This window comes from Jatrophihabitans sp. YIM 134969, assembly GCF_054456675.1.
In genome coordinates, this window is record NZ_JBTJEQ010000008.1 from 1 (window position 1) to 57,671 (window position 57,671).

The 57,671-nt window shown below is 71.3% G+C and carries 56 protein-coding genes and 1 tRNA gene; 36 read left to right on the forward strand and 21 right to left on the reverse strand.

Annotated elements, in window-relative coordinates; genetic code table 11:
• The 10 genes from ACXR2U_RS06135 to ACXR2U_RS06180 form a co-directional block, all read left to right on the forward strand.
• Positions 1-394: hypothetical protein (locus ACXR2U_RS06135; RefSeq protein WP_458824063.1), on the forward strand; the 394-nt coding region annotated here is incomplete at its 5' end.
• 3 nt (positions 395-397) lie between these two features.
• Positions 398-910, forward strand: a complete 513-nt coding sequence (locus ACXR2U_RS06140; protein WP_458824064.1) for a hypothetical protein — start codon at positions 398-400, stop codon at positions 908-910.
• Between the two features lie 35 nt (positions 911-945).
• Positions 946-1,995 (forward strand): 5'-3' exonuclease, encoded by a 1,050-nt coding sequence (locus ACXR2U_RS06145; RefSeq protein ID WP_458824065.1) that lies wholly within the window; start codon positions 946-948, stop codon positions 1,993-1,995.
• Between the two features lie 301 nt (positions 1,996-2,296).
• Positions 2,297-4,558, forward strand: a complete 2,262-nt coding sequence (locus tag ACXR2U_RS06150; protein ID WP_458824190.1) for a (Fe-S)-binding protein — start codon at positions 2,297-2,299, stop codon at positions 4,556-4,558.
• 9 nt (positions 4,559-4,567) lie between these two features.
• Positions 4,568-5,032, forward strand: coding sequence for a GNAT family N-acetyltransferase (locus tag ACXR2U_RS06155; RefSeq protein ID WP_458824066.1), 465 nt, complete (start codon positions 4,568-4,570; stop codon positions 5,030-5,032).
• Positions 5,033-5,045: 13 nt separating this feature from the next.
• A complete protein-coding gene (gene glsA / locus ACXR2U_RS06160) occupies positions 5,046-6,821 on the forward strand; it encodes a glutaminase A (protein WP_458824067.1) in 1,776 nt (591 codons plus the stop codon).
• A 39-nt stretch (positions 6,822-6,860) separates the two neighbouring features.
• Entirely contained in the window at positions 6,861-7,184 is a 324-nt protein-coding gene (locus ACXR2U_RS06165) for a TraR/DksA family transcriptional regulator (protein WP_458824068.1), read from the forward strand.
• A gap of 17 nt (positions 7,185-7,201) precedes the next feature.
• Positions 7,202-7,723, forward strand: coding sequence for a GNAT family N-acetyltransferase (locus ACXR2U_RS06170; RefSeq protein ID WP_458824069.1), 522 nt, complete (start codon positions 7,202-7,204; stop codon positions 7,721-7,723).
• A complete protein-coding gene (locus ACXR2U_RS06175) occupies positions 7,723-8,109 on the forward strand; it encodes a VOC family protein (RefSeq protein ID WP_458824071.1) in 387 nt (128 codons plus the stop codon). The genes ACXR2U_RS06170 and ACXR2U_RS06175 overlap by 1 nt, the downstream gene beginning before the upstream one ends.
• An 83-nt stretch (positions 8,110-8,192) precedes the next feature.
• Complete coding sequence (locus ACXR2U_RS06180; protein WP_458824072.1) at positions 8,193-9,233, forward strand: NAD(P)-dependent alcohol dehydrogenase; 1,041 nt, start codon at positions 8,193-8,195, stop codon at positions 9,231-9,233.
• Positions 9,234-9,323: 90 nt separating this feature from the next.
• On the opposite strand, the gene ypfJ is transcribed toward ACXR2U_RS06180, so the two are convergent.
• Positions 9,324-10,238, reverse strand: coding sequence for a KPN_02809 family neutral zinc metallopeptidase (gene ypfJ / locus ACXR2U_RS06185; protein ID WP_458824073.1), 915 nt, complete (start codon positions 10,236-10,238; stop codon positions 9,324-9,326).
• Positions 10,239-10,338: 100 nt separating this feature from the next.
• Here ypfJ and ACXR2U_RS06190 point away from each other — a divergent pair, with 100 nt between their 5' ends.
• Positions 10,339-11,994 (forward strand): catalase, encoded by a 1,656-nt coding sequence (locus tag ACXR2U_RS06190; RefSeq protein ID WP_458824074.1) that lies wholly within the window; start codon positions 10,339-10,341, stop codon positions 11,992-11,994.
• An 88-nt stretch (positions 11,995-12,082) separates the two neighbouring features.
• Here the strand turns inward: ACXR2U_RS06190 and ACXR2U_RS06195 are convergent, their stop codons facing one another.
• Both ACXR2U_RS06195 and ACXR2U_RS06200 read right to left on the reverse strand, forming a co-directional pair.
• A complete protein-coding gene (locus ACXR2U_RS06195; RefSeq protein ID WP_458824075.1) occupies positions 12,083-12,481 on the reverse strand; it encodes an ankyrin repeat domain-containing protein in 399 nt (132 codons plus the stop codon).
• The gene (locus ACXR2U_RS06200; RefSeq protein WP_458824076.1) at positions 12,478-13,272 is read right to left on the reverse strand and encodes a phosphatase PAP2 family protein; all 795 of its coding nucleotides are present in this window, start codon (positions 13,270-13,272) and stop codon (positions 12,478-12,480) included. Before ACXR2U_RS06200 ends, ACXR2U_RS06195 begins: the two co-directional genes overlap by 4 nt.
• A gap of 133 nt (positions 13,273-13,405) precedes the next feature.
• On the opposite strand from ACXR2U_RS06200, the gene ACXR2U_RS06205 reads away from it, so the two are divergent.
• Positions 13,406-14,281 (forward strand): oxidoreductase, encoded by an 876-nt coding sequence (locus ACXR2U_RS06205; protein WP_458824077.1) that lies wholly within the window; start codon positions 13,406-13,408, stop codon positions 14,279-14,281.
• A 9-nt stretch (positions 14,282-14,290) separates the two neighbouring features.
• Here ACXR2U_RS06205 and ACXR2U_RS06210 read toward each other — a convergent pair whose 3' ends face one another.
• The 4 genes from ACXR2U_RS06210 to ACXR2U_RS06225 all read right to left on the reverse strand — a co-directional run bounded on the left by ACXR2U_RS06210 (position 14,291) and on the right by ACXR2U_RS06225 (position 18,554).
• Entirely contained in the window at positions 14,291-14,986 is a 696-nt protein-coding gene (locus ACXR2U_RS06210) for a VOC family protein (RefSeq protein WP_458824078.1), read from the reverse strand.
• 29 nt (positions 14,987-15,015) lie between these two features.
• Entirely contained in the window at positions 15,016-15,675 is a 660-nt protein-coding gene (locus ACXR2U_RS06215) for a DUF2470 domain-containing protein (RefSeq protein ID WP_458824079.1), read from the reverse strand.
• An 84-nt stretch (positions 15,676-15,759) separates the two neighbouring features.
• On the reverse strand, positions 15,760-17,772 hold the full coding sequence (locus ACXR2U_RS06220; RefSeq protein ID WP_458824080.1) for an acyl-CoA dehydrogenase family protein: 2,013 nt from the start codon (positions 17,770-17,772) through the stop codon (positions 15,760-15,762).
• Complete coding sequence (locus tag ACXR2U_RS06225) at positions 17,769-18,554, reverse strand: TetR family transcriptional regulator (RefSeq protein ID WP_458824081.1); 786 nt, start codon at positions 18,552-18,554, stop codon at positions 17,769-17,771. The genes ACXR2U_RS06220 and ACXR2U_RS06225 overlap by 4 nt, the downstream gene beginning before the upstream one ends.
• 163 nt (positions 18,555-18,717) lie before the next feature.
• Between ACXR2U_RS06225 and ACXR2U_RS06230 the strand changes: the two genes are divergently transcribed.
• Genes ACXR2U_RS06230 through ACXR2U_RS06240 form a run of 3 tightly spaced genes read left to right on the forward strand, consistent with a single transcriptional unit; the run spans position 18,718 to position 22,231 of the window.
• Positions 18,718-20,028, forward strand: a complete 1,311-nt coding sequence (locus ACXR2U_RS06230) for an acetyl-CoA C-acetyltransferase (RefSeq protein ID WP_458824082.1) — start codon at positions 18,718-18,720, stop codon at positions 20,026-20,028.
• 5 nt (positions 20,029-20,033) lie between these two features.
• Complete coding sequence (locus ACXR2U_RS06235) at positions 20,034-21,374, forward strand: 3-oxoacyl-ACP reductase (protein WP_458824083.1); 1,341 nt, start codon at positions 20,034-20,036, stop codon at positions 21,372-21,374.
• On the forward strand, positions 21,371-22,231 hold the full coding sequence (locus ACXR2U_RS06240; protein WP_458824084.1) for a MaoC/PaaZ C-terminal domain-containing protein: 861 nt from the start codon (positions 21,371-21,373) through the stop codon (positions 22,229-22,231). Before ACXR2U_RS06235 ends, ACXR2U_RS06240 begins: the two co-directional genes overlap by 4 nt.
• Here ACXR2U_RS06240 and ACXR2U_RS06245 read toward each other — a convergent pair.
• Genes ACXR2U_RS06245 through ACXR2U_RS06265 form a run of 5 tightly spaced genes read right to left on the reverse strand, consistent with a single transcriptional unit; the run spans position 22,206 to position 27,845 of the window.
• On the reverse strand, positions 22,206-22,544 hold the full coding sequence (locus tag ACXR2U_RS06245) for a hypothetical protein (RefSeq protein ID WP_458824085.1): 339 nt from the start codon (positions 22,542-22,544) through the stop codon (positions 22,206-22,208). The two genes, ACXR2U_RS06240 and ACXR2U_RS06245, sit on opposite strands and share 26 nt — an antisense overlap.
• Before the next feature lie 11 nt (positions 22,545-22,555).
• Positions 22,556-24,478, reverse strand: a complete 1,923-nt coding sequence (locus ACXR2U_RS06250) for a M3 family metallopeptidase (protein ID WP_458824086.1) — start codon at positions 24,476-24,478, stop codon at positions 22,556-22,558.
• Positions 24,479-24,519: 41 nt separating this feature from the next.
• Positions 24,520-25,536 (reverse strand): hemolysin family protein, encoded by a 1,017-nt coding sequence (locus ACXR2U_RS06255; protein WP_458824087.1) that lies wholly within the window; start codon positions 25,534-25,536, stop codon positions 24,520-24,522.
• On the reverse strand, positions 25,529-26,881 hold the full coding sequence (locus tag ACXR2U_RS06260) for a hemolysin family protein (RefSeq protein WP_458824088.1): 1,353 nt from the start codon (positions 26,879-26,881) through the stop codon (positions 25,529-25,531). Before ACXR2U_RS06260 ends, ACXR2U_RS06255 begins: the two co-directional genes overlap by 8 nt.
• Before the next feature lie 46 nt (positions 26,882-26,927).
• The gene (locus ACXR2U_RS06265) at positions 26,928-27,845 is read right to left on the reverse strand and encodes a cation diffusion facilitator family transporter (protein WP_458824089.1); all 918 of its coding nucleotides are present in this window, start codon (positions 27,843-27,845) and stop codon (positions 26,928-26,930) included.
• Positions 27,846-28,005: 160 nt separating this feature from the next.
• On the opposite strand from ACXR2U_RS06265, the gene ACXR2U_RS06270 reads away from it, so the two are divergent.
• Positions 28,006-30,171 (forward strand): MMPL family transporter, encoded by a 2,166-nt coding sequence (locus tag ACXR2U_RS06270; RefSeq protein WP_458824090.1) that lies wholly within the window; start codon positions 28,006-28,008, stop codon positions 30,169-30,171.
• A 1-nt stretch (position 30,172) separates the two neighbouring features.
• Here ACXR2U_RS06270 and ACXR2U_RS06275 read toward each other — a convergent pair whose 3' ends face one another.
• The 3 genes from ACXR2U_RS06275 to ACXR2U_RS06285 are packed head-to-tail and all read right to left on the reverse strand — an operon-like array spanning position 30,173 to position 33,564.
• Positions 30,173-31,120: an alpha/beta hydrolase fold domain-containing protein gene (locus tag ACXR2U_RS06275; RefSeq protein ID WP_458824091.1), complete on the reverse strand. Its 948-nt coding sequence runs from the start codon at positions 31,118-31,120 to the stop codon at positions 30,173-30,175.
• 9 nt (positions 31,121-31,129) lie between these two features.
• A complete protein-coding gene (locus ACXR2U_RS06280; protein WP_458824092.1) occupies positions 31,130-31,978 on the reverse strand; it encodes an SDR family NAD(P)-dependent oxidoreductase in 849 nt (282 codons plus the stop codon).
• A complete protein-coding gene (locus tag ACXR2U_RS06285) occupies positions 31,975-33,564 on the reverse strand; it encodes a flavin-containing monooxygenase (protein WP_458824093.1) in 1,590 nt (529 codons plus the stop codon). Before ACXR2U_RS06285 ends, ACXR2U_RS06280 begins: the two co-directional genes overlap by 4 nt.
• 71 nt (positions 33,565-33,635) lie before the next feature.
• On the opposite strand from ACXR2U_RS06285, the gene ACXR2U_RS06290 reads away from it, so the two are divergent.
• Genes ACXR2U_RS06290 through ACXR2U_RS06300 form a run of 3 tightly spaced genes read left to right on the forward strand, consistent with a single transcriptional unit; the run spans position 33,636 to position 36,032 of the window.
• Positions 33,636-34,280: a TetR/AcrR family transcriptional regulator gene (locus ACXR2U_RS06290; protein WP_458824094.1), complete on the forward strand. Its 645-nt coding sequence runs from the start codon at positions 33,636-33,638 to the stop codon at positions 34,278-34,280.
• Positions 34,281-34,289: 9 nt separating this feature from the next.
• The gene (locus ACXR2U_RS06295; RefSeq protein WP_458824095.1) at positions 34,290-34,865 is read left to right on the forward strand and encodes a hypothetical protein; all 576 of its coding nucleotides are present in this window, start codon (positions 34,290-34,292) and stop codon (positions 34,863-34,865) included.
• 57 nt (positions 34,866-34,922) lie between these two features.
• Positions 34,923-36,032: a branched-chain amino acid aminotransferase gene (locus ACXR2U_RS06300; RefSeq protein ID WP_458824191.1), complete on the forward strand. Its 1,110-nt coding sequence runs from the start codon at positions 34,923-34,925 to the stop codon at positions 36,030-36,032.
• Between the two features lie 91 nt (positions 36,033-36,123).
• Here ACXR2U_RS06300 and ACXR2U_RS06305 read toward each other — a convergent pair whose 3' ends face one another.
• Positions 36,124-37,347, reverse strand: a complete 1,224-nt coding sequence (locus tag ACXR2U_RS06305; protein ID WP_458824096.1) for an MFS transporter — start codon at positions 37,345-37,347, stop codon at positions 36,124-36,126.
• Positions 37,348-37,486: 139 nt separating this feature from the next.
• On the opposite strand from ACXR2U_RS06305, the gene ACXR2U_RS06310 reads away from it, so the two are divergent.
• On the forward strand, positions 37,487-37,990 hold the full coding sequence (locus ACXR2U_RS06310) for a MarR family winged helix-turn-helix transcriptional regulator (protein WP_458824097.1): 504 nt from the start codon (positions 37,487-37,489) through the stop codon (positions 37,988-37,990).
• 10 nt (positions 37,991-38,000) lie between these two features.
• Here ACXR2U_RS06310 and dcd read toward each other — a convergent pair whose 3' ends face one another.
• Positions 38,001-38,588 (reverse strand): dCTP deaminase, encoded by a 588-nt coding sequence (dcd, locus tag ACXR2U_RS06315; RefSeq protein ID WP_458824098.1) that lies wholly within the window; start codon positions 38,586-38,588, stop codon positions 38,001-38,003.
• 54 nt (positions 38,589-38,642) lie between these two features.
• Here dcd and ACXR2U_RS06320 point away from each other — a divergent pair, with 54 nt between their 5' ends.
• Positions 38,643-39,062 carry an NUDIX domain-containing protein gene (locus ACXR2U_RS06320; protein WP_458824100.1) on the forward strand — a complete coding sequence of 140 codons (420 nt, stop codon included), beginning with the start codon at positions 38,643-38,645 and terminating at the stop codon, positions 39,060-39,062.
• 16 nt (positions 39,063-39,078) lie between these two features.
• A tRNA-Gly gene (locus ACXR2U_RS06325) sits at positions 39,079-39,152 on the forward strand.
• Positions 39,153-39,511: 359 nt separating this feature from the next.
• On the opposite strand, the gene ACXR2U_RS06330 is transcribed toward ACXR2U_RS06325, so the two are convergent.
• The 3 genes from ACXR2U_RS06330 to ACXR2U_RS06340 all read right to left on the reverse strand — a co-directional run bounded on the left by ACXR2U_RS06330 (position 39,512) and on the right by ACXR2U_RS06340 (position 42,154).
• Positions 39,512-39,790 carry a hypothetical protein gene (locus ACXR2U_RS06330; RefSeq protein WP_458824101.1) on the reverse strand — a complete coding sequence of 93 codons (279 nt, stop codon included), beginning with the start codon at positions 39,788-39,790 and terminating at the stop codon, positions 39,512-39,514.
• Between the two features lie 379 nt (positions 39,791-40,169).
• Positions 40,170-41,312: a glutathione-independent formaldehyde dehydrogenase gene (locus tag ACXR2U_RS06335; protein ID WP_458824102.1), complete on the reverse strand. Its 1,143-nt coding sequence runs from the start codon at positions 41,310-41,312 to the stop codon at positions 40,170-40,172.
• 119 nt (positions 41,313-41,431) lie between these two features.
• Complete coding sequence (locus ACXR2U_RS06340) at positions 41,432-42,154, reverse strand: Crp/Fnr family transcriptional regulator (protein ID WP_458824103.1); 723 nt, start codon at positions 42,152-42,154, stop codon at positions 41,432-41,434.
• 320 nt (positions 42,155-42,474) lie between these two features.
• On the opposite strand from ACXR2U_RS06340, the gene ACXR2U_RS06345 reads away from it, so the two are divergent.
• The 10 genes from ACXR2U_RS06345 to ACXR2U_RS06390 all read left to right on the forward strand — a co-directional run bounded on the left by ACXR2U_RS06345 (position 42,475) and on the right by ACXR2U_RS06390 (position 52,291).
• Positions 42,475-43,449 carry a bacteriorhodopsin gene (locus tag ACXR2U_RS06345; protein ID WP_458824104.1) on the forward strand — a complete coding sequence of 325 codons (975 nt, stop codon included), beginning with the start codon at positions 42,475-42,477 and terminating at the stop codon, positions 43,447-43,449.
• Positions 43,446-44,492, forward strand: a complete 1,047-nt coding sequence (locus ACXR2U_RS06350; RefSeq protein ID WP_458824105.1) for a Brp/Blh family beta-carotene 15,15'-dioxygenase — start codon at positions 43,446-43,448, stop codon at positions 44,490-44,492. Before ACXR2U_RS06345 ends, ACXR2U_RS06350 begins: the two co-directional genes overlap by 4 nt.
• Positions 44,493-44,721: 229 nt before the next feature.
• Positions 44,722-46,521, forward strand: coding sequence for a glycoside hydrolase family 15 protein (locus ACXR2U_RS06355; protein ID WP_458824106.1), 1,800 nt, complete (start codon positions 44,722-44,724; stop codon positions 46,519-46,521).
• A complete protein-coding gene (locus ACXR2U_RS06360) occupies positions 46,518-47,519 on the forward strand; it encodes an SDR family oxidoreductase (protein WP_458824107.1) in 1,002 nt (333 codons plus the stop codon). The genes ACXR2U_RS06355 and ACXR2U_RS06360 overlap by 4 nt, the downstream gene beginning before the upstream one ends.
• Positions 47,516-48,001, forward strand: a complete 486-nt coding sequence (locus tag ACXR2U_RS06365; protein ID WP_458824108.1) for a hypothetical protein — start codon at positions 47,516-47,518, stop codon at positions 47,999-48,001. Before ACXR2U_RS06360 ends, ACXR2U_RS06365 begins: the two co-directional genes overlap by 4 nt.
• Positions 47,998-48,477 (forward strand): hypothetical protein, encoded by a 480-nt coding sequence (locus ACXR2U_RS06370; protein WP_458824109.1) that lies wholly within the window; start codon positions 47,998-48,000, stop codon positions 48,475-48,477. Before ACXR2U_RS06365 ends, ACXR2U_RS06370 begins: the two co-directional genes overlap by 4 nt.
• Positions 48,477-49,235, forward strand: coding sequence for a gluconate 2-dehydrogenase subunit 3 family protein (locus tag ACXR2U_RS06375; RefSeq protein WP_458824111.1), 759 nt, complete (start codon positions 48,477-48,479; stop codon positions 49,233-49,235). Before ACXR2U_RS06370 ends, ACXR2U_RS06375 begins: the two co-directional genes overlap by 1 nt.
• Before the next feature lie 101 nt (positions 49,236-49,336).
• Positions 49,337-50,884, forward strand: coding sequence for a GMC family oxidoreductase (locus ACXR2U_RS06380; RefSeq protein WP_458824192.1), 1,548 nt, complete (start codon positions 49,337-49,339; stop codon positions 50,882-50,884).
• Positions 50,885-50,910: 26 nt separating this feature from the next.
• Entirely contained in the window at positions 50,911-51,066 is a 156-nt protein-coding gene (locus tag ACXR2U_RS06385) for a hypothetical protein (RefSeq protein WP_458824112.1), read from the forward strand.
• 583 nt (positions 51,067-51,649) lie between these two features.
• Positions 51,650-52,291 carry a hypothetical protein gene (locus ACXR2U_RS06390; protein ID WP_458824193.1) on the forward strand — a complete coding sequence of 214 codons (642 nt, stop codon included), beginning with the start codon at positions 51,650-51,652 and terminating at the stop codon, positions 52,289-52,291.
• A gap of 54 nt (positions 52,292-52,345) precedes the next feature.
• Here the strand turns inward: ACXR2U_RS06390 and ACXR2U_RS06395 are convergent, their stop codons facing one another.
• Positions 52,346-52,861: a PAS domain-containing protein gene (locus ACXR2U_RS06395; protein ID WP_458824113.1), complete on the reverse strand. Its 516-nt coding sequence runs from the start codon at positions 52,859-52,861 to the stop codon at positions 52,346-52,348.
• Positions 52,862-53,190: 329 nt separating this feature from the next.
• Between ACXR2U_RS06395 and ACXR2U_RS06400 the strand changes: the two genes are divergently transcribed.
• The 4 genes from ACXR2U_RS06400 (at position 53,191) to ACXR2U_RS06415 (ending at position 57,057) form a co-directional block, all read left to right on the forward strand.
• Complete coding sequence (locus ACXR2U_RS06400) at positions 53,191-53,601, forward strand: ester cyclase (protein ID WP_458824114.1); 411 nt, start codon at positions 53,191-53,193, stop codon at positions 53,599-53,601.
• A 365-nt stretch (positions 53,602-53,966) separates the two neighbouring features.
• Positions 53,967-54,221, forward strand: coding sequence for a hypothetical protein (locus tag ACXR2U_RS06405; RefSeq protein ID WP_458824115.1), 255 nt, complete (start codon positions 53,967-53,969; stop codon positions 54,219-54,221).
• A 616-nt stretch (positions 54,222-54,837) separates the two neighbouring features.
• Positions 54,838-55,902: a sodium:calcium antiporter gene (locus ACXR2U_RS06410; RefSeq protein ID WP_458824116.1), complete on the forward strand. Its 1,065-nt coding sequence runs from the start codon at positions 54,838-54,840 to the stop codon at positions 55,900-55,902.
• 417 nt (positions 55,903-56,319) lie between these two features.
• A complete protein-coding gene (locus ACXR2U_RS06415) occupies positions 56,320-57,057 on the forward strand; it encodes a GAF and ANTAR domain-containing protein (RefSeq protein ID WP_458824118.1) in 738 nt (245 codons plus the stop codon).
• Positions 57,058-57,671 lie beyond the last annotated feature (614 nt).

The following is a 57,671-nucleotide window of genomic DNA, read 5'->3' on the forward strand; positions in this document are numbered from 1 at the left end:
CGCGACCCCTGCCCTGCCGCGAGCGTTGACGACCGCGACCTCGGCGGCCACCGGCACCGCGCGGGGGCGCCGCACCGTCGGCGCGACGGTCGCGCACGTCGTCGCCATGTCCACGCCCGGCAGGGAGTCCCGGCCCGGCGGGGACGTCGTCGGCGAACTGGTCGTCTCCGGCACCGTGCTCGCCGCCCGCGGTCCCGGCGCCACCACCGCGGCCGTCCACCACCACCTGCTCCGACTGCCCGGCGGCACGCTCGCGGGCCACGGCACCGTGGACCTCGCCGGCCGGGGTGACTTCGTGGTCGTCGGCGGCACCGGCCGCTACCTCGGCGCGTCCGGCGCCTACCGACTCGCGCCAGCCCCCGGCGGCGGTTCGATCCTGACCTGGGAGGCCTGACCGATGTCCCTGAGCCTGTACCTCGACGTCCTCGACAGCGCGGGCACGCCCGTGCCCGGGTCCGCGACGGTCGACCGGCTGAGCAACCCCCTGCGCGGGAACCGGGCGGTCGCGAAGCCGTTCGACGTCCTCACCTACAGCTTCGGCGCCGACGCCCCCATGTCCGACGCCGGCGGCGGTGTGGGCAAGGTGGACGTCGGTGAACTGGTGGTCGACATGACCGACGACGCCGCGGCCGCGGTGCTGTTCAAGTACATCGCCCTGGGCAAGCGGTTCCGCTCGATCGACGTCCTCGCCCGGGTCAACGGCGAGCGACCGGCCGTGGTCGCCGCCGCGGGCGTGTCCTCGGCGCAGCTGTCCGGCCTGTCGTGGAGCGTCAGCGGCGACGGCAGCGTGCGCCGGCTGCGGGTCGACGGCGTGGTGTTCTCGGTGGGCTCGACGACCCAGCGGCCCGACGGCACCTACAACCCCTTCACGTTCACCTCCTACGACGTCTCGAGGGGCGTCCTCACCTGACCCGTCCTGTCGTCCGCACGTGCGATGCTGGACGGGTGCAGGACGAGGTGGTCACCGACCGGCTGGTGATGGCGGTCGACGGCAACTCCCTCGTCCACCGCAGCTTCCACGCCCAGGCCGCGACCGGCACCCGCACCCCGGACGGCCGTCCGATCTGGGCCGTGCGCGGACTGCTGGGCCAGCTGGTCGCTGCCGTCGAGCGGCTCGATCCCGATGTCGTCGTGGTCGGCTTCGACGACCCGGACGACTCCTGGCGCAAGCGGGAGTGGCCCGGTTACAAGGGCACCCGCGGCGAGAAGCTCGACACCCTCGTCTCCCAGCTCGAGCGCGCGGTCGAGGTGCTGTCCGCGCTCGGGCTCACCGTCGTCGTCCCGCCCGCGCTGGAGGCCGACGACGTCCTCGCCTCGACCGCGGAGTGCGCCCGGACGGCCGGGGCGCGCACCGTCGTCGTGAGCTCCGACCGCGACGCGTTCGCGCTCATCGACGACACCACGTCGGTGCTCCGGATCATCGACGGCGGGGTCGAGGCCTCGCCGCTGCTCACCCCCGACCGGCTGCACCTGCTGCTCGGCATCCGGGCCGGCCAGTACGGCGACTTCGCCGCCCTGCGTGGCGACAACTCCGACAACCTGGCGGGCGTGCAGGGCATCGGCCCCAAGACCGCCGCCAAGCTGCTGGGCGCGTTCGGGTCGGCGGCCGCCGCGTTCGACGCCCTGGAGCAGGACCCCGCGACGGTGGTCGCGGCGATCGGCAAGGGCGCCACCGCCCGGCTGGCCGCCCCCGGCGCCCGTGAGGCCTGGGAGCGCAACCGGGCCGTCATGCGCATGCGGACCGACGTCGCCGTGCCCCTCACCGCGGGACTCCCGCTCGCCGAGGACGACGTCCGGGGCGTCTACACCGAGCACCAGTTGACCTCGACCCTGCCGTCGGCCCTGCGGTGCCTCGCCCGGGTCGACGTGCCGGGGCCGGTCGTCACCAGGGCGTGGAACTCCGGCGCATCCGGCGGCGGCCACTCCTGGGGCCGCCCCGCCCGCCACGCCCCGTTGCCGCGGCGGCGTGACGAAGGTCAGCTGACCCTCTTCTAGGCCAAGCGGTCCGGGGCCTGCACGGGGCTGGACATGCTCGTCGCCGGAACAGTCATCCGCGCATCTTTCGTCGAGGACGTGACCAAAAGGGCAGACGCTCGTTGACGAGTGGTGGGCGGCCGGCGTCGTCGGGGGATGCGCCGGTCGCCCTCTCACCCCTCCCTGCGGAGTCCGCGGGTCGAGGATCGCCCCACCGGCTGGTCACTTTCCGCACACCGCGAGTTACCCGCCGGTAACTTCGCGTAGGGTCCGGTGGTCCGCCTCTGCCTGCCGGCCACCCGCCCGAGGAGTCGCGTTGCTGCTGCGCATCATCTTGTCGCTCGTCCTCATCGTCCCGACGGTCGCGATCATCGGTCGCCGGGTGTACTGGCTGGTGCGCCTCGTCCGCAGCGGCCAGCCCGCGCTCGGACGCACCGACGACCTCGGCGAGCGGCTGCGTGACCAGGCCCGCGAGGTCTTCGGCCAGCGCAAGCTGCTGAAGTGGTCGGTCCCGGGCGTCGCGCACTTCGTGACCTTCTGGGGCTTCCTGATCCTCGGCCTGACGATCGTCGAGACCCTCGGCGCGCTGTTCCTGCGCAAGGACTTCGCGATCTGGTTCTTCGGCCGGGCCCGCTGGCTGGGCTTCCTCGAGGACCTGTTCGCCGTCCTGGTGCTCGCCGGCATCATCGCCTTCTCTATCATCCGGCTGCGGAACAGCCCCGAGCGCAAGCAGCGCGCCTCGCGGTTCTACGGCTCGCACACCCGCGCGGCCTGGGTCGTGCTCGGGATGATCACGCTCGTCATCCTCACGCTGTTCCTGTACCGCGGCGCGCAGTTCAACGCCGGCACCCTGCCGTTCGGGCAGAGCAAGTGGGCGTTCTCCTCGTGGATCGCAGGCCTCGTGCTCGGCGGCGTGAGCCACGGCCAGGACCACTACATGGAGGTCCTCGAGGTCGTCGGGCTGCTCAGCCAGCTCGGCGTCGTGCTGGTCTTCGGGATCATCGTCGTCTACTCCAAGCACCTGCACATCGCGCTGGCGCCGCTCAACGTGGCGACCAAGCGTGAGCCGAACGGCCTCGGCCCGCTGCTGCCGGTCACCGACAACGCGGGCAAGGCCATCGACTTCGCCGACGTCGAGAACCTCTCCGAGGACCAGGTCTTCGGTCGCGGCAAGATCGAGGACTTCACCTGGAAGGGCTACCTCGACTTCTCGACCTGCACCGAGTGCGGGCGGTGCCAGAGCCAGTGCCCGGCGTGGAACACCGGCAAGCCGTTGTCGCCGAAGCTCGTGATCATGGACCTGCGCGACCACCTGTTCGCCAAGGCGCCGTACATCCTCGGCAACATGCACTCCGAGGCCGCGGCCGGGGTCAAGGACAACGCGATCACCGGCATCGACGAGGGCGGCCCCGAGTCGGCGCAACACGGTGTGCCGGAGTCGGGGTTCGGACGCCACACCGGCTCGGATCCGATCCAGTTCGACCGCCCGCTCGTGGGTGACGCCGCCTCGCTCGGGGTCATCGACCCCGACGTGCTGTGGTCGTGCACCACCTGCGGTGCCTGCGTCGAGCAGTGCCCGGTCGACATCGAGCACGTCGACCACATCACCGACATGCGTCGGTACCAGGTGCTGGTCGAGAGCTCGTTCCCGTCCGAGGCGGGCTCGATGCTGCGCAACATCGAGAGCAAGGGCAACCCGTGGGGCCTCGCACAGCGCATGCGCGAGGACTGGTTCAAGGACGTCTCGTTCGACGTGCCGAAGGTCAACCCGGGCGAGCCGCTCCCCGACGACGTCGAGTACCTCTACTGGGTCGGGTGCGCCGGCGGGCTCGAGGACCGGGCCAAGAAGGTCACCGTCGCGTTCGCCGAACTGTTGCACACGGCAGGAGTCGGCTTCGCGGTGCTGGGCTCGGAGGAGTCGTGCACCGGCGACCCGGCTCGTCGCCTCGGCAACGAGTTCGTCTACCAGATGCAGGCGATGCAGAACGTCGAGGTCCTCAACTCGCTGCAGGGCGAGGGCAAGAAGCTGAAGATCGTCGCGACCTGCCCGCACTGCTTCAACACGCTCGGTCGCGAGTACCCGCAGAACGGCGGCGAGTACGAGGTCATCCACCACACCCAGTTGCTCGCGCAGCTGGTCGCCGACGGCCACCTGACCCCGGTCGAGCCCGTCGACAAGAAGGTCACCTACCACGACCCGTGCTACCTCGGGCGTCACAACAAAATCTACACGCCGCCGCGTGACGTGCTGGGCCAGATCCCCGCGCTGCGCTCGGAGGAGATGCACCGCTGCAAGGAGCGGGGCTTCTGCTGCGGCGCCGGTGGCGCGCGGTTCTGGATGGAGGAGAAGATCGGCAAGCGGGTCAACGTCGAGCGCACCGACGAAGCGCTCGGCCTGGACCCCGACCTGATCTCCACCGCCTGCCCGTTCTGCATGGTGATGCTCTCCGACGCCGTGACCGCGAAGAAGCAGGAGGGCGAGGCCCGCGAGGACGTCGCCGTTCTCGACGTCGCCCAGATCCTGCAGCAGTCGCTGGCCAAGCCGGTGGCGGCGGCCGAGCCGGAGCCCGTTCCGACGTCGTAGGTTCGCCGCATGGATGTCGCACTCCACCACGGCCGGGTCGAGGATCTCGACCCGGCCGTGTTGTACGCCGTGCTGCGGCTGCGGGTCGACGTGTTCGTGGTCGAGCAGGAGTGCGCCTACCCCGAGCTCGACGGCCGCGACCTCGAACCCGACGCCGTGTTGCACTGGGCAACAGATCCCTCGGGGGCGGTGGTCGGCACGCTGCGGGTGCTGCACGACGCGAACGGCGACGTCCGGATCGGCCGGGTCGCCACCGCCGTCTCCGCGCGGGGCGCCGGTCTCGCCGCCCGGATGGTGACCGCCGTGCTCGACTCCGCCCCGGCGGACGTCGACGTCGTCCTCGACGCCCAGAGCCACCTCGCCGGCTGGTACGCCCGCTTCGGATTCACTGTCGCCGGTGAGGAGTACGTCGAGGACGGCATCCCACACGTCCCGATGCGCCGGATTGCGACACACCCACGCAACGGCGGTTGACTACCGTCCGCGCGTGCCCGCCGCTGCGCCGACCGAGTTCCCCGTGGACCGTCTGCTGCGACGCCTGCACTCCCGCTTCATCGGGCTGCGCGACGGCGCCGTGGCGGACTACATCCCGGCCCTCGCCGCGGCCGACCCCGAACCGTTCGGCATCGCCGTCGCGACCGTCGACGGGCGGGTGTACGCGGTCGGCGACGCAGAGCGGCCGTTCACCATCCAGTCGGTGAGCAAACCCTTCACCTACGCCCTCGCTCTCGGCGACCGCGGCCTCGCCCACGTCAGCGCCCGGATCGGGGTCGAGCCGAGCGGGGACGCGTTCAACGAGGTGAGCCTCGACCGGCGCGGGCGGCCGAGGAACCCGATGATCAACGCCGGCGCCATCATGGCGTCGTCACTCGTCACCGGCGACGACCCGCTCGGCCGGTTGGTCGACCTGTACGGGGCGTGCGCCGGTCGACCGTTGCGGGTCGACCCGGACGTGTACGAAGGCGAACGCGAGACCGGCCACCGCAACCGCGCCATCGCGCACATGCTGCGTGCTGTCGGCACCCTCGAGGGCAGTGTCGACCGGGCCCTCGACACCTACTTCGCGCAGTGCTCGGTCGAGGTGACGACCCGCGACCTCGCCCTCATGGCGGCCACCCTCGCGGCCCGCGGCGTCCAGCCGGTGACGGGAGAGCGGGTTCTCGACGCGCGGGTGGTCGAGCACGTGCTGTCGCTGATGACGACCTGCGGGATGTACGACGCCGCGGGCGAGTGGTTGGTCGACGTCGGCATCCCGGCCAAGAGCGGCGTCGGCGGGGGCGTCCTCGGCGTGCTGCCCGGTCAGCTGGGCATCGCCGTGTTCTCGCCGCGGTTGGACGAGGTCGGCAACAGCGTGCGCGGGGTCGCCACCTTCCGGCAGCTGTCGGCGGACCTCCGGCTGCACGTCCTCAACAGTGGCCGGACCAACCGGGCGAGCGTGCGGTCGGTCCGGCGGGTGGCGGACGTCCCGTCGACCCGGTTCCGCGACGGCGCGGCCCGCGCCGCGCTGACCTCGGACGCGGACGCCGCCTGGGTGGTGGACACCGCCGGCGACCTGCTCTTCGCCGGGGCCGAGGCGATCAGCCGGACGGTGCTCGAGGCATCGGCGCGGTGGGTCGCGGTCGACGTCAGCCCCACCACCGTCGACGCGGCCGCGGCCTCCGTGCTGGCGGTCCTCGCCCGTCACCTCCACCGCGCGGGCGGGGCCCTCGTCCTCGCTGGCGCCGCGCCGGTCACCGCGACGGCGGTCGGCGTCCGCACGTTCCGCGACGTCGACGAGGCCACCGAGTGGTGCGAGGAGCAGGTCCTGGCCCGGGCCGGGGTCCGGCCCCGCCCGGCCGGGGTCGAGCTCACCGACCACCGGTTGGCCCGGGCGGCGGCTGCGGCGGGAGCGGCCGAGGAGTTCGCCGCGCTGGTCGCGCACCGCCGTCACCGGGCGGGCGAGGAGCTGTTCGCCGAAGGCGGGGCGGCCTCCGAGGTGTACGCCCTGCTGGAAGGGGAGGTGGTCGTCACCACCGGCGGCGGTGCCCGGCGGCTCGCGACCCTCACCGCGGGTGACGTGTTCGGCGAGGGGGCACTGACGGGGTCGTCGCGCCGGACCGCGGACGTCACCGCGCGGACCGACGTGCTGGTCGCCGTGCTGTCACGGGAGGCGGTCGAGACGGCGTCGGCACCGCTGCGGGCCGCCCTACTCGGTGACCTGCTGACGATCGCCCACGACGCCCTGGGCCGGGCGACCCGCACCGTGGCGGCGCTGGTGCGCTGACAGGCGCTCAGCCGTCGCGCCGCCGGGCACCATGGACAGGTGACGGAGCTCGAGGCGCTGCGCGCCGATCTGGTCGAGCGGATCGCCGCCACCGAGGCCGACCTGCGCGCGGTGGCCGAGGCGACGGCCGGCGCCAACACCGACGACGAGCACGACCCCGAGGGCGCGACGATCGCGTGGGAGCGGCAGCAGGCGGCCGCCTCGCGTGACCGACTGCAGGCGCGCCTCAGCGCCGTCGATGCCGCCCTCGAACGGGTCGCGGCGGGCACCTACGGCCGCTGCGTCGTGTGTGGTCAGCCGATCGCGCCCGAGCGCCTGGAGGCCCGTCCGGAGGTCGCGACCTGCGTGAACTGCGCACGGTGATGCGGGAGGATCTCCGCGTGATCACGTTGCGGATGTTCACCGAGGCCGAGTTGGTTCACTTCGACGCCGACAAGAGGGGCGACGACCCCTACAACTTCTTCGGTTTCCGCAACGGCAACAGCGTGAGGCGGTCCTGGGCCGAGAGCGGCCTGGTGTCGACGGACGACTCGGGCGGCACCCTCGCGGTCGACCTCGACGGCGACGTCGTGGGCGACGTCGGCTGGCACCCCGTCCGGTACGGGCCGCCGCCGACTCCGGTCGCGTACAACATCGGGATCTCCCTCGTCCCCGCCCAGCGCGGCAAGGGCTACGGCTCGCTGGCGCAACGTGAACTCGGTGACTACCTGTTCGGCGTCTACGCCGTCCACCGCCTGGAGGCGAGCACCGACGTCTCGAACATCGCCGAGCAGCGGGCCCTCGCCAAGGCGGGGTTCACCCGCGAGGGGGTCCTGCGCGGCGCGCAGTTCCGGGGCGGCCGGTTCCGCGACCTGGTGCAGTTCAGCCGACTGCGTGACGACAACCCCGACGCCACCGCCTGATGACACCGATCGGGCGTCGCCACCACACGATCGTCGACTGCGCCGATCCGTTGCAGGAGGCAACGTTCTGGTCAGCGGTGCTCGGGCAGGCCATCACCTACCGCAGCTCCGATTTCGTCGTCGTGGCCGAGTCCGACCAGCACTCGGGGTTGGGGTTCCAGCTCGCGCCCGGCCACGTGCCACCCCGTTGGCCCGCGGACGACGGTGACCAGCAGCTCCACCTGGACGTCATGGTGGACGACCTCCAGGCCGCCTCGGCCGCGGTCGAAGCGCTCGGCGCGCGGCCCCTCGACGGCGACCACGTCTACGCCGATCCCGCCGGACACCCGTTCTGCCTCATCCCCCGGCCGGGGTGGGCGCCGCGGGTCGGTTCCGCAGCCGACTGAGAGGTTGGTCGCGGGGGACGGCCGATCGGGACGGGTAGAACACGTTCGAACACCCGTCTTCCACCATCAGGAGTCACCTCCCCATGCGTTCTGTCACCGCCTACGCCGCCCCGGCCGCCAAGGCCCCGTTCGAGAAGACCACCATCGAGCGCCGGGACCTCGGCCCGCACGACGTCCTCATCGCCGTCAAGTACGCCGGGATCTGCCACTCCGACATCCACACCGCGCGCGACGAGTGGGGCGAGGCGATGTACCCGCTCGTCCCCGGGCACGAGATCGCCGGTGTGATCGAGGAGGTCGGCTCCGAGGTCACGAAGTTCTCCGTGGGTGACCGCGCCGGTGTCGGCTGCATGGTCGACTCCTGCCGCGAGTGCGAGAACTGCCGGGCGGGCCAGGAGCAGTACTGCCTCAAGGGCAACGTCGGCACCTACAACGCCATCGGCAAGGACGGCCGTCCGACCGACGGCGGGTACTCCACCCACATCGTCGTCGACGAGAACTTCACCCTGAACATCCCCGAGGGCATCGAGCTGTCCGAGGCCGCGCCGCTGCTCTGCGCCGGCATCACGCTGTACTCGCCGCTCAAGCACTGGGGTGCGGGTCCGGGCAAGAAGGTCGCGATCGTCGGCCTCGGCGGCCTCGGCCACATGGGCGTCAAGATCGCGCACGCGCTCGGCGCCGAGGTGACCGTGCTCTCGCAGACCGACTCCAAGAAGGACGACGGTCTCGCGTTCGGTGCGGACCACTACGTCGCCACCCGCGACGGGAAGGCGTTCGAGGAGCTGGCCGGCAGCTTCGACCTCATCGTCAACACCGTCTCGGCGCAGCTGCCCATGGGCGACTACCTCGGCCTGCTGCGGCTCGACGGCACGCTGGTCAACGTCGGCGCCCCGCCGGAGCCGCTCGAGGTCCCGGCCTTCGCGCTCATCCCGATGCGTCGCAGCTGGACGGGTTCGGCGATCGGCGGCATCGCCGAGACCCAGGAGATGCTCGACTTCTGCGCCGAGCACCACCTCGGCGCCACGGTCGAGGTCATCTCGGGCGACCAGATCGACGAGGCCTACGACCGGGTCGTCGGCAGCGACGTCCGCTACCGCTTCGTCATCGACACCAGCACGTTCTGACCGACCCCTCCTCGAGTTGATCACGACGTTCCTGTCGTGATCCGGTCCGCCGGAGCGACAGGAACGTCGTGATCAACTTCCGGGGCGGCCTCAGAGCTGGGACGTGCGGAACGTGTCGCAGCTGGCGGGATCGCCCGACGCGTAGCCGGTCGAGAACCAGCGGTCGCGCTGCGCCGAGGTGCCGTGGGTGTACGCGCCGGGGTTGTTGGTGCCCCCGCTGACCTGGGTCTGGATGTAGTCGTCACCGATCCGCGAGGCGGCGTCGAGGGCGCGATCGATGTCGTCCTGGGTGATCTCGGTGATAAGCGGACGGCCGCTGTCGGTGGGGGTGGTCGTGGCGTTCTTCGCCCAGACGCCGGCGTAGCAGTCGGCCTGCAGCTCCAGCCGCACCGAACCCGAAGTCGGGCCGCTCTCGCCGGGTTCGACCTGCGCGTTGGTGCCGAGCAGGTCCTGCACGTGGTGGCCGTACTCGTGGGCGATGACGTAGGCGTCGACGAACAACCCGCCCTCGGCACCGAACGTCGTCTTCAGCTCGTCGTAGAACGAGAGGTCGATGTACACGCGCTGGTCGCCCGGGCAGTAGAAGGGCCCCACGCCGCTGTCGGCCTGACCGCACGCGGTCGAGGTCGCACCGCTGAAGAAGATCGTCGGGACGTCGACGTAGTCGGTGCCGAGCTTGGGCAACTCACCCCGCCAGTAGTCCTGGATCGAGTCGATGTCGGCGACGACGGCGCAGTCGCGGTTGGAGTTCGCGTCCGCTCCGGTGCGGCACTCGGCGGCGAGCTCGGAGTTGTCGGCCGTCTGACCGTTGCCGAGCTGGCCGAGTACCGAGGTGATGGCCCTCGAGTCGCCGCCCGATCCGCCGAGGGCGGTGACGAGGACGTAGATGAGCACGCCCACGATCCCCACCCCGCCGCCGCCGATGGCGAGGCCGCGTCCGCCTCCGCCCCCGCGCCGGTCCTGGACCCCGGACAGGTCGATGTTGCTGCCCTCGTCGTACTTCATGCGGACATCCTGCCCGCCTGGTGAGGAGGGTGGTCGCACGCGGGCACCCTGGACACGAGCTCAGCCACGACGCTCCCCACCCCGATCACAGGGAGACGACGTGACCGACGTCGCACACCAGTCCAGCTCCGCCGACGACGACCGCCCGGTCCTCACCAACCGCCAGGGCCACCCTGTCCACGACAACCAGAACCAACGCACGGTCGGTGCCCGCGGCCCCGCCACCCTCGAGAACTACCAGTTCCTCGAGAAGATCAGTCACTTCGACCGGGAGCGGATCCCGGAGCGCGTGGTGCACGCCCGCGGTGCCACGGCGTTCGGGTACTTCGAGGCCTACGGCACCTGGGGCGACGAGCCGATCGCCCGCTACACCCGGGCCAAGCTGTTCAGCGAGAAGGGCAAGCGCAGCGACGTCGCGCTCCGGTTCTCCACCGTCGCAGGCGGTCGCGACTCCTCCGAGCTGGCGCGAGACCCTCGCGGGTTCGCGGTGAAGATCTACACCGAGGACGGCAACTGGGACCTGGTTGGCAACAACCTCGCGGTGTTCTTCATCCGCGACGCCGTCAAGTTCCCCGACCTCATCCACTCGCAGAAGCCGGACCCGGTCGACTTCGACCGCCAGCCGGCCAACCGGGTCTTCGACTTCATCAGCCAGACCCCTGAATCGATGCACATGGTGACGATGGTGTTCGGCCCGCGCGGGCTGCCGTCGTCGTACCGCACCATGCAGGGCTTCGGGGTCAACACCTACAAGTGGGTGAACGCCGAGGGCGAGACCAAGCTGGTGAAGTACCACTGGATCCCGAAGCTCGGCGTCAAGAGCCTCACCGCCGAGCAGGCGGCGGAGCTGCAGGCGGCCGACCTCGGGCACCACACGAAGGACCTCTACGCGGCGATCGAGCGCGGCGAGTACCCCGAGTGGGAGCTGCAGGTCCAGATGATGGACGACCACGACCACCCGGAGCTCGACTTCGACCCGCTCGACGACACCAAGACCTGGCCCGAGAACGACTTCCCGGTCAAGCCGGTCGGTCGCATGGTGCTCGACCGGGCGCCGGCGAACTTCTTCGCCGAGTCCGAGCAGATCGCGTTCGGTACCGGCGTGCTGGTCGACGGCCTGGACTTCAGCGACGACAAGATGCTGGTCGGCCGCACCTTCAGCTACAGCGACACCCAGCGCTACCGCGTCGGCCCGAACTACCTGCAGCTACCGGTGAACTCGCCGAAGAACGCCCGCGTCGCCACCAACCAGCGCGACGGCCAGATGACGTACGTCGTCGACACCGGCGGCGAGAACCCGCACGTCAACTACGAGCCGTCGATCCGCGGCGGCTTGCGCGAGGCGACCGCCGCCCGACCCGACGAGCAGGGACCGGTCATCGAGGGCCGGCTGACCCGCAAGCGCATCCCGCGCACCGACGACTACACGCAGGCCGGGCAGCGGTTCCTGCTGTCGCAGCCGTGGGAGCAGGACGACCTGGTCACGAACCTGACCGGTCTGCTCGGCCAGTGCGACCGGCCGATCCAGGAGCGGATGGTCTGGCACCTGTTCATGGCCGAGGACGAGCTCGGCCGCCGCGTCGGTGACGGGCTCGGCATCTCCGCCGACGACGTCCGGGGCCTCCCGCCACTGCAGACCCAGACGCTCACCGACGCCGAACTCGAGCGGGCGGCCAACCTCGGCAAGAACGGCTCCCGCGACGTCACCGGCCTGTCGCTGACGCACTGCGTGCCGAACGCCAACGAGGTGCTCTGACCCGCCACCTGCCCAGTTGATCAAGACGTTCCTGTCGTGAACGAGGGCCCCTCAACGACAGAAACACAGCTGGAGAACCGCTTTGCCATCAACTCGTTCCGCCCTCCAGCAGGGCGGTCATCGCGGGGAGCTCGAAGAACGCGGCGATCTCGCGGGCGGTGCGGCCACCGCCGTCGGGATCGGCGCCCGCGGCGAGCAACGCCCGCACGCTGCGGGCGTCCTGCTTGAACACCGCCGCACCGAGCGCGGTCTGGGCCCGGTCGTTGACCCGCTCGGTGTCGGCGCCGTGTGCCAGCAAGGCCTCCACGACGTCCGGGTGCCCGTGGTAGGCGGCCAGGATCAGCAGCGTGTCGCCGGCGCTGTTGGTCAGGTTGGGCGGGACCCCGGCCTCGACGGCCTGCACCAGCTCCGCCGTCCGGCCGTCGCGGGCGTGGTCGAACAGCCCCTGCAGGAAGGCCAGCTGCTCGGGCGTCAGCGCGTCGGTCACCCACCCGAGGGTAGGGACGCCAACGCTCGACGCTCGGCGACCTGGCCCGCGCCACGGTGCCGCGCGCAGCCGAAGGCGAGCACGACCAGCAGGCTGCCGACCACGGCGTCGAGCCAGTAGTGGTTGCCGGTGACGACGACCACCGCGAGCGTCACCACCGGGTGCACCACCGCGAGCCACCGCCACCGACTGTGCAGGACGGCGACCAGCACCAGCGCCACGGCGAGCGCCCACCCGACGTGCAGGCTCGGCATGGCGGCGAACTGGTTGGTGAGGTGGTCGTCGGCGGGAGCGCCGTAGACGCTCGGGCCCAGCAGCCGGCCGGTGTCGACGAACCCGGGCTGCATCCGCGGCGGCGCGACGGGCGCGAGCAGCTGCACCGCGAGGCCCGCCGCGGTGGCCGCGACCAGGGTGCGCCGCAACAGCAGGTAGCCCGCCGGACGCCAGTGGTGCAGCCACAGCAGCGAGAGCACCACCACCGTGAAGTGCATGACGGCGTAGTAGACGTTCACGGCCCGGACCAGGTCGGGTACGTGCAGCGCCAGCGCCTGCACCGAGCGCTCGCTGGGCAGGTGCAGGGCGGCTTCGAGGTCCAGCACCGACGCGCCCGCACGCAACCCCCGCGTCGCGTCCATGTCGCCGAACAGCCGACCGATCCGGTAGAGGACCAGCAACGTCACCAGGAACAGCGCCTCCTGCCAGAGGGGCCGCAGGCGGATCTCGTCCGCTGCCGCGGCGGTCGCCCGGACACCCCTCGCACGGACGGGGTGCTGGACCTGACGCAGGGACACGGAACTTCAACCTTGAACAGCCGCGAACGCGTCCCGGATCCGCGGACTGTGGCCCCGCCCACCTCGGAGGGGACACGTGGGGGGACGAACCGTCCCTCCCCGAGGTGTCCCCGCGCGGCGTAGACCTACAGGTGTGACCACCGCGAACAGTCAGACCGTCGAACTCGCCGGCCGTCCCGTGCACCGGGTCGGCTTCGGCGCCATGCAGCTGCCCGGGCCCGGCGTCTTCGGCCCACCGAAGGACCGTGACGCTGCCCTCGCCGTGCTGCGCCGCGCCATCGAACTCGGCGTCGACCACATCGACACCGCCCAGTACTACGGCCCCGACGTCAGCAACGAGCTCATCCACACCGCCCTGTTCCCCTACCCGGAGAACCTGGTGTTCGTCAGCAAGGTCGGGGGCGCCCGCGACGACCAGGGCAACTGGACCCCCGCCCAGCGCCCCGAGGAGCTGCGCGCCGGCGTCGAGGCCAACCTCGCCAGCCTGGAGATCGAGCGGGTCGACGCCGTCAACCTGCGCCTCATGGACGAGCACGTCGAGCCGGGCTCGGACCAGCACGTGCCGTTCGCCGACCAGCTCGCCGAGATGATCGCCCTGCGTGACGAAGGCAAGATCAACGGCATCGGGTTGTCGACGGTGACCCTGGCGCAGCTCCAGGACGCCCTCGCCGTCACCGAGATCGCCTGCGTGCAGAACGCCTACAACCTGCGGATGCGCGACGACCAGGCCGTTCTCGACCTGTGCCGCGAGCGGGGCATCCCGTACGTCCCGTACTTCCCGCTCGGCTCGGCGTTCGGTGTGTCGCCGAAGGTCACCGACGACCCGGCCGTCATCTCCGTTGCGGAGCGCATCGGTGCGACGCCGTCGCAGGTGGGCCTCGCCTGGGTCCTCGCGCAGGGGCCGAACGTGCTGGTCATCCCGGGGACGTCGAGCGTCGTGCACCTCGAGGAGAACATGGGCGCAGGCGACATCGTCCTCGACGACGACGCCCTGGCCGAACTGGGCTGATCCGTCCGGTCAGTCCGGGGTGAACGCGCAGAACTCGTTGCCCTCGGGGTCGGCGAGGACCGTCCACCCGATCTCCTCGTCGCGCACGCGCAGGACCGTGGCGCCGTGCGCGACGAGGGCGTCGAGACCCTCGGGGCCGTCGACCTCGACGTCCCAGTGCACCCGGTTCTTGGTCGTCTTCGGCTCGGGGACGTTGCCGAAGTCGATGGCCTCGAACGGCACGCCGGGGACCTCGCGCAGCCAGCCGTCGTCGTCGCGTCGGCCCAGCTCGCCGCCGAGCACCTCGTGCCACCACCGCGCGATCGCGTACCCGTCGACGGCGTCGACGACGATCTCGTACAACTTGTAGGCGGGCACCTGCTCCCGGACGAAGACGCAGAACTCCCCGCCCTCCGGGTCGGCCATCACCGTCCAGCGGAACTGCCCCGGTGAGGACAGCGGGCGGGCACCGAGGGCCTCGACCTCCTCGACCGACGCGGCGTGGACGTCGAGGTGCACCCGGTTCTTCACCGTCCTCGGCTCGGGCACCGGGTTCAGCCAGACGGTCTGGGACGGCTGGTCGCCGACGAGCCTGCCCGGGCGGCCCGGACGGTCGGGCGGCACGTGCCGCAGGCCCAGCGCCTCGGCCCAGAACGCCGGTTCGGGGCTGCTCCCGGACGGAGCGGTGATGTCGACGCAGAGGTCCTGCCAGCGGGCGATCGGCACGCGGCGCAGTCTGCCCGCCCCCACCGACATCAGGCCGAGGTCAGCGCCATCCGCAGCAGGCCGAGCAGGTCGCCCGGCGTGGACGCCGGGCGGGGGAAACGCAGCCGGACGTCGCTGACGCCGTCGAGGTCGACGACCCGCAACGTGACACCGGCGGGGTCGAGTTCGCACAGCGACGCCGCGGCGATGTCGGCGCCCGGCACACCGAGCGACCGGCGGGCGACCTCGCGTAGTTCCGGTCCGTGCCCCTCGTTGGTGTGCTCGACCAGGCGTGGGATCGAGGCGCGGACGGCGTCGGGCAACGCGGTAGCGTACGCGTCGAGGTCGAGCGGCCGGGCGTGGCCGTGCCCGTGCGGGCAGCCGACCCAGACCGCCTCGACCGCGAGGACGACGGCGCCCTCGCGCTCCACGAGCCGGCCGTCGAGCACCAACCACACGCCGTCGTCGAGACGGGGCGAGACCACCACCGTCGTGCGCCGGCCGCGGCCCACGAGCTCACGCAGGGCGTCCGGGACGGCCGTGATCTCGGGCTCGCCGTCGCGGTCCTGCACGGTCACCCGCAGCGGGGTGGGGCCGACGACGGTGACGACGTCGGCCGCGGCGAGGGTCGTGCGGGCGCGGCCGGCGAGGGTGACGTCGTCGAGCAACAGGGCGCTCGCCACCGTGGGGGTCGCGGTGCGATCGGGCACGGGTGCCTCCAGAGGCCGTCGAAGTTAGGCAACCCTAACCTAGCGGTCCGAGGGCGGTCGCGGTCAAGCTCCGCGAGGGTTTCCCTAGCCCGTGACGGCCCGGTGCTCCTCGGTCGCGAGCGACGTCGCCTCGCCCGTACCGGCCCGGGCGGCGATCGCCTCGGCCTGCCGGTCGGCCTCCGCGCCCTGGGCGATCGGGGCACCGATCGCCGCCTCGGGGACGCCGAAGGCCTCGACGAGCAGGACGGCGTCGGGTCGGACCTGCCCGAGCAGGGTGTTGACCTCGGAGGTGACAGCCTTGCTCTGCCGGGCGGTCAGCCGGCCGTGCTCCATGAACCACGCCCGGCCGGCCTCGATGGTCGACAACGCGAACAGGTCGCACACCCGGTCGAGCAGGGCCCGGGCGGCCGGGTCGGGGCAGGACTCGACGCCCCGGACGAACGACTCGAGCAGCACCCGTTCGACGTGGGCCGAAGCCAGCGCCAGCATGTGGTCCTGGGCGGCGTTGAAGATCGGGAACGGGTCGTCGGAGCCGATGGCCCGACGCAGCCGCTTGGCGACGGAGTCGAGCATGTGCTTCTCGCGCCAGCCGAGGAGGCCGATCTGCCAGTCGCGGTCGTGGAGGTCGGAGTCCTCGTCGCGTCCGGGTGTTGCACTCAGCAACGATGCCAGCACCTTGCGGGCCGACAGCTTCTCCAGCACGACCTCGCCGACCTGCTCGGCGAGGAAGCCCGCCCGGTTCAGCGTGCTCATGTCACCGAACTCCGAGGCGTAGCCCGAGAGGAGTTCCTTGGCGACGAGCTGCAGCAGGACGGTGTTGTCGCCCTCGAAGGTCGTGAAGACGTCGGTGTCGGCCTTGAGCACGGGCAGCCGGTTCTCGACGAGATATCCCTGCCCGCCGCAGGCTTCCCGGCAGGTCTGGATGGTGTGGGTGGCGTGCCAGGTCGCGGCCGCCTTGGTGCCGGCGGCGCGGGTCTCGAGCTCGCGGCGGCGCGGGCTGTCGGCGGGCTCGGTGAGGAACACGTCGTGCAGGGTCTGGACGAGTTCGGACTGCGCGAAGTGCAGCGCGTAGGTCTTCGCGAGCGGCACGAGCAGCTTGCGTTGGTGGACGAGGTAGTCGTTGACGACGATCTCGTCGTCGCTTCCGGGGGCGCCGAACTGACGGCGGGCGTCGCCGTAGCGCAGCGCGATCGTGAGGGCGACCTTGGTCGCCGATCCCGCACCGCCGCCGACACTGATCCGGCCCTGGATGAGCGTGCCGAGCATCGTGAAGAAGCGGCGGTTCTGGTTCTCGATCGGCGTCGAGTAGGTGCCGTCGGGCGCGACGTCGCCGTAGCGGTTGAGCAGGTTCTCCCGCGGCACGCGGACGTGGTCGAACCGGAGCCGGCCGTTGTCGACCCCGTTCAGGCCGGCCTTGAGGCCGTCGTCGGTGATCGTGACCCCGGGCAACGGTCGGCCGTCGTCGTCGCGGATCGGGACGAAGAAGGCGTGCACGCCCTCGGACCTGCCGTCCGTGACGAGCTGGGCGAAGACCGCGGCCGCCTTGCCGTCGCGCGCGGCGTTGCCGATGTAGTCCTTGGTGGCCGCGGCGACCGGGCTGTGCAGGTCGAACTCCTGCGTCTGCGGGTCGTAGGTCGCGGTGGTGAGGATCGAGGCGACGTCGGAGCCGTGACCGGTCTCGGTCATGGCGAAGCAGCCCGGCAGCTCGAAGGACTGGATCTGCTCGAGATAGCGCTGGTGGTGCCGATCGGTCCCGAGGTGCAGCACCGCCCCGCCGAACAGGCCGAACTGCACGCCCGCCTTGACCAGCAGCGAGAGGTCACCCATCGCGAGCATCTCGAACGCGGTGATCGATCCGCCCAGGTCGTCACGGCCACCGAACTCGGCCGGGAAACCCATCCGGGGCTCGCCCATCTCGGCGAGGACGCGGATCTGTTCGGTCACCCGGCTGCGGTGCGCTTCGACGTCGGTGTCGCTGGTCGGGACGAAGCGGGGATCGGACGCGAGTTCCCGCGCCTTGGCGCGGACCGCGCCCCACCGACCGTCGAGGTGGTGGGCGAGTTCCTGGAACAGGGCGGCGTCGGCGAGCTCGGTCACGTGCGTTCGACCTCCGTGGTCGTGGTGGGGTCCACCGCCTCGCGGCGGGCGGCCTCGAGCGGGGCGAGCAGGCCGCCGACCACGCCGCTCCAGACGAGCGTGGTGACCTGATCGGTGAGTTCGGCCCGGGACAACGGGCGCGAGCCGGTGCGTGCGGTGAACACCTCGACGCCGTCACGGGCGGCCTGCGCCCGGTCGGCGAGCCAGTGGTCGCCCGCGGCGCGGACGAGCCCGACGATGCACGTGCCCCAGAGCCGGGCCGTCGCGACGGGCAGGTCCACACCCTGCTGGTCCACCAGCAGGCGACTGACCAGGTCCTCGACGCGGCTGATGTAGTCGGCGACCATGTCCTCGCCGCGCGGGCGCGGGGCGTTGCGGCCGCCACCCAGCGCGCCCTCGAGCATGGGGTACGCGACGACGAACCGGTACAGCTCGGGGTTGCGTTCGAGGACGAGGAAGAACGCGTCGACACCGGCCCGGACCCGTTCGCGCGGGTCGACCTCGTCGGTCGTGGCCGCGGCGATCTCGACCAGCAGCTCGTCGGCCACCCGCCCGCCGACCGCCCGGTACAGGTCGGACTTGTCGGTGAAGTACCGGTAGATGACCGGCTTGCTGGTGTGCGCCTCGGCGGCGATCTGGTCCATGCCGACGCTCGCGCCGTGGCGCCGGACGGCGGCGACCGTGGCGTCGATGAGCTCGTCGCGGCGGCCGGCCCGGTGGTCGGCCCAGCGGGCGCGTCGGCCGTCCGTCGGAGCCCGACGGTCGTCAGCGTCACCTCGCATGGAACTCACGGTATCAGATACTGTGGGTGTCGAACACTCGCAGGCATGGCTCCCCCTCGGCTCGCCGGGGGGAACAAGTCCCACCGCGCGGGTACTTGCAGCAGTTGTTCCCATCCTGCCCCCGCTCCACCGGCAGGCTCCACTCCACGGGAGGACTCGAACGTTGCCCCAGACAACATCGCCCGAGGGCCGCCGCCAGGCTGCCGTCATCGGCGGGAACCGGATCCCGTTCGCACGCTCGAACGGCCGGTACTCACACGCGTCCAACCAGGACATGCTCACCGCGGCGATCGACGGCCTCGTCGCCCGGTTCGGCCTGCAGGGCGAACAGCTCGGTGAGGTCGCGGCCGGCGCCGTCCTGAAGCACGCCCGCGACTTCAACCTCACCCGCGAGTCCGTGCTCGGGTCCGCCCTCGCCTCGACCACCCCGGCCTACGACGTGCAGCAGGCCTGCGGGACGGGTCTCGAGACCACCATCCTCGTCAGCAACAAGATCGCGCTGGGCCAGATCGAGTCCGGCGTCGCCGGTGGCACCGACACCACGTCCGACGCCCCGATCGCGGTCGGCGAGGACCTCCGGGAGGTCCTGCTCGACCTCAACCGGGCCCGCAGCCTCGCCGACCGGCTCAAGGTCGTCGCCCGCTTCCGGCCGGGCCAGATCAAGCTCGACATCCCCGTGAACTCCGAGCCGCGCACCGGCCTCGCGATGGGTGAGCACCAGGCCATCACCGGCGACGCGTGGGGGATCACCCGCGAGGCGCAGGACGAACTGGCCGCGGCCTCCCACCGCAACCTCGCGAAGTCCTACGAGGACGGCTTCCAGGACGACCTGGTCACGCCCTACCTGGGCCTGTCCCGCGACGACAACCTGCGGCCGGACTCCTCGGTCGAGAAGCTCGCGAAGCTGCGCCCGGCGTTCGGCAAGCGGCTGGACAACCCGACCATGACGGCCGGCAACTCCACCCCGCTGACCGACGGCGCGTCGACCGTCCTGCTGGGTTCGGACGAGTGGGCCGCCGCCCACGAGCTGCCCGTGCTCGCCCACCTCGTCGACGCCGAGACCGGAGCGGTCGACTACGTCCACGGCGACCGCAAGGACGACGGCCTGCTGATGGCGCCGGTGTACGCCCTGCCGCGGCTGCTGGACCGGGTCGGGATGAAGTTGCAGGACTTCGACTACTACGAGATCCACGAGGCCTTCGCCTCGACGGTGCTGACCACGCTCGAGGCGTGGGAGGACGAGGCGTTCTGCGAGCGCCGCCTCGGCCGCCCCGCACTCGGTGCGATCGACCGCAGCAAGCTCAACGTCACCGGGTCCTCGCTCGGCGCGGGCCACCCGTTCGCCGCCACCGGCGGCCGGATCGTGCCGGTGCTCGCGAAGCTCCTGCACGCCAAGGGCGCAGGTTCGCGTGGGCTCATCTCCATCTGCGCCGCCGGCGGCCAGGGCGTCGTCGCCATCCTCGAAGGAGCCTGATCGTCATGGCCGACCGTTACTCGGACGTCGTCAACTCCTCGCTCGGCAAGCAGGTCGCCGGCCGGCTCGGGCTCCCCCGACCGGCCCGGCTGCGGCGCTTCGTCCCGGGGCAGGCCCTCGCGGCCGGTCCGGTGTTCGTCGGTGCCGTCGGCCCGACCTCCGACCTCGAGACCGTGCTCAAGCGGGCCTCCGTCGCCGAGGTTGTCACCCGCGAGGGTGAGGGCGGCAAGCTCGGGGCGATCGTGGTCGACGCCACCGGGGCCGCCGAGCCCACCGACCTGCACGCCGTCTACGCGACGCTCAACGCCAACGTGCGGGCACTGTTGCCCAGTGCACGGGTCGTGGTGATCGGGCGGCGCGCGGAGACGTCCGACGAGCCCGCGGTGGCGGCGACCCGGCAGGCCCTCGACGGCCTCGTCCGTTCGTTGGCCAAGGAGGTGCGCCTCGGCGCGACCGTCAACCGGCTCGAACTGGTGGGCGACCTGCCGGTCGACTCCGTCGCGGTCGAGTCGGCACTGCGGTTCCTGCTCTCGGGCAAGGCCGCCTACGTCGACGGCCAGCCGATCGTGCTCGGCCCGTCCGACGCCCCGGCACCGGACTCGTGGGACAAGCCGCTCGCCGGCAAGGTCGCGGTCGTGACGGGCGCGGCCCGCGGCATCGGTGCAGCCATCGCCACCACGCTCGCGCGTGACGGCGCCACCGTGGTCTGCGCCGACCTGCCGCTCGCGGGCGAGAACCTCGCCAAGGTCGCGAACCGCATCGGCGGCACCACCCTGCAGCTCGACATCACCGCCGAGAACGCGCCGCAGCTGCTGGTCGACCACCTGCGCGAACGGCACGGCGGGGTCGACATCGTCGTGCACAACGCCGGCATCACCAAGGACAAGCTGCTGGCCAACATGAAGCCCGAGCAGTGGGACGCCGTCATCGCGGTCAACCTGTCCTCGCAGCTGCGGATCAACGCCGCGCTGATCGAGAGCGGTGTGCTGCGACCGGGCGCCCGGGTCGTGTCGCTCAGCTCGACCACCGGGCTCGCCGGCAACCGCGGCCAGACCAACTACGGCGCCACCAAGGCGGGCATCCTCGGCATGGTCCGGGCCACCGCCCGGCAGCTGGAGCCGAGCGGCTCGACCATCAACGCCGTCCTGCCGGGGCTCATCGACACCGACATGATCCAGAGCATGCCGCTCGCGACCCGCGAGGTGGCCCGACGCCTGAACTCCCTGCAGCAGGCGGGGCTCCCGTCCGACGTCGCCGAGGGTGTCGCCTGGTTGTCCTCGCCCGGGGCGGGTGCGGTGAACGGCCAGTACCTGCGGGTGTGCGGCCAGAACATGCTGGGGGCATGAGCACGGTCAAGCGGGCGGCGCCGTTGCCGGTGCTGTTCGCCAAGGCCGTCGTCACCTCGCGCTTCGGCGGCACGAAGCTCCCCGCCGACGGCGGCCGGTTGACCCTGGAGTCGGTGGCCGTCGACACCGGTCGGCTCGACGACTACCAGAAGGTCTGCGGCTTCCGCGTGTCCGACGCCGTGCCCTCGACGTTCCTGCACGTGCTGGCCTTCCCGTTGGCGACCGAGATCATGGCCGCCCGCACCTTCCCGTTGCCGCTCGTGGGGCTGGTCCACGTCGAGAACCGCATCGAGCAGCTGCGGCCGGTGTTCCGGGGTGAGGCGGTCACGCTCGACGTCCACGCCGCCGACCTGCGCCCGCACCGGGTGGGTCGCCAGGTCGACCTGGTCACCGAGGTCAAGGTGGGCGAGGAGGTCGTCATGCGCGAGTCGTCGACCTACCTCCGGCGGGAGAAGACCTCGGGTTCAGCGACTGATTCCCGCGCCGTCGCGGCATCGCCCGAGCCGGTCGCGGCGCCGGTCGCCGAGGTGCAGTGGCGCCTGCCCGCCGACACCGGGCGTCGGTACGCCGGCGTCTCGGGTGACGTCAACCCGATCCACCTGTCGAACCTGTCGGCCAAGGCGCTCGGCTTCCCCCGCGCCATCGCGCACGGCATGTACGTCGCCGCCCGCACGATCTCCGCGTTGGAGTACCGGCTGCCGTCGTCGTACGTGCACGAGGTGTCGTTCAAGAAACCGGTGTTGCTCCCTGCAACGGTCCGCTTCGCCGCCCGCCCGGTCGACACCGGCTGGGACCTCGCCGTCGACGACGTCCGCAAGGGCACGCCTCACCTCACGGGCTGTCTGCGTCAGCTCTGACGGCGGCCGCGAGTTCGGGGCAGTCCGCGAGCTCGTCGGCCAGTTCGTCCGCGACGAGCGTCGCGGCGGGTGAGGCGAGCAGGGCGCGGGTGACCGCGACCTTGCGCTCCCACCGGCGGTGGGCGTCGTCGCCGGGGTCGACGAGCAGGCCGCGGGACGGGCGGTAGCGCGGCGGCAGCGACAGGACGCCCAGCACCGTCGACGCGCCGAGGCGCGGGTCGGCCGCCAGCAGCGCCTCGACGGCGGCGCGGGTCGCCGCGACCGAACTCGCGGGCGACTCGACGACCTCCACCCAGGCGGCGACCCCGCTCACCGCAGAGCCGCTCAGGCCGACGGACCGCTCAGCCAGGCGGCGAAGGCGTCGAAGCCGAACTCCCGGCCGAGGAACGCGTGGACCAGGTCCGCGGCGTCACGTGAGCCGCCGGGGACGAGCACGCGGTCGCGGTACTCACCGGCCACGCCCGGAGCCAGCAGGTCGGCGGGGTCGAACCGGGAGAACATGTCCTTCGCGATCACCAGGCTCCACATGTAGGTGTAGTAGCCCGACGAGTAGCCGCCGAGGTGACCGAACGAGGCCTCGAAGTGCGTCCCGGGCAGCGGGTCCACCGGTGAGTACCTGCGCTGCAGCCGTTCCACCTCGGCCGAGAGGTCGGCCGGGCGGTCGCGGTGCAGCAGGTAGGACACCGCGGCGTAGAAGGTCTGCGTCCGCACGAAGATGCCGTTGCCGAACTCGTCGGCCGCACGCATGCGCTCGACGAGGTCGGCGGGGATGGGCGTGCCGTCCGCGTCCGCGGCGAAGGTCTGCAGCACCGAGACGTCCCACGCCCACTCCTCGAGCATCTGCGACGGCGCCTCGACGAAGTCCCACTCGGTGGCCACCCCGGAGAACCGCGCCCACCGCTGCGCGCCGCCCAGCACGTGGTGCAGCAGGTGACCGAACTCGTGGAAGAGGGTGACGACGTCGTCGTGCTCCATCAGTCCGCGCGGGAAGTTGCAGACCAGCACGCCCTCGGGCAGTTGCCGGTCGGTGAGGCCCACCGCGAGGTCGAACTGCGCCGCGTGCTTGTACTTGCCGTCGCGCGGGTGCAGGTCCAGTCGGATCCGTCCGATCACCACGCCGTCGCGCACGACGTCGTGCACCACGACGTCCTCGTGCCACGAGGGCGCGTCGACCTCGCGGTACTCCACGCCGAACAGCCGGCCGGTGACGTCGAGCAGACCCTTGCGCACGGCCGGGAAGTCGAAGTAGCGACGGACCTGCTGGGCGTCGACGTCGTACTGCTCGCGCCGCACGAGTTCCTCGTAGTAACCCAACTGCGAGCTGTCCAGGCCGGTCGCGGCGGGCAGGTCCTGCTGCATCCGCGCGACGAGGACCTCCCGGTCGCGGGCCGCAGCGGGACCGGCTGCGTCGGCGAGGCGCTCGATGAACGCGCCGATGGCGTCGCCCGAGCCGATCATCTTGACCGCGGCGTCGAGGTCCGGCCAGCTGTCGAACCCCAGCAGCGCCGCCTGTTCCGCCCGCAGGTCGAACATCTCGTGCAGGCTGGGCTCGTTGTCGGGGTAGGCGCGGTTGAGGAACGCCAGGGCCAGTTCCCGGCGCGCGTCCGCGTCGGTGGCGAACGTCCGGAACGGCAGGTAGTCGGGGTAGTCGGTGGTGATCGTGACCAAGCCGTCGTCCCCGGGCGGGTGGGCCTCGACGTAGTCGGCCGGCAGCCCGTCGAGCTGCTCGGGACGCAACCGCACCGAGCGGACGTCCTCGCGGATGCGCCGGCTGAAGTCCTGGTCGACCACCGTGAGGCGCTGCGAGATCTCCTTCAGCCGCACCCGGTCGGCCTCGGGTGAGGCGACGCCGGCCCGGCGGAAGTCACGCAGGACGTGGTCGTGGAACCGGTCGGCGTCGTCACCCGCGGCGCTGACGGCGTCGCCGTCGAGGGCCTCGATCGCGGCGAACAGCGCCGGGTCGAGGTCGCGATCGGTGCTCACGGCGTCGATGCGCTGGGCGAGGTCCTCGGCGAGCGTGCGCACCTCGGCGTCCGGGTGCACCTCGGAGAGCAGGCTCGCGAGCGACGCGGCGTCGCGCAGCGCGGTGTCGGCGTCGTTCCACCGCAGTAGCACGTCGGCGCCGGTCACCGCACCGGAGCGGATCTCGTCCAACCCGGCGGCGACCGCGGCCAGGCGTTCCTCGACCTGGGCGGACAGCCACCCGGTCCAGTCCGAGACGGGCAGGTCGAGCGGCGCGCGGGTCACACCGGGAACGGTAGCGAGCGCCGCCACCGTCCACCGAGACCTCAGGCGCGGATCTCGCCCACCAGTTCCTCGAGGACGTCCTCCATGGCCACGACCCCGACCGTCGCACCGGAGGCGTCGCGGGCCCGGACCAGGTGCGAGCCCTCGGCGCGCATGGCCTCCAGCACCGTACGCAGCGGTTGGTCGCAGCGGACGTCGGGCAGGCGCCGCACGAGTTCGGCGGGGAGCGGGTCGTCGCGGTCCGGCAGCGTGAGGACGTCCTTGACGTGGACGTAGCCGACCATCTCGTCGTCGCGGACGAACGGGAAGCGGGAGAAGCCGCTCGCGACGGCGAGCATCTCGACGCCGTCGGGTGTGACGCCGGGACCGACCGTGAGCAGGTCCGCCACGGGCAGCACCACGGCGGACGCGGTGCGGTCCTCGAACGAGATCGCGCCCTCGAGCAGCTCCCGGTCGTCCTGTTCCAGCAGTCCCTCGCGGTGGGACTCGGCGACCATGCCGGCCACCTCGTCGCGGGTGAAGACGCTCGCGACCTCGTCGCGCGGGGTGACGCCGACCAGCCGCAGCGAGTGGTTCGCGATCCAGTTGAACGAGGCGATGATCGGCTTCAGCCCGGTGACCACGCCGTTGAGCGGGGGGCCGAGCAGGAGGGCCGACTTCTCCGGAGCGGCCAGCGCGATGTTCTTCGGGACCATCTCGCCGATGACGACGTGCAGCACCGTCACCAACGCCAACGCGAGCACGAACGAGATCGGGTGGACGACGCCCTCGGGGATGTGGAGGCCCTCGAACACCGGCTCCAGCAGGTGCGCGATCGCGGGTTCGGACAGCGAACCGAGCAGCAGCGAGCAGATGGTGATGCCCAGCTGCGCGCCCGCGAGCATGAGCGAGACCCGCTCCATGGCGTGCAGGGTCGTGCCGGCCCGCCGTGACCCGGCGTCGACCATCGGCTCGATGACCGAGCGCCGGGCCGACACGAGAGCGAACTCGGCGCCGACGAAGAAGCCGTTGCCGAGCAACAACACGAACGTCAGGAGGATCCCGAGCCAGTCAGGCATCCTGCACCTCCTGGTCGTCGCGGCTCGCGTGGGCCGCGGCGATCGGTGCAGCGTGCAACAGGTCGATGCGCAGGCCGTCGAGGGAGCGGACGGTCCAGCGCACACCGTCGACGTCGACGTGGTCGCCGACCGCCGGCATGGCCTGGAACGCGGCGAGGAACATGCCGGCGACCGTGGCCCATTCGCCGCGCTCGACCTCCAGACCGGTGACGGCCTCGACCTCGTCCGGCCGCAACGCTCCGGGTACCCGCCAGCCGTCGCCCTCGGCGACCAGGCCGTCGACGTCGTCGTGGTCGGACACGCCGGGCAGGTCGAACTCGTCGCTGACCTCGCCGACGAGTTCTTCGACCAGGTCCTCCAGCGTCACGATGCCGTCGGTGCCGCCGTACTCGTCGATGACGACCGCGATCTGCAGCCCCCGCTCCTGCAGGGCGTCGAGCAACGCGCCCGCCGGCAGCGTCGACGGGACGACGACCGGCGCGACCATCACCTCGCGCACCAGGACCGCCCCGCGTTCGTCGCGGGGCACCGCGAGCGCCGACTTGAGGTGGACGAAGCCGACGACGTCGTCGACGTCCTCGCCGTTGACCGGGAAGCGGGAGTGACCGCTCGCGGCGGCCCGTTCGACGACGACCGCGACCGGGTCGGTGGCGTCGACCGACACGACCCGCAGGCGCGGGGTCATGGCGTCGGCCGCGCGGCGGTCGCCGAAGACGATGCTGCGGGTCAGCAGGTTCGCCGTCTCGCTCTCCAGGGCGCCCTCGGCGGCCGAGTGCCGGACGACGGAGAGCAGTTCGTCGGCCGAACGGGCCGACGCCAGCTCCTCCTTGGCCTCGAGGCCGAAACGGTGCAACAGGGCGTTGGCGAAGGAGTTCAGGGCACGGATCGGCAGGTGGATCGCGGTCGTGAACACCCGGATCGGTCCCTGCACGGCGTACGCCGTGGCGATGGGGGCCGCGATCGCGAGGTTCTTCGGGATCAGCTCGCCGAGGATCATCGTCACGCCCGTCGAGACGGTCAGGGCGATGACCACCGCGATCGGCGAGACCGCGCCCTCGGGGACGCCGAGCGAGGTCAGCGGGCCCTCGATGAGCTGACCGATGGCGGGCTCGGCGAGGAAGCCGATGGCGAGGTTCGTGACCGTGATGCCGATCTGCACCCCGGCGAGCTGGGTCGACAGCGACCGCAGGGCGAGCAGGGTCCCCTTGGCCCGGCGGTCACCCTCCTCGGCGGCCTTCTCGACCGCGCGGCGGTCGACCGCGAGCAGCGCGAACTCGCCCGCGACGAACACCCCGCAGGTCGCGACGAGCGCGAACGCGGCGAGCAGCAGGAGGGCGGCGGTCACGGTGTGGTCCGGGGTGAGGGCGGCGGGGTTCCGGGGGGCGGAGGTCTCATACGTGGGTGGCGACCTCGTGCGCCACGTGGGAGGCCGGTTCGAGCTGGAAGGTCGAGTGCTCGACGTCGAAGTGGCCGTGCAGGCACGACTGCAACAGGTCCAGCAGTTGCGGGGCGTGGCCGTCCTGGAAGCAGGAGTCGTCGACCACGACGTGGGCGGTGAGCACGGGCAGCCCGGAAGCGACGAGCGAGGCGTGCAGGTCGTGGACGGCGGTGACGTGCGGCGTGCGCAGGATGTGTTCGCGGACCTGCTGGAGGTCGACGTCGCGGGGGGCGGACTCCAGCAGGACGTCGACGGTCTCGCGCAGCAGCTTCACGGTGCGGGGCACGATGAGCACCCCGACGAGGATCGACACGACGGCGTCGGCGCGCTGCCACCCGGTGGTCGCGAGCACGATCGCGGCGATGATGACCGCGAGCGAACCGAGCGCGTCGTTGGTGACCTCGAGGAACGCCGCCCGCAGGTTGAAGGTGTTGCGGCCGGCACGCAGCAGGACCGCCCCGGCCAGCAGGTTCCCGGCGAGGCCGACGATGCCGAACAGCAGCATGGCCCCGGAGACGACCTCCGGGGGGTCGGCGAGGCGGCGGATGCCCTCGACGAGCACGAAGATCCCGACCGCGAGCAGCACGGCGGCCTGGGCGGCGGCGGCCAGCACCTCGGCCCGGCGGTAGCCCCAGGTGCGACGGGTGGTCGCGGGCCGCCGGGTCAGCAGCGCCGCGCCGAGGGCGAGGGCGAGTCCCCCGGCGTCGGTCAGCGCGTGGCCGGCGTCGGCCAGCAAGGCCAGGGAGCCGGACCAGACGGCGCCGACGACCTCCGCGACCAGGACCGTGACGGTGATGGCGAGGACGACGGCGAGCACCCGGTGGCCCGACGCGGACGGGTCCGCGTGAGCGTGCTCGTGACCGGCCCCCACACCCGACGAGGGTACGGGCAGACGCCGGGGGTCATCGGGAGCGCGACCCCGGGCGGGCCCGGACCTCCGGGTCGAAGTCCGGGTCGGCCCGGATCCCGCCGAGGCGGCGCTTGCGGGAGGCTGGGCGCGCCCCGACCGACCGAGTGCGCAGGAGTCACCCGTGGAACGCTTCGCCGAACTCGTCCTGCGCCACCGGCGCATCGTCATGGTGGCGTGGTTGCTGCTGTTCGTCGGCGGCGCCGCGGCCGCGGGCCAGCTGAGCGACCGGCTCAGCTTCGACTTCTCCCTGCCCGGCCAGCCGGGCTACGAGACCGAGGTCCAGCTGCAGCAGCTCTACGGCGTCAGCACGCAGGACACCCTCGTCCCCGTCCTGACCGTCCCGGAGGGGAGCACGGTCGAGTCGAGCCGGGCCGACATCGCCCGGGTCTTCGACAGCGTCCGCTCGCAGCTGCCGCAGCTGCTGGTCGTCGACTACCCCACCACCGGCGACCCGATGTTCGTCTCGCGCGACGACCGCAGCACCTTCGCGCTCGTCCAGGGCCCACCCGCCGAGGGCTTCGGGCCGGGCAACGAGGCGGCGCTCAGCCCGGTGTTGGAACGGGCCGCGGAGCCGTTGGGTCTGCAGGTGCAGGTGACGTCCTACAACCTGCTCTCGGCCGGCGGGGACTCCGACGGTCCCGGGGTCCTGGTCGAGACCCTGCTGGGCGGGATCGGCGCGCTCGCGGTGCTGCTGTTCGTGTTCGCGTCGTTCCTCGCGTTCGTGCCGCTGGTCATCGCAGCCGTCTCGATCCTCACCACGTTCCTGCTCGTGCTCGGCCTGACCGAGCTCACCGACGTCAGCTTCGTGGTGCAGTTCCTCATCTCGCTGGTCGGCCTGGGGGTGGCGATCGACTACTCGCTGCTGCTGGTGTCGAGGTGGCGCGAGGAACGCGCCCGCGGTGCCGACAACCACACGGCGGTGGTGGTCGCGATGAAGACCGCCGGGCACGCGGTCCTGGCGTCGGGCGTGACCGTGGCCATCAGCCTGCTCGCGCTCATCGCCGTGCCGGTGCCGTTCCTGCGCAGCATGGGCCTCGGCGGCATGCTCATCCCGCTCGTCAGCGTCGCCGTGGTCCTCACCCTCCTGCCCGCCCTGCTCGCCGGGATCGGCCCGAAGGTCGACTGGCCGCGGATCCGGCACGAGCAGGAGGCCTCCCGCGGTTGGACCCGGTGGGCCGGCCTCATCGTCCGTCGCCGCTGGTTCGCGACGGGCGCGGCGGTGGTCGTCCTCGGCGTGCTCATCGCCCCGGTGTTCGGCATCGCCATCGGCCAGGCCGGGTCGTCGTCGCTCGCCACCAGCGGCCCGCCGTACGTCGCCCTCACCGCCCTGCGCGACGGCGGCACCGGCACCGGCGTGCTCACACCCGTCGACGTCCTGGTGCCGGCCGGGCAGGAGCAGGCCGCGGTCGACGCGGCCCGCGGGGTCGACGGCGTGCTCACGGCGGTGACGGCGGGGACACGGGACGGGACGTCCCTGGTCGTGGTCGTCCCGCGGAACGAGACGGTCGACAGCAGCGGCACGGCCGTGGTCGACGACGTCCGGGACGCGGTGGACGGAGCGGTCGACGGCGACGTCGGTGTGGCCGGCCCGGGCGCCACGGTCGAGGACTACGGCAGCGCGGTCTACGACAACTTCCCCTACGTGCTCGCGATCATCGCCGCCGTCACGTTCATCCTGCTGGTGCGGACGTTCCGGTCGATCCTGCTGCCGCTCAAGGCGGTGCTGCTGAACCTGGTCTCGCTCGCCGCGGTCTTCGGCTCGGTCGTCTTCTTCTGGCAGCACGGCCACGGGTCCGACGCCGTCTTCGGCATCACCGGCACCGGCGCGATCACCTTCTGGCTCCCCGTGATCATCTTCGCGTTCCTGTTCGGGCTGTCGATGGACTACGAGGTGTTCATCCTGGCCCGGATGCGGGAGGAGTACGACGCGACGGGGTCGACCTCGACGGCGGTGACCCGCGGACTGGGTCGCACCGGGCGACTGGTCACGTCGGCGGCGCTGATCCTGTTCTTCGCGTTCGCCGCACTGGCCTCGGCGCCCGGCACCGACATCAAGGTGCTCGGCACGGCGCTCGGCGTCGGCATCCTCATCGACGCCACGATCGTGCGCGCGCTGCTGGTGCCCGCGCTGGTCAGCCTGTTCGGTCGCTGGAACTGGTGGCTGCCCGGCTGGGCCGCGAAGGTGCTGCGGGTCGAGCCGTCACCGCTGCGGCCGAAGGACGCCGGGAACGGGCCGGTCGGCGGGGGCGACCTCGACGAGCGGCCGCGGGAGCCGATGCCCGTCTGAGTCAGGTGTGGGCGCGGACGAACTCGCCGAGTTCGACGACGGCGTCACGCGCGACCGTCCACAAGGACGCGTGGGCGTGCATGACGTGCCAGGTCCGGGCGTACTCGTGCGACACGATCTCGACCCCTGCCTCGGCGGCCCGGTCGACGAAGTCGACGACCCGGTCGTGGAGCAGTTCGTCGCGGTCCAGGTGCACGATCGTCGGGGGCAGCTCCTCGAGCGGGCCGTTCACCGGCGTGATGCCGGGGTCCTCGACGTCGCCCGCGCCGACGTACGCGATCCGGCCGGTGTCGCCCCACCGCATCCGGACCACCGGGTCCAGGCGGGCCCGGCGCCGGTCGAGTGGATCGGTCCACTCGCGGATGTCGACCGCGGGCGAGATGAGCGCGAGCGCCGCGGGGCGGTCGGAGGGGTCGAGCGCCGTGATCCGCTGGCAGGCGGCCACGGCGAGCCCGCCGCCCGCGGAGTCACCGGCGAGGGCGAGCTGGGAGGGCGACCAGCCGTCGGCCAGCAGGGCGCGGTAGGCCGCGACGGTGGCGTCGAGTGCGGCGGGGTACGGGTGCTCCGGCGCGAGGGGGTAGTCCAGGGAGAACACCACGGCCCCCGCGGCGGCGGCGAGGTGGGCGGTCAACGCCTTGTGGCTGGTCGACGACCCGGTCATGAAGGCGCCACCGTGCAGGTACAGCACGGCGCGGGGACGTTCGGTGGCGCCCACCGTGACACGGAGGGCGGGGGTGCCGGCCAGATCGGTGCGCCGTGCAACGGTTCCCTCAGGCGGCGCCAGACCGGCGACGACCGCGTCGAGGTAGCGACGCTGCCACCGCAGCGGGATGCGTCCGCCCAACCCCGGGCGCTGGAACCGGACGGCGGTGTTGCGGACCAGCCAGCGCGGCAGGTCCTGCTGGCGCGGCGCGAGGTGGCGGCGCGGGGCACCCGGGGGTCGGTACACACCGGGGCCCTAGGACACGCGGGCCGAGGAGTACGGCCGCATGCGCTTGACCGTCAGGGCGACGAGGCGCTGGTACCTCGCGCCCAGCACCTTCTGCATGAGGTCCAGGGCGTAGGCGTCGGCCCCGACCAGCACCCGCGGCTTGTTCTTCTCGATGCCCCGGATGATGATCGCGGCCGCCTGTTCCGGCTCCATCTTGGCGAGCTTCTTGTCGAAGAACGCGGCGATCTGCACCGGGTCCAGACCCTCGGCGGCCCGGCCGTTGCGGGCGATGCCGGTCTTGATCCCACCCGGGTGCACACAGGTCACCTTGACCGGCGAGCCGGAGATGAGCATCTCCTCGCGGAAGGTCTCGGTCCAGCCCCGCACGGCGAACTTGGCCGCGGTGTACTGGCTCTGCGAGGGCGTGGCGAGCAGCCCGAACAGGCTGGAGATGTTGACGACGTGGCCCTCGCCGGACGCCACGAGGTGCGGCAGGAACGCGGTGGTGCCGTGGACGACGCCGAAGAAGTTGACCCCCATGACCCATTCCAGGTCCTTGAGCGTCGACTCGGCGACGTCGCCGCTGAACGCGACGCCCGCGTTGTTGATGATCACGTTGACGCGACCGAAGTCCTCGGCGACGGCGCTGGCCCAGTCACGCACGAGGGATTCGTTGCTGACGTCGACCTCGTCGGTGCGCAGCCGCACCTTCGGACGGGCGGCGCGGACGAGGTCGGCGGTCTCGGCGAGACCCGCGGCGTCGCGGTCGGAGAGCGCGAGCAGCGCGCCCTTGCCGGCCGCACCGAGCGCGAGCGCCCGGCCGATGCCGGACCCCGCACCGGTGATCGCGACGACCTTGTTCTGCAGGGTGGTCATGCGACGAACTCCTTCTCGGGATCGGACGGGGTGAGATCGGCGGTGGCGACACTGCGGTAACCGGCCAGGTCGAACCGTTGCAGCATGCGGCGGAACGTGAACGTGAAGCCGGGCCACAGGGTGGTGTTGTTGCCGTGCTTGTCGTTGTACCAACTGGCGCAGTTGCCCGTGGCCCAGACGGTCTTGCTCATGGCGCGCTGGACCCCGCGCTCGTACTCCTCGAGGACCTCCGGGCGCAGCTCGACGCTGGCCAGGCCGTGACGGTCCATCGTGCGGACCGCGTCGACGGTGTAGTTCGCGTGGGCCTCGGCCATCTGGACCATCGAGCTGTGCCCGAGTCCGGTGTTCGGGCCGAGCAGGTAGAACATGTTGGGGAATCCCGGCACGGTGACGCCCTTGTAGGCCGACATCCCGTGCTCGTCCCAGAACTCGGCGAGCGACACGCCGTCCACGCCGTGCACCAGCTGGGCGGTGGGGTTGTCGGTCACGAAGAAGCCGGTGGCGACGATGAGGACGTCGATCTCGCGCTCGGTCCCGTCGGCGGTGACGATCGAGTGCGGCCGCACCTCCCGGATCGGGTCGGTGACCAGCTCCGTGGTGTCGGCCGCGACGGCCGGGTAGTAGTCGTTGCTGATGAGGATGCGCTTGCACCCCATCGTGTAGTCGGGTGTCAGCTTCGCGCGCAGGTCGGGGTCCTTCACGGCGTGGTGCAGGTGCGCCAGCGCGACCTTCGAGGCGGACCCCATGAGCTTGGGCTGCTTCACGAACCCGAGCACACGCGACTCGAGGTACCAGTAGACGCTCGTGCGCATGAGCTTCTGGAAGCCCGGCACGTGCCGCATCGCGAACCGCGCGACCCGGCCGTAGGGGTGGTCGTTGCGCGGGACGATCCACGGGGGCGTGCGCTGGTAGACGTCGAGGTGGGCCGCGACCTCCGCCACCTTCGGCACGATCTGGATCGCCGAGGCCCCGGTCCCGATGACCGCCACCCGCTTGCCGCGCAGGTCCACCGAGTGGTCCCAGCGGCTGGAGTGCATGACGGGCCCGGCGAAGTCACCGATGCCGTCGATGGCGGGCAGACGCGGTTCGCACAGCGCGCCGATGCCCAGCGCGAGGACCTTGGCCCGGATGTCACCGGCCGAGGTCGTGACCTCCCACTCGGCGGCGGCGGCGTCCCAGCGGGCGCCGGTCATCTCGACCCCGCCGTAGACGTGGTCGCCCACCCCGAACGTCTCGGTGACGCCCTGCAGGTACCGCTCGATCTCCGGCTGCGGCGAGTACGACGACGACCAGTCGGGGTTCAGCGCGAACGAGAAGGAGTAGAGCTGGCTCGGGACGTCGCACGCCGCACCCGGGTAGGTGTTGTCGCGCCAGGTGCCCCCGACCGTGCGCCCCCGGTCGATGACCACGACGTCGCGGTAGCCGGCCTGGGTGAGGCCGATGACGGTCGCGAGGCCGGAGAACCCCGACCCCACGACCAGGACGTGGGTGCGCCGCGGGAGCCGTTGGTCGGCGCGGAGGTCCGCGGCGTCGGCCTCGACCGAGGCGCCGGGCGGCATCGCGCTGGCGTCGCTGAGATCCGTCATGCCCGCCACCATGCCCACTTGTTGAACCGGAGTCAACAGCAAGCTGAATCACGTTCAGTAAGGTGGCCGACATGACCGCGGCCAAGCGGGTCCGCCTCCCTCCCGAGGAACGGCGCGCCCAGCTGCTCAGCCTCGGGCTGGAGCTGCTCGCCGAGCGCACGCTGGACGAGCTGTCGATCGAGGACCTCGCCGACGCCGCGGGCGTCTCCCGCGGGCTGCTGTTCCACTACTTCGCGGGCAAGGCCGACTTCCAGCTGCAGGTCGCCCGGGCCGCCGCCGACGACCTCATCGCCCGCACCGCCCCGGACCCGTCCTGGGAACCGGACGAGGCACTCACCCGGTCGGTGGGGGCGTTCGTCGACTACGTCGGCGAGAACCCGCAGGCCTACCTGTCCCTCGTGCGCGGCGCGGGCAGCGGCGACGCCGCCTTGCGGGAGGTGTTCGACCAGACCCGTGACCGACTCGCCCAGCGCACCGTCGACGTCATGACCGAGCAGGGGCTCGAGCTGCCGCCGATGGCGTTGATGATCGTCCGGGGCTGGATCGCGTTCGTCGAGGACGTCACCGTGACCTGGTGCACCGCGGGGCCGTCGTCGTCGGCGCTGACCCGCGAGCAACTCCTCGAGCTGCTCGCCCGCGGCCTGCCGGCGCTGGTCATGGGTGTCCCCCTGGACGTCCTGCGCTCGGACGGGCGGCTCACCCGTGACCATGGTTAGGCTGCGGCGGTGACGGACCCGTCGTCCTCGTGGACCGAGCTCCGTTACACCTCCGCCCAGCCGTTGCCGGAACCCGACGGCCTGCGCGACGAGCTCGACGGCATCGTGCTGTGGACCGTCGAGGCGGTGCAGTGCTTCCACGACCACCCGGAGCAGGTCGTCGCCCGCAGTGACATCGCGGTGTTCGACCTCGAGTGCGGCCTCGACCTCGCGACGCCCGCGATGGCCTACGGCGGCGGCGTCCGCACCGCGGCCGAACTCGTCCTCACCCCCGACGGCCGGTTGCGGCCCGATCTCGAGTACACCGGCGTCGACGCGTTCGTGTTGTTCCAGCAGGTGGTCATCGCCGGGGTGGCACGGGGCATGGGGCTCGCCGCGACCCTCGCCGTCCGCGACCGGATCGCGACCCGGCGGTCGCTGGTCGGCTGCCTGCCCGACCCGCCCGCGCTCAACTCCGAGGACCCCGAGTTCTTCCGCGGGGTGCCCGCCGCGATGCAGCAGTCGTGGTGGGACCGCGGCCTGTTCCACCGCGGCAACGGCCTGTGGCTGGTCCCGCCGGACGGCCAGGCGTCACAACGGGCGTGATCGAGGTGGCCCGGACTACTAGCATGTCCGAGCATGTCGGTCGATTCCTCGGACACGTTGGTCCCGCCCGCGCTGCAGGTCACCCCGAACCCGCAGCCCCGGACCCCCGAGCACATCGCCCAGGTACTCACGAACCCCGGTTTCGGTCGACACTTCACCGACCACATGGTGCGCATCGACTTCCGCGACGGCGCGTGGCAGCCGGGTGAGGTCGTCCCGTACGGCCCGTTGCAGCTCGACCCCGCGACGATGGTCCTGCACTACGGCCAGGAGATCTTCGAGGGCCTGAAGGCCTACCGGCACGCCGACGGTTCGGTGAAGACGTTCCGGCCGGACATGAACGCCGCCCGCTTCGCCCGCTCGGCCGGCCGGCTCGGGATGGCGCAGCTGCCCGCCGAGCAGTTCGTGGAGTCGCTGCGCGCGCTCACCGAGATCGACGAGGCCTGGGTGCCGGAGCACGGTGGCGAGGCCGCGCTCTACTTCCGCCCGTTCATGCTGGCGACCGAGGTCGGGCTCGGGGTGCGGCCGTCGAACGCCTACTCGTACCTGCTCATCGCCTCCCCCGCCGGCGCGTACTTCGAGCGCGGGCCGGAGCCGGTCGTCGTGTGGCTGTCCACCGAGTACACCCGCGCCGCTCCCGGCGGTACCGGCGAGGCCAAGTGCGGCGGCAACTACGCCGCGTCGCTGGTGGCGCAGGCCGACGCCGCGCAGCGCGGGTGCGACCAGGTGGTGTGGCTCGACGCGACCGAGCACCGGTTCGTCGAGGAGATGGGCGGGATGAACCTGTTCTTCGTCTACGGCTCCGGCCCCTCGGCGCGGGTGGTCACGCCCGCCCTCACCGGCACCCTGCTGCCGGGCGTCACCCGCGACTCCCTGCTGACGCTCGCGTCCGAACTCGGCTACGGCGCCGAGGAGGGCAAGGTCTCCATCGACGACTGGCAGCACGACGCCGCGTCCGGCGAGCTCACCGAGGTGTTCGCCTGCGGCACCGCAGCCGTCATCACGCCCGTCGGGTTCGTCAAGAGCGCGAACGGCGACTGGACCAACGGTGACGGCACCCCCGGCCCGGTCACCCTGCAGCTGCGCGAGCGGCTGCTCGGGCTGCAGAACGGCACGCTCCCCGACGAGCACGGCTGGATGCACACGCTCCTGCCCGCACAGGGCTGAACGGCCCCCTCCGGGAGTGGATCAAGACGTTTCTGTCGCTGATCGGGGTGTCACAGCGACAGAAACGTCGTGATCAACTCACTGCGGCCCGTCAGGCGGCGAGGGCGACCTCGGCCTTGACGTGGGCGGTGGCGCGGCGCAGGCGGCGGGCGCCGACGACCGACACCGCGCAGCACAGCAGCTGCAGGGCGACGAACCCGACCGGCACACCCGCGGCCAGCAGCACACCGGACAGCCCGGGGCCGACGGCCGTGGCGAGGGTCTGCGCGCCGTTCATCGCCGCGAGCGTCCGCCCGGCCGCACCCTCGGGTGCGAGGGTGGCCGCGAGTGGGGTCAGCACCGGCGCGAGGACGGTCTCACCGAAGGCGAACGTCGCGTAGCCGACCACGACGAGCGCGGGCGCCCAGGCGTGGTCGAGCAGCGGCAGCCCGAGCAGGACCCAGACACCGGCCCAGATGACGGCGCACGCCGCGAGCAGCGTGCCCGGGTGGAACCGGCGGGTGAGGGCGACGACCGGGGCGGTCAGCGCCGCGACCAGGATCGCGTTGACGGCGACGGCCGTGCCGAGCAGCGTCGGCGGGACGTCGAGGACCGAGAGGGCGTAGGCCGGCAGGCCGCTGTCGAACTGGGCGTAGCAGGCGAGAGTCAGCAGCACGGTCACGGCCAGCAGCCACCGCACACCCGGGGCGCGGAACACCTGGCGGTACCCGACCTTCTCGGCCACCTCGGACGCCACGGAGGTCGCGAACGGGATCCCTCGCACCGACAGGTACACGACCGCTGCGCTGAGCAACGAGGCGGCCGCGGCCACGACGTAGACCGGGCGCGAACCCGTGGGCGTCGTGAGGTCGACGAGGAAGCCGCCGGCGAAACCGCCCAGCGCGAGGCCGAGGTTCTGGCCGATGAACTGCCACGCGAAGGCGTCACGACGGCGGACGGCCGGCGTGAGCGCCAGCACCATGACCTGCACCGACGGCTGGTTCAGCGCGAGCGCGACGCCGTAGCCGAACGCGGCCGACCAGACGGCGAGCTCGGACTGGCCCAGCATGATCGCGAGGATCGTGAGGACGAGCAGCAGCCGGGCGAGCGTCGCCACCAGCACGGGGTTGGCGCGGTCGGCGAGGCGACCGGCGATCGGGCTCGCCACGAGGGCGCCGAGAGCGAAGGCGGTGAAGGTGACGGCCGCCGCGGTGGCACCGAAGCCACGGGCGTCGGCGACGTCGGCGTAGAGGTAGGGGAGGACGGCGCCCCAGCCCACCGCTCCGAGCGAGGAGCCGACGAGCAGGGCGATCAGACGGGACGTGGTGCGAGGCACAGCTGGGGTATCCACTTCAACTTCGAGGGGCAACTTTGCGACTTCGAACTTTCGATATCGAAGCTTAGAAGCCGTGAGGAACTCGTTTTGTTCCCGGGAGGGCTGCCGGTGAGTCCGGTCACCCCTCTACTGTCTGGCCATGACGCGCCGGACGCCGTGGGCGGAGTACGAGAAGGCCGTCCGGCTGTACACCGAGGCGGGCGCGGGCGAGACGGTCCAGCGCATCGTCACCGCGATCTCCCGGCTGTCCCGCCGGCTCGACGTCTTCTACCGGGCGCGGTTCGACGTCCTCGGGATCGCCCCCGGCGACTGGGAGGTGCTGCGGGCGCTCGCGATGGAGGGCCGCGACGGCTGGTCGAACCCGTCCCGCCTCGCCGACACCACCGGCGTCTCGGCCTCGACCATGACCCACCGGCTGGACAAGATGGCCGAGCGCGGCTGGGTGAGCCGCAAGCCCGACCCGGCCAACCGGACCCGCTCCACCATCGCGCTCACCCGCGACGGCTGGGAGCAGTTCCGCACGGCCGTCCTCGACGCCGAGGCCGAGGAGACCGACATCTTCGCGCCGCTCACGGACAAGGAGCGCGCGACGCTCGCCGCGCTGCTGGAGAAGGCGCTCGCCGGCCTGCCCGCCTCGCGCTGAGCGCCCCCCGCTACTGCCCGGCGTCGGTCGGCCAGACCCGCCAGTTCTGGTAGCTGCGGCTCGGGGTCGGGCCGCGCTGGCCCATGTACCGGCTCCCGGTGGCGCCGCTGCCGTACGGCCGCTCGGCGGGGCTCGAGAGCTGGAACAGGCACAGCTGCCCGATCTTCATCCCGGGCCACAGCACGATCGGCAGGTTCGCGACGTTGGAGAGCTCCAGCGTGATGTGACCGCTGAAGCCGGGGTCGATGAACCCGGCCGTCGAGTGGGTGAGCAACCCGAGACGACCGAGGCTGCTCTTGCCCTCGAGGCGGCCCGCGAGGTCGTCGGCGAGGGTGACGACCTCGAGCGTGCTGCCGAGCACGAACTCGCCGGGGTGGAGCACGAACGGCTCCCCGTGCGCGGGTTCGACGAGCGAGGTCAGGTCGTCCTGCTGTCGGCTCGGGTCGATGTGCGTGTACGCCGTGTTGTTGAAGACCCGGAAATACTGGTCCAGGCGCACGTCGACACTGCTCGGCTGCACCAGGTCGGGGTCCCAGGGCTCGCAGCCGAGGCGCCCGGCGTCGTGCGCGGCGGTGATGTCGCGGTCGGAGAGCAGCACGCTCGGTGAGACTAGTCGGGCGCACGTGTCGGAGGTCGGTGCTGTACTGCCCCGGTGCACGTGGTCGTCGGCGCCCTGCTGGTCCGCGACCGCACCGTGCTGCTCGCCCACCGCTCCCCGGCCAAACGCTGGTACCCGGACGTGTGGGACGTCGTCGGCGGCCACGTCGACCCCGGCGAGACCCCCGCCCAGGCGCTGACCCGAGAACTCGGCGAGGAGGTCGGTGTGGTCCCCACCGACCTGGGCGACCCGCTCGCCCGCATCGTCGACCCCACGGGCCAGGGCGGCGGACTCGACATCCGGATCTGGGTGGTGCGCACCTGGGCCGGCGAACCCAGCAACCTCGCGCCCGAGGAACACGACGACCTGCGCTGGTTCACCGTCGAGCAGACCCGCGGACTGCGCCTCGCGCACCGCCTGCTCGGTCCGCTCGTGGAGCGGGTGCTGGCTCCCGGGGGCGACCACATCGGCTAGGCTCAGTCGTCGCAGCGCGAGTGTAGTTCAGTGGTAGAACACCAGCTTCCCAAGCTGGATATGCGGGTTCGATTCCCGTCACTCGCTCCACGTCAGATCCCCCGGTTTCCGGGGGCTTCGTTGGTTCCGGGGGCGGCACGCCTCGGGCTGTCGGGATGTGGGTGCTGTCCACGTGCTGTAGCGGATCGGCTCGCGTGATCATCCAGCTGGGTTGTCAGCCCAGCGGCAACACGTTCCTGGGCGTCGCTTGGGGCGTGCTGGTAGATCATCGCGGCGCGCATCCAGTCGTGCCCCATGCGCTGCATGAGGTCGCGAGTCGACGCGCCAGGCACCCGCGCCGCGAGGGTGTTGCCGGTGTGGCGGAGGTCGTGGAAGCACCGACATCGAACGGCTCGCGCAGACGTGCAGGCCCACCAGTCCCATCGCGGCGACGTTGTCCTGCCAGCGGATCAGCTTGTTGAAGTTGCCGCGCCGATGACGGCGCCGAGCGTTCCGGTGAAAACTAACCCCTCGGGGTCAGGGTCGACGTAATGCTCAAGGTGGTCGCGGAGGCTCGCGAAGGTCGTCACGAGCACCATCGCCCGGAAGCGGTTCGGCACACGACCGGCGAGCTCGAAGACCTGGTCGACGGTCAGGGTCGGCCGCTCAGGCGCCGACTTCTGACCACCGTTGCGGATACGCGCACGAGTCGAGGTGGTCGGCGGTGAGCACAAGGGGATCACCCACACGAACGTCGAATCCTGTGAGCCTCGGTGTTGTCGGTCGAGCCTGGTGCCCCGGTGGCGAACCGCGCGAAGGGCTCAGCCCGCATCCGACGACGTACCGGCCGCAGCAAGGTCCCTGTGCGGCGGGCACGGCGTCGTCGAGCAGCCGCCGCGACCGTCACGTTCGACCTGTTCGATTGGCTACCTGACACGGCAACTCCCGCCGTGTCACCTCGACCTGAAGAGCGATCACCCGACCAGCACTGAGCGCCCGCGGCGTGGAGCGACCCTCGGGATCCACGGGAAGGGTGACTGTCGCAGCGCGGCCCTGAACGAGCGCCCCGCCTGCCGATGCAACGTCGTCGCGATCTCGCCGAGGTCGCCAGCCATGTCTGACTCGGCGTCATCCACCCGGGTGCAGCAGCACCTTCGTCCAGCCGTCGACCCGCTTGTCGAACTGGTCGTACGCGTGCACCGCGTCGTCCAGTGGCAGTTCGTGGGACACGATCTGCGACGGCGTCGCCTGCCCGCGGATGATCAGGTCGCGCAGGTACCGGTTGTAACGCATCACCGGGCACTGACCGGATCCGATGGCGATGCCCTTGGTGAACGCGGTGCCGTAGTCGAAGTCGTAACGTCCGTGCTTCGCGTCGTCGGTGGCGGCGCCGTCGTCGGTCGGTTCGTACACTCCGACGACGCCGATCCGGCCGGTGGCACGCACGACCTGCACGAGGTTGTCCAACACCATGCCCGGGTGTTCCTGCCCGGACGGGTCGTGCGCCTGGTAGCCGACCGCCTCGACACCACAGTCGACCCCGAACCCGTCGGTGAGCTCCATGATCGCCTCGACCGCGCCGTCACCCTTCGACAGGTCGACCGCGGTCGCACCCAGCTGCTCGGCCAGCTTCAGCCGGTCGGGTTCGAAGTCGACGACGAACGTCTGCGACGCGCCGCGGATGTTGGCCGACAACGCGGCCATCAGCCCGACCGGACCGGCACCGAAGATCGCGACGGTCTTGCCCGGAGCCACCCCGGCGAGCTCCGTGCCGTGGTAGCCGGTCGGGAAGATGTCCGACAGCATCGTGTAGTCGGACTCGTGCTCAGTGCCCGCCGGCAGTTCGAGCAAGTTGAAGTCGGCCCACGGCACGTTGAGGTACTCGGCCTGGCCGCCCCAGTACGGGCCCATCTGCGGGTATCCGTATCCGGCGCCGGGTTGCCCGGTCGGGTTCGCCCGCAAGCACGCCGAAGTCCACCCGTCGACGCAGTTGCGGCACGTGCCGCACCCGAGGTTGAACGGCACCGACACCCGGTCACCCACCTTGATCCGGCTCACCGCGGCGCCGACCTCCGCCACGATGCCCATGTTCTCGTGGCCCAGGACCATGCCCGCGTCCAGAGGGGCGCGACCCTCGTACGGGTGCAGGTCGGACCCACAGATGTTGGCGGTGGTGATCCGGATGACGGCATCGGTGGGACGTTCGATCCGAGGGTCATCGACCTCTTCCACGGCGAGCTCGAACGGGCCTTTGAACACAACGGCTTTCACGGGATTCTCCTGTCGGGCTGCTGCCCGGTGTACGAGGCCCGTGGTTTCGACCTGCGGAAGGCTCATACCCACGTTCGCCGCGACGTCCACGGTTGGCGGCGCCGTCGCCTCGGTACCGATCAACCGACGCCGACGGCGAGATACGCCGCATGGGTGACGCGATGGCACTCGCATGCCGCGGCCTGCAGCGCATCGTGGTCGGCGATCGTGATGGTGCCGTAGCGGTAGCGGATCGCTCCGGCGTCCGAGAGTCGGGTGGCCGCGGTCGAGACCGTGGCCCGACGGACGAGCAGCATGCGTGCGAGGTCGGCCTGGGTGAGCATGATCGTGTCGCCACCACCGGTCTGCCAGGTCGTCGTGAGCACAGCGGCGGCGAATCGCTGTTCGTTGGTGTGCGTCGCCCGGCAGGCCACGCGTTGGGCCAGGTGACGGGCGAGCGCCTGCACAAAGCGCTGTACCAGCTTCATGACCGCCTGATCGCCGTCGGCCGCCGCGATCAGGTCGGCCGCCGGCAGCGCCCAGACCGCGCCGGCCACCGCGCAGGTGATCCGGGCCCCGCTGGTCGAGTCACCGGCGGTGACGCACACGCCGGCCGCGCCTTCCCGGCCCAGGTGGTGGACCTCGACTGGATCATCGGCGCCGTCTGCCCCGACAGCGACCGCCAACACGGTGGTCACCGGGAAGTAGGCCATGTCGACCACGCTGCCGGCCCGCTGCAGTGTCTGTCCGCGCTCCACACTCATGAGGTGCAGCGCCGCCGGTAGAGCACCGGGCCAGGACGCCAGCAGCAGGTTGCGTTCCGGTGACACCCCACCGGGTCCAGCCCCGTCGATCGGCGGCATCGCGCGACCCTTTCCGTCTGTGTCCGACACCGTACGTTGTGCGGCACTTGATCATTGGCTACTCTCACCTCACGGCCCAGCACCGCGCCGAACATCTCTGGCCATTGACCCGATGCGCGCCCGAACGACCGCGACCCGCGTGTGCGACGTCGGCGCCCATCTCATCGTTCTCGCTGCTCATCATGCTCACGTCGTGGTGGCCCGAGAACCGAGGCACCAGCATCACGCTCGGGGAGCAGAAAGCACTGCTCCCGTTCGATCCTGACCACCCGGTTCAGGAGAAGTCCGGAGTCTCGATGCTCTCGTCCACCCTCCTGCTCGTGACCCCGTCGGGTCCGACTGCAGAGATCACCGACATCGCCTCGACGAGCCGATGGCAGTACGAACTGGTGCTGTATGCACTGGTCGTCGCGTTCTTCGCCCTGTTCGCGTCGGGCGTCTACAACCTGACCACCCGCTCGGAGATCTCCAAGAAGTACCGGGCGTCGACCGTGACCAGCGCGATGATCACCTGGATCGCCGCCCTGGCCTACCTCGCCCTCATCGTGGTCTGGCTGACCAAGTACCACTCCAACGCCGACGGTTCGACCTTCACCCCCGAACCCGGAACGATCTTCACCGGACTGCGGTTCGCGGACTGGTCGGTGACGGTTCCGCTGCTCGTCGTCGAGCTGTACGCGGTGTGCAACATCGCCAAGCAGAAGGCCACCGCCATGCGGTTCGCCGCGATGGCCGCGGCGTTCCTGATGATCCTGACCGGACTGTTCGGTGTCATCGCCGTCGGTCAGGACCACGCCTCGACCGCCGCCCTGTGGGTCTGGGGCATCGTCAGCACCGTCTTCTTCATCGCCCTGTACCCGCTGATGCTCGCACCGGTCCGGGACACGATGAAGGACGTCAGCGCGCCCACCGGTAAGAGCCTGCGCAACGCCGTGACCCTGCTGCTGTCGGTGTGGGGCGTGTACCCGTTGGCGTACCTGGTGCTCATCTTCACCGACGCCCGCAGCACCGGCTGGGCGGTCACCATCCAGCTGGCGTTCACCGGCGCCGACATCATCGCCAAGGCCGGCTACGGGGCACTGTTGCACAAGGTGGCGAAACTGCGCACCGCCGAGGACGCCGGTGACGCCGACGCCCAGGTGCCCGACACACTGCCGGCGTCGGTCTCGCTCAACGGGTTGTCCATCAGCCTGCCAGGCAGGGCCTACACCGACGGGGCCGTGACGAACGGCCACCGCGTGGCCGCTGGCCACATCGCCGGTGACGGTGCCGCAGCGCACCGCGACCAGGTGTGACCGCTGGCTCTGTCGGCGCGTGCGAGTTCGCGGCGACCGGTCGGCTCACGCCGGCCGGCGTCGCGGCTGTCGGATCACTGATCGTGCTGATCGGAGCGGGCCTCACCGGTGTCCTGATCCGGACGCAGCAGCGTGATCTGCTGGAGCACGCCGGCCCCGCGGCGCTGATCGTCGCCGTCGCGCTCGGCATGCCCCACGGCGCCCTCGACACCGAACTCGTCGTGCGGGGCCGTGGCCGTCGCGCCGCAGCCGGCATCGCTTACCTCGCCGTAGCCGGCCTCGTGTTCCTCGGCTGGTCCCAGTGGCCGGGCGTCGGGATCGCCGTGCTGCTCGCGGTGTCTGCGGCGCATTTCAGCTGGATCGATCACGTCGTGAGTCGGTGGCGCACGCCCGACACCGCACCACGCGTCCGAGCTCTCCGGGCCGCCGCTACCGGTGCGCTCGCGGTGTCCGGCCCGTTCGCGTGGTGGCCGGACCGGACCGGGCCGGTCCTGCATCAGCTCGGCGTCGATCCGATTCGCTGGAACCTGTTCACCGATGCCAGCAGGATCGTGTTCGCCATCGCAGCGGTCGTCGGCCTGCTCGCCACCGTGTCCGCGTTCGCAGGTCGAGACATCGCCGGCGGCCTCGAACCCGTAGCGATCGCTGCACTGACGATCACACTGCCGCCTCTGCTGGGCTTCGCGGTCTACTTCGCGGGTTGGCATGCCTGGCGTCAGACCATCCGCCTCGTCGCCGTCCACCCCGACGCCCGGGAATGGATCCGCCGAGGTTCGACGTCCCGGGCGGCGGGCGTCGTCGCCCGCCGGGCCGGCCTGCCCACAGCCATGGCACTGACAGCCGTGTTCGCACTCGTCCTGCACGCCCGTGACGTCCCCGCCGGCGTGCTGATCGCCCTGCTGGCCGTCTCCGTGCCCCACGCCGCCGTCAGCGTGCTGAGCGAACGACGAGCCGCAGCTCGCCCGGGTGTCGCCACGAGCTCGAGGCCAGGTCAGACCCGCTCGGCGACACACCGGAGCTCGATCGGGAGGGCGAACCCGTGAGGATCTCGACGGCTCCCACGCCTTCCCACCTCCCCGTTCCTGACCGCAGTTCGGCCGCGACGCTCGGCCCGATCGCGCCGGGCTGTACGGAGAGGTTCGCGACCGCAGAACTCCCGGGGCCCGCTCGCGACAGGTACGGCGACGAAGCGCCGGCCCACCCCGACCGACGCAGCGTGGACGACACCGCGTTTCCTGTGCGCGCACAGGGGCTCCATGAGCGCGGTCACAGGTGAGCGCCGAGCGGGACGCAGCGGGTTTCGTCGACATCAGCGCGTACGGAGTCCTCGGCGACGGCCGCAGCGTGGCGCTCGTCGCGGCCGACGGCACGGTCGACTGGTGGGCGGTGCCGCGGTTGGACTCGCCGCCACCGTTCGCGGCGCTGCTCGACCCGGACCACGGCGGACGGGTCGTGCTGCGACCGGCCGACCCGTCGGCGTCGCCCGGCCGGCGCTACCGCCCCGACACCAACCTGCTCGAGACCACCTGGACCACCTCCACGGGACAGGTGGTCGTCACCGACTGCCTCAACTCGGGGAACGCCGGACGACTCCCCTGGACGGAGTTGGCCCGACGGGTCGACGGGGTTGACGGGTCGGTCGCGATGACGTCGGTGGTGGAGCCCGGCGACGGGCTCGGCAGTGTGCAGCCGTGGGCGGAGGACGACTCGCGGGGACCGCTCCTGCACACAGGCGAGCTCGTCATGGCCGTCCGGCACAGCGCCGGCGTGGCCGTCGACGTCGGACGTACCGCGGTGTCCGGGTCGTTCACCGTCTCGGCCGGAGAGCGGGTCGTGATCGCCGTCGTGGCCTCGGACGCCGCGCCGTTGTTCCTCACCGACGTCGACGCCGTCGATGCCCGACTCGACCTCACCGCGGCGAACTGGCGGCGCTGGTCGGCTCAGGTGCAGTGCAGCGGAACACGACGTGATCGAGTCGTGCGTAGCGCCCTCGCGCTCAAGACGGTGATGATGGCCGACACCGGTGCCATCGCCGCCGCGGCCACGACCTCGCTGCCCGAACGGGTGGGCGGCCCGAAGAACTGGGACTACCGGCTGGCCTGGATCCGCGACACCGCACTCACGGTCGACGCGCTGACGGTGTGCGGCCTGCAGGAGGAGGTGCACGCGGCGATCACGTGGTTGTTGCGGACGATCCGCGACGATGGACCGGACATCCACGTGGTCTACGGCCTCGACGGCGACGTGCCGGCGAGCAGCCGGACCGCAGCTGTCCCGGGCTACCGCGACAGCCGACCCGTTCGGCTCGGCAACGACGCGACGTCCCAGGTGCAGCTCGGCGTGTACGGCGACCTGTTCGGGACGGTGGCCACCTGGGTGTTCGGCGGCCACGTGCTCGACGTGCGGTCGGCACGGCAGCTCGCCGACCTCGCCGACCGGTGCGCCGACACGTGGCGTCACGACGACGCAGGCATCTGGGAGCTGCAGGACGACCGGCCGTACACGTCGTCGAAGATGAACGTCTGGCGCGCCCTCGATGCCGCGGCCCGACTGGCCGACGCCGGTCAGCTCGCGGGCGCGGCCCGCCGGTGGCGCGGCGAAGCGGACACCGTGCGTGCGTGGGTCTCCGAGCATTGCTGGTCGCCGCGCAAGCAGGCGTACACGTTCTACGCCGGCACCGACGACCTGGACGCGTCGGTGTTGCTCGGCGTGCAGTCCGGGTTCGACCGGGGCCCGCGGATGAATTCGACGCTGGACGCCGTGCGCCACGAACTCGGGGTCGGGCCGCTGCTGTACCGGTACACCGGTGTGGCCAGTGAGGAACAGACCTTCCTCGCCTGCGCGTACTGGTCGGTGCATGCGCTCGCGGTACTGGGACGGGCCGACGAGGCCGAGGCGCAGATGCGGGAGCTCGACGGGGTCGGGTCCCCGCTCGGTCTCCTCTCGGAAATGGTCACCCCTGGGACAGGCGAGCTGGTCGGCAACATCCCGCAGGCCCTGAGCCACCTGGCCTTCGTCAACGCCGCCGTAGCGTTGCAGGATGCAACGAATCGCGAGAGGAACTCATGGTGAGCAACAACAAGGTCGTGGTCGTCACCGGCGGTACCGCCGGAGTCGGTCGGGCCACCGTGCGTGAGTTCGCCGCTGCCGGTTACGACGTCGCCGTCCTCGCGCGCGGCCAGGCCGGACTCGACGGCGCCGTGGCCGACGTCGAAGCCGCCGGCGGCCGCGCCCTCGGCATCCCCACCGACGTCGCGGACGAGAAGGCGGTCGACGACGCGACCGAACGGGTCGAGCGCGAACTCGGCCCGATCGACGTCTGGGTCAATGTCGCGTTCGTCGGCGCGCTCGCGTACTTCTGGGACACAGATCCGGCGGAATACCACCGGATGACGGAGGTCACGTACTTCGGTCAGGTCCACGGCGTGCGCGCTGCCCTGGGCGTGATGCGGTCGCGCGACCACGGTGCCATCGTCAACGTGTCGTCGGCAATGGCCTACCGCGGCATCCCCTTGCAGTCGGCGTACTGCGGCGCCAAGCACGCGATCAAGGGCTTCACCGAATCGGTGATCACCGAACTGCGCGCGACCGGCAGCAACGTCACGATCGGACTCGTGACGCTGCCCGGGGTCAACACGACCCAGTTCGACTGGAACCTCAACAAGATGGCGCAGCACCCGATGCCGGTGCCACCGATCGTGCAGCCCGAGGTGTGCGCACGGGCCATCAGGTTCTCGGCCGAGCACCCGCGTCGCAACATGTGGGTCGGCATCGCCACCGCCTACACCGTGACGGGCAACCGGGTCGCCCCGGCGTTCATCGACTGGTACCTCGGCAAGACCGGCGTCAAGTCCCAGCAGACCGACCAGGACGCGCCGCGATGGGGGTCGAACGTGTTCCAGCCGCGCGACGCCGACCACGACCGCGGCGCCCGCGGAGCGTTCTCGGCGAAGGCCTCCGAACGTGACCCGGTGTCGTTCGTCGCCCGCAACAGGATGGCGACACTGGCCGCCGTCGGTGGTGGGGCCATGGCGCTGGTGCTCGCAGCTGTCGGCCGGCGGCGACGATGAACGCAACGCCCGTTCAACTCCGGCCGGTCGAGGTCGTCCGCGCCGGCTGGGGTGCGGCGCTGCTGACGTGCCCCGGGCTCGTGCTCCAGCACGTCCACCGCGTCCGGGTCGACACCGCGAGCCAACGCGTGACCCGTGTCCTCGGGGCGCGGCAGCTCGGGCAGGCGTTGCTGTCCGGGGTGGCGCCGTCGCCGGAGGTCCTCGCGATGGGAGTGTGGGTCGACGCCGCCCACGCCGCCACCGCCGTCGCGTTCTCCCTGTCCGACCGCACTCGGTGGCGGGCCGGTGTGACCGACGCCGTCATCGCTGCGGTGTGGGCCGCGTTCGGCTACCGCGATCTCGTGCACGCCCGCGGTGTCCGCCCCGAGCACGACCGTCGCCGCGACGCCGCGGCCCGGTTGGTGCTCCGCCACGTTCCCGGCGGTGCTGCCTTGCTCCGTCGCACACTCGTCGACCGACGATCCCCGCAGGAGACCACGTGAAGACCATCCAAAGCCCTTCCCGTTCGTTGGCCGAGACCGGTGAGAACCTGCTCGAGACCGGTTACCGAGACGTCAGCACCGGCCGGTTCCAGCGCACGCTCGCGGCGCTCACCGCGGCCGGTGCCGTGATCACCACGCTGGAGATCTACACCTCGCACGACTCGGCGAGCTTCGGCAACAAGATGATGTGGCTGCCGATCGGCATCGTCCCGACCGTGGTGCCCGCCGGGATCGCCGCCGTGTTCAGCGAACGCGCCGCCCGGACCGTCCTGCCGATCACCAGCGCGCTGATCGTCGTCAACGGGATGCAGGGCTTCTTCTTCCACATCCGTGGCGTGGCACAGAAACCGGGCGGCTGGAAGATGGCCGCGTACAACGTCGAGATGGGCCCACCGGTGTTCGCGCCGCTGCTCGCGAGCCTCGTCGGCGGCATGGGCCTGCTCGCGTCGGTGCTACGCCGCGAGGGACGCCGCTGATGCCGTACCGCGCCCCTGCCCGCCACGCGGTGACCCCGCAGCACCGTGGCCGGTTCCCCGGTTTCGACGTCCTGGACCAGGTACACACCTGGGACGACGTCACCACCGGCGTCGTCCTGGCCCGGCTCGCCCCCGTCTCCGACCTCTCCTTCTTCACCGCCGTCGAGGACGCCGCCGCCCGTCCGCTGTGCGATCTGCTGCTCGCCCAGGACGACGATCCCCGCATCCCGGTGGTGGCGCTCATCGATGCCCGCCTGGCCGCCGGGGAGACCGACGGCTGGCGGTACGACGACATGCCGCCGGACCCGCAGGCCTGGCGCGACACCCTCGCCGCGTTGGACGACGACGCCCGGACCGCCCACGACCAGCTGTTCCACGTCTGCGCACCGCAACAGCAGGCGGCGCTCGTGCAGACCGTCTTCGACGCCGCCCACCACGGCGAGGCGTGGTACGCGTGGTCCGCCATGCATGTGTGGAGTCTGTGGACCCGGTACGCGTGCGCGGCGTTCTACTCCCACCCGTGGGCCTGGAACGAGATCGGTTTCGGTGGCCCGGCCTACCCCCGCGGCTACAAGAACATCGGGCTCGACGCCCGCGAACGGTGGGAGGTCCGCGACGACACCGGCGAGGACGCCGCCGGGGACCCGGTCCCGTTCGGCGACCGGGTGGACCGCGCCCGCGCGGCACACCACGACCTCACCGGCAGCGAGGCCGCACCGCACGGCCGCACCCGTGCCCGGCAGGGAGGCGCGGCATGAGCAGCACCCGGTTCAGCTACCGCTCGCTGAAACAGACGAACGAGTCCGCGTGGCTGGTCCCGGACGACGGTTCGCGCACGAACCACCAGCTGCGGCGCGACATGCGCCGCTACGCCGACACCGACGAGGTCGACCTCGTGGTGGTGGGCGCCGGCGCGGGCGGCAGCGTGCTCACCCAACGCCTGGCCCGGCGGGGGTGGCAGATCGTCACGTTCGACGCGGGGCCTTTCTGGGACCCCGATGCCGACTGGGTCAGTGACGAACGTGGTGCGCACTCGCTGTACTGGACCGAACCACGCGTGATCGGCGGGACCGACCCGGTGCCGCTGGGCTCGAACAACTCCGGCCGCGGCGTCGGCGGCTCGTTGATCCACTACTCGGGTTTCGTCCCGCGGTTACACCCGTCGGACTTCCGCACCCACACCCTCGACGGCGTGGGCGTCGACTGGCCGATCTCCTACGCCGACCTCAAGCCCTACTACGAGCAGGTCGAGGCCGAACTGCCGGTGTCCGGTCAGGACTGGCCGTGGGGCGATCCCCACACCTACGCCCACCACGCCCACCCGGTCGGTGGCAACGGCTCGATCTTCCTCGCCGGATGTGAGGCGGCCGGTGTGCCCGCCCGGGTCGGGCCGGTGGCCATCGCCAACGGCCGCTTCGGCAACCGGCCGCACTGCATCTACCGCGGCTTCTGTCAGCAGGGCTGCAAGGTCAACGCCAAGGCCAGCCCGCTGATCACCCACATCCCCGACGCCCTCACCCACGGCGCCGAGATCCGGGCTCACAGCCACGTCAGCCGCATCGTCGTCGACGACCGCACCGGCCGCGCCACCGGCGTCACCTACCTGCGCGACGGGGTCGAACGCTTCCAACGCGCCCGAGCGGTCGCCGTGGCCGGCTACAGCCTCGAGACACCACGCCTGCTGTTGCTCTCTGCAACGACAGCCCACCCGGACGGACTCGGGAACGACCACGACCAGGTCGGCCGCTACCTCATGGTGCAGGGCGCGCCGCAGACCGCCGGCCGGTTTGCCGCCGAGGTCCGCATGCACAAGGCACAGGTACCCGAAGCCAGCAGCGAGCACTTCTACGAGACCGATCCCACCAAGCCCTACAAGCGTGGCTGGTCGTTGCAGACGGTCGGCCCGCTGCCGATCACCTGGTCCGAACACGTCACCGCGCAGGGTCACTGGGGGGCGCCGCTACGCGAGTACATGCGCGACTTCGTGCACTGGGCATCGATCGGCGCGCTGGCCGAACTGCTGCCCCAGGCCGACAACCGGGTGACCCTGGCCGACGAACAGGATCGGCACGGCCTGCCGGTCGCCCGCTTCGACCACCACCTCGGTGACAACGACAAGGCCCTGATCGCCGCCGCCACCGCCAGCATGGAATCGATCCTGCACGCGGCCGGCGCCGAGGAACTCATGACGATCCAACGGTTCGCCCACCTGGTCGGCGGCGCCCGCCTGGCAGCTCGCGCCGAAGACGGCGTGGTCGACACCGACCACAAGGTCTTCGGGATGCCCAACGTCTTCGTCACCGACGGATCGACATTGCCCACGCAGGGCGCCGCCAACCCCGGCCTCACGATCATGGCCCTCGCCGCCCGCGCCGCCGACCGCATCGCGGCCCTCGGGAAACACTGACAGGAGCAACTGTGGAACAGATCCCGATGCCGATCCTCCTGGATCCGCAGCGTCCCCGACTCGAGGGACAACTCAGTCTCGACGACGCCAACCAACAGGCCCACGACCTCGACGAAGTTCTGCGGCAGGCCGCCGACTACGGCCGGCACCTCTGGCGGCAGGTCGACGCCGCCCGCCATTAGCTGCTGGAGGTCGCCCCGGACCCCGACGCCACCGACGACGTGCACCGGTGGTTCACCGCCCCCCGCGGACCGGACGACGACCACGGCTGGGACCGCTGGAAGACCGCGTACGAGGCGGTCACCTCTGTCCTTGCCGGGCCGGCCGGTGATTCCGGGTTCGGCCGCCACGAAGCCGCCCAGGAAGCGTTGCGCCGGCGCACCGCGGTGAGCGACCCGGAACTGAAGGCCCAGTACGTGCGGACCGCTGCCCGGCGAGCTGCAGCGGCCGAACAGCTGGAGACGCCGTCGTCCAGCGCCGATCCAACCGATCCCGTGTCTCCTGTGGAACCGGCGGCCTCCCCGCCCCCGTCCGCAAACGACACCGCTCCGACGGGCCCCGCACTGCTCGCTCTGGTGGCGGGAGTCGCGTTCCTGGCCGGTGCCGGCACGGGGCGACTGGCTCGTCTCCGAGCGCGTACCGCGCGGACCGAGGAGCGTCGCGCGTGATCCCGCGATCACTCAGCCCGTGAACGCGCCGCACGGTCTCGACGAGGAGTTGTCCCACCGGCGGGTGTCTGACGGTGAGAACCGGTGGCCGCCCGTCATGGCGGTCGTGGTCGCCGGCGTCGCCTACACGACCTTGCCGGACTCGTTGCTGTTCGCGCCCCGCATCGTCATTCCCCTGCTCGAGGCTGCGCTGTTGGTGACGTTGGTGGTGACCAACCCGCGCCGGTTGGTGCGGGAGACACGATGGTCACGAACGGCGTCGGTGGTGTTGTCCGCCGTGGTCATCGTGGCCAACCTGATCGCACTGGGCCTGCTGGTCGCGGCGGTGACCAGTCCGCACACCCCCGGTGGCTCCCTGCTGGTGGCCGCGATGCAGGTGTGGGTGACCAACGTGATCGGCTTCGCCTTGCTGTTCTGGGAACTGGACCGCGGCGGCCCGGTGAGCCGACGGGAGGTACGACGCGATCGACTGCCGCCGGCAGACTGGCGGTTCTCCCAGGACGAGAACGCCGACACCGTGACCGAGGTGGCCGCCAGTTCCAGCGTCCGGGCCGGCTGGATCCCCACCTTCGTCGACTTCCTCTACCTGTCACTCACCAACAGCAGTGCCTTCAGCCCCACCGACACCATGCCGCTGACCACCCGCGCGAAGATGCTCATGGGCCTGGAGGCCAGCGCGGCGCTCCTCACATCCCTGCTGGTGATCGCCCGGGCGGTCGGATCGCTCGGCGGTGGCTGACGTTCGACAGCTCGGCACCTTCAGCGCCGGAGTCAGGCAGTGGCGCCGTGCGCGTCACCCTACCGTGGTGTCCACGACGACATGTCCGGTGAGCACTTCGCCAGGTCCGCGTTGCCCGGTCACCCGCATCACGACACGACACACCGAACCGTCGGTGCGCAGGATGCGCTGTGGGAACACCACCGCTCCGCTCTGGGTGGCTCCGATCATGACGAGGCGCTCGACCGCGGCGCGGTCGTCCGCGTGCTTGTGCGCCTGGTGCAGGCCGATCGTCGCCGGCACGGCGCCGATCGGGTAGCCGTACATCTCGTACATGCCGTCGGACCAGACCATCCGCTCGTCGGCTGTGTTCCACCTCCATGTCGCGGTGGGCAGCTTCGCCAGCGAACGCACCGCCGTGGCCGGCCTCCACGGCACGGCGGCGGGTGGGCCGTCGACTTCGGGTTCCAACACGAGCGCTGCGACCCGCCGGTACGCCGAATGCAACGCCCGCGACACGTCGAGCACGCGGACACGGTGACGATGAGCCGTGTCCGCGATGCCGCGATCGTGAAGGTAGACGTCGCGCACCGAGGCCCGCTCCAGTGGACTCCACGTCACCCAGCTGCTCAGCAGCCCGACGTTCGTCATCGCGCATGTCTAGCGGATCCGCACCCCTGAACGCATCCCGAAGTCGATCATGAACGCTGCACACAGCAGCAATTTGCTGGATGGTAGGTCGCGGACAAGTGGTCACCAGCGACGTGGACACTTTGGTTCAACGGAGAACTGGCACATGCCGGCCGCACCTGGCCCGCTCGTCGCGGGTATGCCATCAGAGCACGTCCGCCGAGGGCATCCGGACAGGAGTCTGACCGCCCTCGATGGCACCCCACCCAGCCAGGAGGATCACGAACACCGTGTTCGACAAGAAGAGCAACATCGCCAGCCAGGAAGCCTTCGGCGAAGCCGTCAACAGCGGGGACCTTGCGGCTCTCGACGCATTGGTCGCCGCGGACAGCCACGACCACGACCCCGCGCCGGGTCAGGTGCCCGGACCTGCCGGATACCAGGCGTTCTTCGGCGAGATGCGAACCGCGTTCCCGGATCTGCACATCGACGTGGAGACGTTGGTGGCCGACGACGACCAGGTCGCGTTCGCGTACACCCTGAGCGGCACCAACAACGGACCCTTCCAAGGCCACGACGCCACCGGCAAGACCATCTCCGTGCGCGGTGTGCAGATCAGCCGGATCTCCGACGGGAAACTGATCGAGCGGTGGGGCAGCTCGGACGAACTCGGGATCATGAAGCAGCTCGGCTTGGCCTGAGCCGGTTGCCGGAATCGCCCGCGGTCGGGTGATCGGGTCGAAACGGGCGGCCGGTGCCCGCGTCACCGCCCGCCGACGAGGAAGGTCGGCCCACCACGACCCAGCCTGGACTGTTCCGGGGCCACCGGCCGCGATCAGCGTTGTCATGACCTCGCCGTCTCTCAGGCACTGGCTCAGTCCAAGGCACGTGTCTGTCGCGCGATGCAACCGTGTCCAGCAACCGGGAACGCCTTCTCGACAGGACGGGCGTGGTTCCGTGTCGTGAACCTGTTGTCAGGAGTGAGGATTTCACGCCGACGTCGATCGAGCGCTCCTCCCGCAACCGCCCCCGCTGTTGGTCAGGACGCCGCTGCCATGCTGGCGTGATGGACGACATCGACTGGATCCGGGCACGAGCCGTTGCGGCGACCGGCGGACCATGGCGCCGTCACGGAGCGGATGTGTGGGTGGATGATTCGTCGGTTCCGTTGTTCACCGGTCGGGACGGCGATGCGTCGGCGCGTGAGCAAGCTGACCGGGACGCCGAGTTCGTTGCGCACGCCCGCGACGACGTGCTGACCCTGCTCGCCGCTCTCGCCGATGACGCGCCCTCGGCCGGGCGACATGGCCAGCCCGACTGATTCGGCCCCACGACGAGAACTCGGGACGCTCGCCTGCGGCGACTCCTGCTCGCCGCCCGCTGCGGTGTCGATCAGGACGTGTCCCGTCCGTGCGAGAGCTGCGGCTGCTGCCCACCGTTCGGCGCCGGTCGAGGAGTCGACGTGCATCGTTGCCGCGGCGGCGGCGGCATCCGCGAGATCGGTCGAGCTTCCGGTGTCTGCCGGGACCGGCACGGACTGCCCGAGTGTGTTGCAACCGACCGGGTAACCGCGGTCGGCCGCTTGCAGGGAGACATCAGGGGAGTCGCCTACCCGGCGGAGGTGCGGTCGGGGCCGCGTCTCGTGTTCCCGATCTGGACATGCGGGTTCGATTGCCGTCGCTTGTTCCGTCCGGGTCATGCCATGGGATCCGTGTTTCCGCGGGTCTCGGCTCTGAGGCCGTTGATCCACTCGCCACGAGGGACGCGGGTGGCGCAGCACGTGTCGCATACCGGTCTCGACCGGCCCGCCGGCGGGTTGTCGGCTTGCTCGCACCGACACCTGGACGAGAGACCTCGCGAACTGGGTAGGCCCGCCACGTCTGCCCCTGCACAGCCAACCCCGCGTGCGTCTGTCGGCAGGCCACGGAGTCCGTCCCGTGTCATCCCTCGCCGTTCCCCTGTTGGTCCTCGTCTTCGTCGGTTGCGCCGGTGTCATCTGGATCGCCGGCATCCACCTGTCGAACACCACCGACGTCCTCGACGACCGGCTCCACCTCGGCTCCGCCCTGGGTGGCGTGGTCCTGCTCGCGATCGCCACCAACCTGCCGGAGATCGCCATCACCGTCACCGCGGCGGCATCGGGAGACATCGGGGTGGCCATCGGCAACATCCTCGGTGGGATCGCGTTGCAGACCGTCGTGCTGGTGGCGCTCGACGCCTTCGGCGGGAAGCGGCGGGCGCCGTTGACCTACCAGGCTGCCAGCCTCAGCCTCGTGTTGGAGGCCGGGCTGGTGATCGCCGTGCTGACGGTCGCGGTGATGGGCAGTCAGCTCCCGTCGACGCTGCACGTCGGCCGCGTCGCGCCCGCGTCCATCCTCATCGCGGTCCTGTGGCTGGTCGGCATCGTGCTGCTCAGCAAGGCACGTGGGCGACTGCCCTGGCGCGACTCCGGCGAGGCGCCCGACAACCAGGCCGCGCCGCGGGGACACGCCAAGACCCAGAAGAACCAGCAGGCCACCACGAAGCAGATCTCGACGGCCTGCGCCGCCACCGTGTTCTCCGTTGCCGCGCTCGCCACCCTGGCCGCCGGCTACTTCCTGGAGCAGAGCGGCGACGCTCTCGCTGACCACATCGGCCTGACCGGTGTGTTGTTCGGTGCAACGGTGCTCGCAGCCGCCACCTCGCTACCGGAGTTGTCGACCGGCATCACCAGCGTGCGTCTCGTCGACACGAAGTTGGCGATGAGCGACATCTTCGGCGGCAACGCGTTCCTGCCGGTGCTGTTCCTGGTCGCGACCCTCATCTCCGGACAGCCCGCGCTGCCGCAAGCGCAGGACACCGACATCTACCTCACAGGCCTCGGCATCCTGCTCACCGTCGTCTACGTCTTCGGCCTGCTCTTCCGACCACGACGCACGATCGCCCGGATGGGTCCGGACTCCCTGACCGTCCTGCTGCTGTACGCCGCTGGCATCGCCGGACTCGTCGCCATCGCCACGTGACCGTGGCCCGCCCTCCGGTCGCGCCGATACGGCGGCAGCGCGGCCCGCAGGGGCCGGCGGCTGCTGATTCACGGTGGGGCGAGCGGGGTCCCCGGCACGCGGGGCTCGTCTCGAGGTCTTCAGGCGAGCGCCCAGCTCGATCTTGAACTCAGACGCCGCCCACGCTCGGCCTTCCCCCGAAGATGCCGACCGGTACCGGAACTGTAGGTCAGACCCGCGCCCGGCGCAGCGCGAACGACGCCCGGCGCGTGGATGGCCGAGCCCACACCGCGGGATCGCTACGCTCGACCAGGTCACGGTCTCGGCGTTCGCACCCGCTGCGGACCGGGATCGAGGTCTCTGCGGGCTCAAACCACGTGCCGACAGAGGCCGCCTCGGACCTACGGGCCGAGGACGCGTGTGAGGGACCCCGAGTACATGCCCGACGACCAGACCAGCAGCATCCGCCACGCGACGGGCAGCAGGGGCGGCGGCATCGCCCCGAGCCTCGCCGGCCAGCTCGGCGCACTCGCACGCGAGATGCAGTCCGCGCCCGACATGGACACGCTGCTCCACCGCATCACCCGCGCCGCCGTCGCCGAGATCGGGGGCGCCGAGTACGCGTGCATCAGCCTGGTCGAGGGCCGCGACGTCCGAACCCGGGCTGCCACCAACGACCTCGTCAGGCGCATCGACGAACGGGAATCCGAACTCCAGGAAGGCCCGTGCATCACCTCGTTGCGTCACCACGTCACGGTGCGCTCGGACGACTTCGCGACCGAGGACCGGTGGCCCCGGTTCGTCGCGGCGGCACGGGAGGACGGCATCCGTTCGATGCTGGCCGTCCAGCTGTTCGTCGAAGGCGACAACCTCGGCGCCCTCGACATCTACGCGACCGAGCCCCACGCGTTCAGCGACGAGGACGAGAGCATCGCCATGCTGCTCGCCGTCCACGCCGCCATCGCCATGAAGGCCAGCGTCACCGCGTCGAGCCTGCGGGTCGCCCTGGAATCCCGGGACGTCATCGGCCGGGCGAAGGGCATCCTCATGGAGCGGCACAAGATCAGCGACATGGACGCGTTCCAGCTGCTCATCGTCGCCTCGCAGAACACCAACACCAAGCTGCGCAACGTCGCCGACCACCTCGCCGCCACCGGACAACTACCAGCGTCCTGACGTGCACCGCGGCGGCCGTCGCGCACCGCGGTCCGACACCGCACCGCCCGGAGACGGCACACTCGGAGGTGGGTGCACCACCGCGCTGCGGCGGGTGCACGGCGAGGGTCAGCTGAGGGGAGGAACCGGGCCGTGCCGGTCTCCGAGCCTGGACGGGGCTCACCGCGGTCGTCGACGTGGACCCGAGCCACGGGCCGGGACGCGGTCGAACTGCTGCTGCGTCGCCACTACGCGACGCGCGTGCACACCAGGGACGGCGCCGCCGGCATCGCCCTCGCGAACGTCGTGGCGGGCCCGGTCGCGTTCGGTCGCGGCGTCTTCGACGTCGACGTCGACCTGCGAGGGGACATCCCGGGTGTCGTGGGGATCGGCCGGACGCGTTCGGGTCACGTCTCGCACCACGTGGACGGCGACGAGCTGCGCTGGCGCAAGGGCGACGTCTTCGCGGTGTTCCGGGACGTCGCGGGACTCGGGCCGGACGAGGACGTCCACCGGCTCGGACGCACTCCCCTGTCACCCCGAGCCGGCACCGCCTGGCAGCGCACCTGGGACGCCGTCAACCGCCTGGTGACCGGGGCCGGAGGGCCGTTGCCCACCCTCGTCGTCGGATCGGC

Excerpts from the sequence above, each read along its gene's own strand:
- ACXR2U_RS06235 (WP_458824083.1), top strand. The coding sequence starts at position 20,034 with ATGGCCGACCGTTACTCGGACGTCGTCAACTCCTCGCTCGGCAAGCAG.
- ACXR2U_RS06280 (WP_458824092.1), bottom strand. The coding sequence starts at position 31,978 with ATGACCACCCTGCAGAACAAGGTCGTCGCGATCACCGGTGCGGGGTCC.
- ACXR2U_RS06155 (WP_458824066.1), top strand. The coding sequence starts at position 4,568 with ATGGATGTCGCACTCCACCACGGCCGGGTCGAGGATCTCGACCCGGCC.
- ACXR2U_RS06140 (WP_458824064.1), top strand. The coding sequence starts at position 398 with ATGTCCCTGAGCCTGTACCTCGACGTCCTCGACAGCGCGGGCACGCCC.
- ACXR2U_RS06180 (WP_458824072.1), top strand. The coding sequence starts at position 8,193 with ATGCGTTCTGTCACCGCCTACGCCGCCCCGGCCGCCAAGGCCCCGTTC.
- ACXR2U_RS06240 (WP_458824084.1), top strand. The coding sequence starts at position 21,371 with ATGAGCACGGTCAAGCGGGCGGCGCCGTTGCCGGTGCTGTTCGCCAAG.
- ACXR2U_RS06415 (WP_458824118.1), top strand. The coding sequence starts at position 56,320 with ATGCCCGACGACCAGACCAGCAGCATCCGCCACGCGACGGGCAGCAGG.
- ACXR2U_RS06225 (WP_458824081.1), bottom strand. The coding sequence starts at position 18,554 with ATGCGAGGTGACGCTGACGACCGTCGGGCTCCGACGGACGGCCGACGC.
- ACXR2U_RS06255 (WP_458824087.1), bottom strand. The coding sequence starts at position 25,536 with ATGCCTGACTGGCTCGGGATCCTCCTGACGTTCGTGTTGTTGCTCGGC.
- ACXR2U_RS06405 (WP_458824115.1), top strand. The coding sequence starts at position 53,967 with ATGGACGACATCGACTGGATCCGGGCACGAGCCGTTGCGGCGACCGGC.
- ACXR2U_RS06390 (WP_458824193.1), top strand. The coding sequence starts at position 51,650 with ATGGCGGTCGTGGTCGCCGGCGTCGCCTACACGACCTTGCCGGACTCG.
- ACXR2U_RS06385 (WP_458824112.1), top strand. The coding sequence starts at position 50,911 with ATGCCGATCCTCCTGGATCCGCAGCGTCCCCGACTCGAGGGACAACTC.
- ACXR2U_RS06380 (WP_458824192.1), top strand. The coding sequence starts at position 49,337 with ATGCGCCGCTACGCCGACACCGACGAGGTCGACCTCGTGGTGGTGGGC.
- ACXR2U_RS06285 (WP_458824093.1), bottom strand. The coding sequence starts at position 33,564 with ATGACGGATCTCAGCGACGCCAGCGCGATGCCGCCCGGCGCCTCGGTC.
- ACXR2U_RS06375 (WP_458824111.1), top strand. The coding sequence starts at position 48,477 with ATGCCGTACCGCGCCCCTGCCCGCCACGCGGTGACCCCGCAGCACCGT.
- ACXR2U_RS06365 (WP_458824108.1), top strand. The coding sequence starts at position 47,516 with ATGAACGCAACGCCCGTTCAACTCCGGCCGGTCGAGGTCGTCCGCGCC.
- ACXR2U_RS06340 (WP_458824103.1), bottom strand. The coding sequence starts at position 42,154 with ATGCCGCCGATCGACGGGGCTGGACCCGGTGGGGTGTCACCGGAACGC.
- ACXR2U_RS06290 (WP_458824094.1), top strand. The coding sequence starts at position 33,636 with ATGACCGCGGCCAAGCGGGTCCGCCTCCCTCCCGAGGAACGGCGCGCC.
- ypfJ (WP_458824073.1), bottom strand. The coding sequence starts at position 10,238 with ATGAAGTACGACGAGGGCAGCAACATCGACCTGTCCGGGGTCCAGGAC.
- ACXR2U_RS06175 (WP_458824071.1), top strand. The coding sequence starts at position 7,723 with ATGACACCGATCGGGCGTCGCCACCACACGATCGTCGACTGCGCCGAT.
- ACXR2U_RS06310 (WP_458824097.1), top strand. The coding sequence starts at position 37,487 with ATGACGCGCCGGACGCCGTGGGCGGAGTACGAGAAGGCCGTCCGGCTG.